Genomic DNA, 57,671 nt, shown 5'->3' with positions numbered 1-57,671 from the left:
AAGGAGCGACGACCATGAGTGTGACCATGCGCAGCAGGTGATGAAACGCCACGAACACCGGGTCGATGTTGAGCGCGACGGCGAGTATCGCCATTTCACCAATGCCGCCTGGGGCCAGCGCCAAGAGCGCCACATCGCGCCCTACCCCCACGGTTTGGTGGATGAGTTCGGCAAACAGTGCCAGAACCACCAGCGCAAGCAACGTCGCCACCCCCGATTGCCAAAGATAGCGCCCGAGTAGCCGCCGCGTCATACCTTGAAAGCGCGAGCCGATGGCGCTACCTAGCACCCAGAGCATCACGTTCATACCCCAGCTTGGCAGGGCGAGACTCGCCATATCCAGCCCGGAGAGCAGCGCGGTGGCTAACAAGGGAGCGAGCAGCGCAGGGCTTGGCAGGCGCAACCACTTACCCAACGGAAGTAAAAGAGGGATGGTGAGCAGTAGCCAGCCATCCGTGAGTGACGACGCCGCCGGACCCAGCGTGCCCTCTCCGCCCTCGAAAGCCCAAAATAGCGGCGGTAGGAAAAGAATCACCAGCACGATACGCAGCGACTGTGCAATGGCAATGCGCTGCGGGTCGCCGCCGCACCGTTCACCGAGCAGGATCATCGCGGTCATGGCGCCCGGTGATGCGCCAAACCAGGCGCTGACGGGGTCGAAGCCGCAGCGGCGATACCAGGCAGACGCCACGGCGGTCGACGCAGCCACGCCTGCAAGCAGCAGCATGGCCGAGATGGGCCAATCAAGCACCCGCTGGGCCAGCTCAGGGGTGACTTGGCTGCCCAGTACCATGCCCATGACGGCTAGGAACACACTGCGCAGCGACTCGGGCACCGCTACGCTCACCCCTCTGGCAGACACCAGCAAATTCGCCACTAGAGGGCCCAACATCCAGGCCAGCGGCAGCCCGGTCACATGAAACAGCGTGCCGCCTGCGGCGCCAACACCGAGTGATAAGACAAGCGCCTTGGCTCTCCCTGCACTGTAACGGCTGCCCTTCACACTCCCCTCCCATGATCTCTCAGGCTATGCGGTATGGCAGAGTCGTCTCGTTCAACTACTTACTCTGCTAAGCGTTGCCTCAGTTTATCACTATTGGGGTCAATCCTCGTCGTCGTCATCGCGCAGGCGCGCTTGGCGCTCGGCCTCCTCCTCTTTGACGTCGTCGATCACTTCCATCAGCTCGTCCACATTGGCAATGTGGTCATCGAACTCGAAGTGGCCGGTCAGCTGGCTATCGGGATGCAGCTTCCCCGCTTCATACAGCGCCCACATCTCTTTACCGTAATGGGTAGCGAGCAGCTCGGGCGCAAAACGGCCAAAATAGGCACGCATGTTGTTCACATCGCGCTCCAGCATGGCAGCAGCGCTGTTATTGCCCGCCGCATCCACCGCCTGAGGTAAATCGATGATGACCGGGCCATCGGCGTCGACGAGCACGTTGAATTCCGATAAATCACCGTGGATCAAGCCTGCACAGAGCATGCGCACCACGTCTTGGATCACTTTGGCGTGATAGCGCAGCGCCTGCTCTTCGGTCAGGGTGACATCGTCCAAGCGCGGTGCCACATCCCCCTCTGCATCGGTGATCATCTCCATCAGCAGTACGCCATCCACGAAACCATAGGGCTTGGGCACACGCACCTCGGCCGCGGCCAAGCGGTACAACGCATCCACCTCGGCGGTCAGCCACGCCTGCTCCTGCTCTTTCTGGCCGTAGCGGGTCTTCTTGGCCATGGCGCGGGCGCGGCGGCTGTTGCGCTCTTTACGCCCTTCCTGGTACTGCACCGCCTGCTTGAAGCTACGCTGTTTGGCCTCTTTGAAGACTTTGGCACAGCGCGTGTCGTCGCCACAGCGCACTATGTACACCTGCGCTTCCTTGCCGCTCATCAACTGCATCAGCACCTCATCGATCAGGCCATCGTCGACCAGGGGCTGTAATCGTTTGGGTGTTTTCATAACTTGCTGCGAAGGCTCCTTATGATAGCGACCACGTCATTGGGATCGTTAATGGCGAATGCGTCGCACGCGGAAAGCGCGCCCTTTGAGTTTATCCCGCTCCAGCTTGGCCTGAGCTTTCTGGACAGCGCTGCGCGCCACCGCGACGTAAGCGCTTCGAGCCAACACCTTGATCTTACCCACCTGATCACCGCGCAGACCGCCTTCGCTGGTCAATGCTCCCAGAATGTCGCCAGGGCGCAGCTTATCTTTCTTGCCACCCGCCAACTGTAGCGTGGCCATGGGGGGCTCGAACGGCGAACCGTTGGTGGCTTTCGGCAGCGGCTCGGTCGCAAGCGGCTCGCCCAACAGCTCAGCGAGGCGTTCGAGTCGATAATCTTCTTGCGGTGTGACCAGGGTACAGGCGATACCGCTGGCTCCTGCGCGCCCCGTGCGGCCGACTCGATGAACGTGGACGTCCAGCTCGCGGGCGATTTGGTAATTGAAAACGGCGTCTAGTTGAGCAATGTCGAGCCCGCGGGCGGCCACATCGGTGGCGACCAAAATCGATGCGCTCTGATTGGCAAACAGCACCAGCAGCCGGTCGCGGTCTTTCTGCTCGAGATCGCCGTGCAAGGCGACGGCGCTAAATCCCGCATCGACCAAGCCATCGGCCACGGCCTGGGTTTCCCGCTTGGTATTACAGAACACCACGCTAGTGGTAGGTCGCGTGGCAAGCAGCAGCTCGATCAACGCAGCAAAACGGTCGTCGTCATGGGACACACGGTAAAAGTGCTGCTCGATGGTCGTGGCATCGTGGGTCTCTGCCACCTTGACACTGACCGGGTCGCGCAGCACGCCGCGGGTCATGGCTGCCAGCCCCTCCCGCTCATCGGGAAACGTCGCGCTGAACAGCAGCGTTTGTCGGTCAGTGGGGGTATCGGCGATGATGTCGTCGATGGTGACCTGAAAGCCCATGTCCAGCATACGGTCGGCTTCGTCCAGCACCAGCACGGCCAGCGACCCAAGCGTGAGCGAGCCTTTGCGCAAGTGCTCGTCCACCCGCCCCGGCGTGCCCACCACGATATGCGCACCGTGCTCCAGCGAGGCGAGCTGCGGCCCAAAGGGCGCGCCGCCACACAGTGTGAGTACTTTGACGTTGGGCATGCCCCGCGCCAGGCGTCGCAGCTCCTCGGCGACCTGATCGGCCAGTTCGCGGGTGGGGCACAGCACCAAGCCCTGTACGCTGAAGGCTTCTACACGCAGCTGTGACAACAGCGCCAAACCAAACGCGGCGGTTTTACCCGAGCCCGTTTTGGCCTGCGCCATCACATCGCGCCCCACCAGCATGGGCGGCAGGCTCTGCGCCTGAACGGGCGTCATGTCGTGATAGCCCAGAGAGTCGAGCGTGCTCAGCAGCGCGGGCGAGAGGGCAAGGGAGGCAAAAGAGGTATCTGACACAAAAAATTCCTGAAGGGGCGGCGGTGCCCAGCGATCCGATTGATGGAAGCACCATACCAGAAAGCGCCCTCTCCTGCTTTGCCAGGCACTTAACCCGATGCGTATCGTTCTATGCAGAGAGCGCTGCGAAACGGCCCTGGCTGAGTGCAGCGAGGTCCTCCGGCGAGAGTTCGATTTCTAACCCTCGCCGACCAGCACTCACGTAAAGCGTCGACCACGCTTGTGCCGAGGCATCAATGAACGTCGGCAGGCGCTTTTTCTGGCCTAGCGGGCTCACTCCTCCTAGCACGTAGCCGGTGGTACGTTCGACGATATCCGGCGCGGCCATCGCGGCCTTTTTAGCGCCGGCCGCTTTGGCGATCTGCTTCAGCCCCAACTGGCTATTCACGGGGACGATACCCACGGCCAACTGCTTGCCATCCAAGCTAACGACGAGGGTTTTGAAGACCTGTTCGGCGGTAACGCCAAGTTTGTCGGCCGCTTCCAGCCCGTAGGACGGGGCGGTGGCATCGTGCTGATATTCATGGAGCTGAAACGCAATACCTGCGTGCCTTGCGCTGTTGATTGCCGGTGTCATGGAGGTCTCTTAAGTTAAACGCGCCAGACTATCTGAAAACATCACTTCCCACTGCTAGGCTTAATAGCGTGCCCACCTCATGGAAGTCAACTGACAGGAGTCGTTAAATGAAAGCCACGTCGAAAGCCCAGCAAAAAGCCGCTGGCGCCGCCCTTTCCGCCAAACGCGGCGAGACCAAGCCCAGCGAGCTGTATGACGCCTCGAAAGAGATGTACGACTCGATGAGCGAAGAGGAATTGGAAGAGATGGCGGGTACCCAACGTAAAGGCAAACCGCAAAAGAAAGAGGACGATTGAGCGAGGCTGCGCCAGCGGCTTGCGCTGGCGCAGCTTGCGTGAGCCTATGTCAGCCAATTATTGGCAAGGCACCACGCGGCGCAGCGTATCTTTCGCCCACAGCGTTTGGCCATCGGGCGTGCGGCCATGTTCGTTCCAGCGCTCGGTGGTTTCCAGGCAGAACGAACCGGCGTTTTCGGTACGCGGTTCCGCACTGACGGGGCGATCTCCGCCGATCCGCATGACGTCCGGATTTTCAGTGGTGTAACGTGGGGCAATGGTAGAACTTGCGCAGCCAGCCACCAAAGCGGTGACCAGCAGCACGGGCAAACAGCGGCGCAGTGGCATGTTTTTGCAACCCTCAAAAGTGCAGTGTTAGGCCGACACCCGTTGTCGGTAGCGCTTGATATCACCACACCTTCGATAGCGTCAACACTTTTTCAATGCACGCATTACGTGACCAGCGTAATGCTCGTCACCGGTCGTAAATTACGCAGCTTACAGTGCTGCTCGACGCTCTCGACGATCTCTTCCGCGTCATCGATTTGCTGCTTATCGAGCTGAATGTCGACCATCAGGAAGCTGCCTACCTGCGCAAGGCGTACATCGTCGTCGGCGATATCGAACTCCGCCACTTCTTGTACCACTTCCTGGCGCACGCTGCCGACCGGTTCGCCGAACATCAACTCGCGCAGCGCGCCTTTGACCATACGAATGGGCATGGGCAGGAAGTAACCGGCAATGATAAGAACCATCACCGGGTCCGCAAAACGCGCCAAGTGTTCCCAAGGCGAGAGGGTTAACCCCCAGGTAAGGGCAAAGCCCAGCATGACGGCGGCACTCAGCCAAGTATCCATTTGCCACTGGCGAAGCTCTGCAGCCAGTAGCGAGGACTGCGCGACCTTGGCGTAGCGGTTCAACCATCCCCAGGTGAGCAAACAGCCGCTCACGTTGACCACGCCAAACATCAGCGCCAAGTCCAGCGTGACCAAACGTCCTCCCTGCGCCAAGCTCCACAGAGCAGAGACCAGGGAGAACAGGCACACCAGCGCAATCACCACGCCTTTGAGCAGCACGGCCAGCGGCTCGACCGTCAGCCGCCCAAAGGGGTAGTGATCATCCGCCGGTTTGCGGGCCTGCTGAAGCGCAAACAGAGAGAGCGATGCCAGCACTAAACTTAATAGCGAATAGCCGCTATCGAAGAGGATCGTTATCGAGCCACTCGCAAGGCCCAAGGCAAGTCCGGTAAAGGCAAACAGACTAGCGGAGATGGCGGAAAATCTGAGCGCACGGCGCTCGGCGACAAAGGGGGTCACGCGGGTTGCTCCAGTAGAAGGGGAGATAAGAGCAAGCCATCATAGTGAGTAAAACAACGCTACACTAGTCGCTCAGCGCCAACTATATTGGCGCTCGAAAGCTATTACTTTATGAGGTGGTTTGCATGCGCGCGGAACAGGTCCAAGCGTTCATCGATGTCACGGAGCACGGCTCGTTTGCCGCCGCTGCACGGCACACCGGCATGAAGCGCAGCACCCTGAGCGCCGCCGTCAATGCGCTGGAAGATAGCCTGGGCGTGGCACTCTTCGAGCGGTCGGGGAACAGCCTTCAGCTCACGGCCGTGGGGGAAAGCGTGCTACCCGACTGCTACCGCCTGCTGACCAGTGCCAACCGCATCAACAAGCACTGCCAGCAACACTTACAAGGCGTAGAGAGTCAGCTCTGCATCGCGCGGGACGACGCGCTGCCCGAAGCGTTTTGGCGACAGGTCATGCACGACCTGAAGCAGCGCTACCCGCTCACGGCCATTTCGGTATACCTGCTCCCACCTCAGGAGCATGCCCAGTTCGTGCTGCGCCAAACGGTGGATATTGCCTTTGGGCTGTATACCGCCGAAGGAGCCGCGGTGAATGCCAGCAACCTTGCCCCAGTGAGCATGAGTCTCGTGGCGGCACCTGGGCATCCACTCAGTCGCCTGCCCAACGTCACCAAAGATGATTTGGCACAGTACACCCAGGTATGCCTGACCTTCGACCAAGGCGACAAATTGGTGAGCGAGGCGCTGTTCTCCACCAACTATCTGGGCCTGACCATGTTCGAGGTGATTCGTGATGCGGTGATCAATGGCACCGGCTGGGCCTTGCTGCCTTACCCGCTCGTCAAAGACGCTTTGGCCAGCCACACTCTGTGTGCGCTCAATCACGACCTGCTGCTGGAAAGCCATTACTACCGTTACGTGGAAGGCGAGAGCCTCGGGGTGGTCGCCACGGCGCTGCTGACCAACGTCATCCGTTTCTTGGGTACCACACGCTGAGGCCCCCTCTCAGTCGGAAAGCCGAGCACGGCGCATGAGTAACGTTGAAATTTAGCAGTGGCGAAAAAAGCGATTGCCCACCACGCTGTAAAAAAAGCCATTGAAGGAGCCCAAAGGACACGCTAGAGAACCGACACAGGCACGTGTCATCTAAGCGTAAAGTGCATCTGCCAGTGTCGATGTTGCCGTCAACCAAGGAGTAGTTTCCGCGATGGTACGACTCGATAAGAAAGCGACTAGGCTGTATGTCCTAGACACGAATGTCCTGATCCACGACCCCGCCGCGCTCTACCATTTCGATGAGCATGATGTGGTCATCCCCATGACCGTGCTCGAAGAGCTGGACAAGCATAAGAATGGCATCCGCGAAATCGCCCGAACGGCACGGCAAATCAGCCGCACGCTGTCCGATCTCACCAGCCAGGTGACGTTCGACGAAATTCAGCAAGGTATCCCCATTCCCCGCATCAGCGGAGAGTCTGGCCGCCTACACTTTCTGTGCTACAACGATCTCAAGCCCTTCGACGCGTTAGACGATAGCCCCGACAACCGTATTCTGGCAGAAACCTGCCGGTTGCGTGACGAACGCCCGGATGCGTCGGTCATTCTCATCACGAAAGACATCAATCTGCGGGTAAAAGCCGCCGCGCTAAAAGTCCCGGTGGAGGATTACCTCAACGACCGCGCCTTCTCCGATAGCGATGCGATGATCGAAGGCGCGCAGGTGTATACCCAGGCAGGCCAGAATGGCGCATCGCTCTGGGAAGCGCTGAATGTCGATGTCACGGTCGAACGCGTGGATCATCACACCTTTTATCAATTAAGCGGCACTATGCCCCGCGACTGGCACGTGGGTATGCTGGTGTCCGATAGCGAAAACGGCGCCGAATTCGAAGCCATCGTGCGCGAGCTTTCACCCAGCTCGGCGCGGCTGCAGCTGCTCACCAACTATCGCCACCACGCGGGCGTATGGGGCGTGCACGCCCACGACAGTCGCCAAAATTTTACCCTCAACCTACTGATGGACCCCGAGATCGATCTCGTCACCATTGCCGGTAACGCAGGCACCGGTAAAACCTTCATGACCCTTGCGGCTGCGTTTCAACAAACCCTGGATGCCAAACGTTTCGAGCGCATCGTCTTTACCCGCGCGCCGATTCCCATGGGCGAGGACATTGGCTTCTTGCCGGGCACCGAAGAGGAGAAAATGTCACCGTGGATGGGCGCCTTCCACGACAACATGGATAACCTGCTGCGCAACGACGAGGGGGAGTCGAGCTGGGACAACGGCGCCACGCGACAGCTGATCGGCTCTAGGGTACAAATCCGCTCGCCCAGCTTCATGCGCGGGCGCACCCTGAACGACACCTTTTTGATCATCGACGAGGCGCAAAACTTCACACCCAAGCAACTGAAATCGCTGGTCACCCGCGCCGGGCGCAACACCAAAATCGTTTGCCTGGGCAACGTCGGGCAGATCGACACGCCCTACCTGACCGCCAACACCTGCGGCATGGCCGCTGTGGTCGAACGGTTCCGAGACTGGCCCCACGCTGGGCATATCACTCTAAAAAGCGTCGAGCGCTCCCGCTTGGCACTGGCCGCCGAGGAGCTGCTGTAGCGCTCTTTGCCCCCGAACGTCTACACCGCCCAGTTCACTGGGCGGTTCACTCTTGACCTCCATCGCACGGCGGCCGCTGTCTCGCGGCACGGTCGCTATTCCAGGGGTTTTCGATGCCGATGGTATCGGCAGCAAACGCCTCGCGCTCGCCTAACGGGCGCGCCTCGCCCACGGTGGTGTCGTGGCAGGTTTGACGCTCCATTTCACAGTTGAGCTCCGCTCCGAACAACACGACGAAGGCCGAGAGCCAAAACCACAGCATCAGGGCCACCACGGCACCTATCGAGCCGTACAGTTCGCTAAAGGTCGAAAAGTAGCGCACGTAGAGTGACAACCCTCCCGAGCCCAGCAGCCACATAAGCGTCGCAAACAGCGTGCCGTAACTCAGCCAACGCCACTGCGGTGAGCGGCGATAAGGTGCAAAGCGGTAGAGCAGTGCGATCAGTAGGCTCATCAATACCAGCAGCGCCGGCCAGCGCAGCCACTGCAGCACTCGATCCATAGGAGGCTCGATCATCAATCGGTCCACTAGCGCTGGCACGATGGCGATGAATCCCAGGGAGACCAGCGTCATGCAAATCAAGCCAAAGGTCAGCGAAACGAGGACCACCCCTCGATAGAGCAGTGAACGCTGCTCTTGCTCGCCATATACCGCGTTGAGACCAATGACCAGCACCGAGACTGCTTTCGAGGCAATGAACATGGCAATGAGCAGCCCCGCCAACGCGGTCAGGACATTACCCGACTCGGTGCTCTCGACCACGTCTTGCGCCTGCTGATCGATCAAGTTGGCCGCGTCCGGCGGCATGAAGCGGCTGATCGTATAGAGCTGCCGCCCCGCCTCGACAGGATCGAACAGTAGTCCCCATACCGACACTACCGCCGCAATGGTCGGAAACAGCGCCAGCAGCGCGTAAAACGCCACCCCTGCGGCAAACATGGTGACCCGGTCTCGGCGCGCGGCGCGCACGACGCGCCATGCAATATCCTGCCAACCACGCTTTGGAATATCGTTGGGCACATCGGCACTTCGGCCGCGCTCACCCAATGGCTCTCTTGCTTGTTGCCCCACTACTGTCCCTCCCAAATGAGCAAAAGTGCCAGGAGAACGGCCAACGCCATCATCAAGCCTCCACCATGCTGGCGCATCCATGACTCCACTGACAGTCCGCGCAACAACCCCTTCATGACCCAACGCTCACCCTTCAGCGCCAGCGCCACGGAGGTTGTTTTACCTCTTCCACATCGCGCGGCCAGTGAGCGTGCGGCGCTCAAGCCTAGAGTGGCAAGGGAATGGTATCCCCACCACCAATCCCCGGCAGGTGGCGTTGGCACATCAAAACGGCGCAGCGCCAACAAGCCTAACGCCATGCCGACAACGCCTACCGGAAAAGGCCAAATAATGCCCAACCACTCGTTCAAGGGAGGAGCGATCACACTCCCCTCCGGTAACGGCAGCCACAGCGGTGTCATTAGCGCAGCGATCAATGCCGCTAGCCACGCCCCCCACTGAAACGAATGGCTGTTTCCTCGCTGCCGCTGCTGCCATTGTCGCCACACGCAGACCGTCACCAGCGCGGCCGTGCCCATCGCCGCCCAAGTCAATAGTGCGATAATGCGCTCCTGCTCGAACTCATAGAGCGCATGCTTCACCCCCCACTTGCTGAACATGCCTGCCGCGAGTGCGCCTGTCAGCGAAATGCCCGGTAGAGCAATCAAAAGAAACAGCAGCGAGGTGGGCCACTTGGGCATATGCTCACTCACACTGGTACCCATAAAGAGAGCGCCCTTCGCTAACGCATGGTGACCCGCAAACAAAATGATGGCAGGTAGCAAGGCCGGCCATACCGCTGGCACGACGATTCCCATACCCACTAACGCCGTTAACATGCCCATTTGGCTGATACTGGAGTAGGCCAAAATTGCTTTGGGATGCGACTGCCAAATGCCGTATAGGGCCGCACCAAATGCTGCTGCAAACCCTGCCACCAATACGACATTGCCAAACTGCATCATGGCAGGAGATAGCGACTCCATTCCCAACGGCAACACGGTCAACCAACCCAACAAGCCTGCCTTGATCATGGCGCCGCTGAGGACAGCGCTGGCGGGCGCGGGAGCCACGGGGTGCGCTAATGGTAACCAAACATGCAGCCCAATCACCCCCGCTTTCACGCCTAAACCCAGCCACAGCAACAGCGCCATCCACGCACCATGGTCTGCCGTGGCCAGGGTGTCGCGCACGCCTTTGAGTGTTAACGTATCCGAGGTGCCTGCGGCCCAGAGAAAACCACCTAATATCAAACCTTCACCGATAACGGCCAGCACAAGATAGGCCTTAGCCCCCAGCTTCGCAGCCGGAGTGCCGTTATGCACCACCAGCGCATACGCAGCGAAGGTCATCAGCGCAAAGCCAAAATAAAAACTGGCAATATCCTGTGCGACTATCAGAAGAATGTTGCCCAGCAAGGTTAGCGGCCACAGTAAGGTTAAACGCTGTAAACGCCGTTGTGCCGACGCATTCCCTACTTGTGCCTGACGCTGTTCATCGGCGAAGTAACCTCGTGCATGAAACGCCGCCATACTCCAAAGCAGAGCAGTAAAGGCTAGCCACGGTCGGCTGAGCGCATTCAGCTCCCAATACCCACCTAACATCCAAGCATCCATGGTCCACTGCACGTCACCCGCATACGCCAGCAGTAAAGCAGGCCAGGCAGCACTTACCCACAGCATCGAAATGAAATGACGCTGTTGAACAGGGACTCGGTAAGCGCTCCAAACGCTACTGCCTGCCACGATAAGCGGCCAGAGTAAGGCCACGGCCAACAGCAGTGAACTCATGGCAGGTACTCCCCAACGGCTACGCGCGTTGCCCAATCCAGCGGACTAAATGGCAACCCAGCCAACAAACCAGCCCCTATACTAATGACGGCCGTCAATACCGCTGGCCACAACAGCCATCCGTGGGTTTCCAGCCGCCCTAATGACTGCTCTTTAGGCCATTGCCCCTTGCCATGGGCCGGACCCTCACGGAACCAGAGGCGATGTACGATAGGGAGAAAATAAATCGCATTCAGCGTACTGCTTGCTACTAGCACGGCCACTACCCAGTACATATCTGCCTCGATAGCGCCCATGCCTAGGTACCATTTAGTAATGAACCCAGCGGTCGGTGGCAACCCGATCATCCCTAGCGCCCCCACCGTAAACGCTAGGCTAGTCAATGGCATGCGCTTGCCTGCACCGTCCATTTCATCAAGGCGATGAATCCCCAGCTCTTCTGCATAATTGCCAGCACAAAAGAACAGCGTCACTTTCATCAGGCCTTGGTGAAGCAAATGCGCCAGCGCGCCTATCGTCCCGAAAGGGCCAAACAAGCTAACGCCTAACACCACATAGGAAACTTGGCTAATCGTCGAAAACGCCAAGCGTGGCTTTAACTCCTCTTGGGCAATCGCCCGCAGCGACCCATAAATAATGGTGATAGACGCAGCGACGGCCAGCACGGTGGTGACGCCCAACTCCACGCTAAGTTCAATGCCGTATAGGTCGTATATGACACGCAAAATGCCAAACGCACCGGCTTTTACCACAGCAACGGCATGCAGCAATGCACTCACCGGCGCCGGTGCCACCATCGCCCTGGGCAGCCAGCCATGCAGCGGCACCATGGCTGCCTTCACCGCCAAGCCACCGACCAGCAGCGCAAAAATAAGGGTTAGCAAACCACGGTGATCATCCAGGTAGGGGGACAACCCTTGCTCTGACGCAAAAGAGTGATCGTTGGTTAAGCTGTACAGCAAGACAACGCCTAGCAGCAGCACGACGCCCGCCGTGAGGGTGTAACGCAAATACACTCGACCGGCCGCTAAGGCTTTTGCTGAACCGGCGTGCACCACGAGCGGGTAAGTTGAGAGCGTCAGCATTTCGTAGAAAATCAGGAAGGTAAACAAGTTTCCCGACAGGGCAATCCCTAGCGTACTGGTGACACACAGGCTGAAGAAGCCAAAGAAACGCTTCCGATTGGCCGCCCCTTCCAAGTACCCAATCGCGTAAATCGTCGTACATAGCCACAGCAGTGACGAAAGACCCGCAAACATAACGCCGAGGGCATCCGCCCGCAGCACAAAATCAACGCCTCCCACGATTTGAAAGCTAAAGGTGTCTTCATAGCCTGCTGAAACACGCCCGACCATCACTATCACTAGGAGAATTTTAACGACCGCCGCCAGTAAGTTGATGCACGTGCGGACACGTCGAGCCTCTTCGGGCAACGAGAAAATAATCACCGCCGCGAATAAGGAGGTTGCCAGCGTCGTCAGGGGTAACCAAGCCGCGTTCATGCACCACCTCCATGCAGCAACCCCAGCGGAAAGTGGGCGAGTAAGCCAAGCGCAAAGGCTGCTACCGCCAAACACAGAGCAATGGCATCCATGCCGGGCGCAAGCGGCTGATAATCGTGTCGCGGTGCGGTTTCATCAAACGAGTAGCGAAATACGCGAAACACGTAGGCAGCCGTCAATAGCGTGCCTGCCAGTAGGGCCGCCACGGCTAACCATTGCTGAGTCAGCACCATGGATTGAAGCAAGAGCCACTTTGCCGTAAAGCCAGCGCTAGGGGGTAGCCCCATTAACGTAACGGCAGCCATGCCAAAGATAAGTAGCGAAAGTGGCAGCCGACGACTGGTTCCTGCCAGCGCTTTCAGTGAGCTTTCACCCGTGGCAATGATCAAATTGCCTGCCGCCATAAACATGGCTGCTTTGGCTAGTGCGTGTCCCACCAAATGTAACCAAAACCCGTCCCATGCCAGCGACAAAGGCAGCGGAGCGATGTTGGGACCTAATACCAGAGGAAAGGCCACCATCAAATAGCCCAACTGGCCCACAGTGGAAGAGGCAATCAGCGTTTTGAGTGAATCGGCTCGCCAGGCCACCAATCCACCCCAAACAATCGCCAACATGCCCAACCAGGCCACCAAACGGGGAGCAAACAGCGTCTCCGGCAGCAAGATGCCCCACAGCATCATTAAAATATAGAGCGAGGCCTTAATGACGAGCGCTGCATGCAGTGCACTGACCGGCGTCCAAGCATTCTCGTGTACGGGGGTTAGCCAACCATGCAAAGGGAATAGCGCCGCCTTTAAGGCAAGTCCCGCGCCTATAAGGGCTGCTGCAACCTAAGTAAGGGGCTCTGGCTCCACCCGTGCTTCAAGTGCGATTAAATCTAACGTTCCCCATTGACTCATTAATAGGGCAACGCCCAGTAAAAACGCGAGCGACCCCACCAGAGCCAAAAGGAGGTAACGCATACCGGCCTGTAGCGCCGCAGACTTACCCGACAGCAGCAACATCCCCACGGCCGCGAGTCCCATTGCCTCCAGCGCGGCATACAGAATCAACAGATCCGCCGCCAGCCAAATCAGTGAAAGCGCACTAACGAGCAACCCCATTAATGGCCATAACCAACGGACGCTGGCATTGGGGAGCGTTAGGCGGAGATAGCCAGGGGTATAAACGGCAACGGCGGCGGCCGTCCACTGGGTAATCAAGAGCATTAGAGCACTAAGGCCACTCAAGCGCAGCGTTAGCTCGATACCCGCCACCTCCCACTGCCAACGCAGCAATCCGACCTGTTGGTAGTCCAATACCATGACCCCTCCAGCCAGTAAAATCGGCAAGCAGGCCAAGGCCACCGGCAGCAAACGAGAGGGGCGAAACACGGCTCCGAGCGCACCAAACACCATCGGCAGCAGTAGCACAGCGGCGAGTGCCCAGTCCGTCATCCATAAGGGATCAAAGGTATTGTCGTACAGACCAAAGCGCCAGATCATGAAGGCGGCCTTACAGGGGCGTATTCATCGTTGAGGGCGGCGCTACCTTCCTGGTGCACTAGCTGGCGAAGGAGTAAAACCCCCAATAGCGACCCCAGCCAAGCGATGAGCAACCCCACCGTGATGAGCGCCTGGGCGCTGGGTGACGTACCCGCCATGCCTGCGAGCATCAAGAAAACGCCCGATCCAAGCACATTAAAGGCCATCAAGCGGCGCATCAGATGGTGGTGTAAAGCAAACGCCCCCATTCCCAACGATACAATGACCACAGAGCACAAAATAAGCGGATGCGCGGTCAGTGAAAGCGCCATATCAGGTAATAGAAACTGAGTCGCCACGCCTAGCATGATACTCCAGGCAATGATGAGCAGCCCCTTCGTCAAACGGTGTGGCCACTCGACGCGCGTACGATCATAACGTGGCATCGATAGCCTCTGACTGGGCAGTGTGCGCAAGACGTAAATAAAGCCACCCCCCGTGAGCGCACTCCCTAATATCACTTCCACCAAGGCTAACCACGGGGCGTTCAGGTACCACCACGCTGCACTCATCAACAGCGCAAATAGCACCAAAAGCCAACACGCCCTTAATAGGTGGCGATCGAATAAGCACCCAATGGCGGTCATCAGTAGACAAACGGCTAACCCACTTTCAACGGTATCGATAGACGCTATCATGTGCCCCTGCCTGTCCCTTGCCGCGGCATTAATAGCAGCAGCGTACTATCAAAGGCGCCGAACGCCTACTGCTCTCCCCTTAACCCAGACGCTCGCTTAGCCATTTGCCGATATCGTTGACCTGCTGCGGACACAGTGCATGTGCCATGGGGTACTGGCGATAGTTGACGCTGTAGCCCATGGTTTTCAAACGATCGACGCCGCTGCGACCCAGCGTCTCGGGCACGATGGGGTCGAAGTTGCCGTGATGGACTTCGATCGGCAGCTGACGGTTCGCCTCGGCAGGCGAGATGCTGTCGGCAGTGGCAAAGTAGGTGGACATCGCCAGCAGTCCGCCTAGCGGCTGCGGAAACGACAGCGCGGCCTGATACGCCACCGCACCGCCTTGCGAGAAGCCCGCCACGATGATGCGCTGGCTATCGATCCCTTGGTCGATCTGCTCTTGGATCAGCGCCTGGATGCGCTCGGCGGATTTCTTGAGCTGCACCTCATCGACGCGGCGTCCCAGGTCCATTGCCAGGATGTCGTACCAAGCAGGCATCACCATACCGCCGTTGATGGTCACCGGTAGGCGCGGCGCATGGGGCATGATGAAGCGCACATGGGCGCTTTCCGGCAGCGCCAGGGCGGGTACTAGCGGCTCGAAATCGTGCCCATCGGCACCCAGGCCGTGGATGATGAACACGCATGCATCGGCGGGTTGACCATTTTTCGGTTCAATAATCAGTTCGCCAGGGGCTGTCATGGGCTATGTCCTTGCTGATATTAAAAGCGCCACCCTAGCGTAAAGCAGCCCAGGGAGCGAGTCATTCGCGGCTTAGAATGGCCACACCCATGGAATCAGCGCCACCACGATCACCCCCGTCAGCACGTTCAGGCCACCCCCGACGCGGAGAAAATCAGCGATCCGATAACCACCGGGCCCGTGCACCATGAGGTTGGTTTGGTAGCCAATGGGGGTAAGAAAACTGGCCGACGCCGCAAACATGACCGCGACCACATAGGGCATGGGGCTAACCCCTAGGCTTTCCGCCGCCGCCATGACCACCGGAAAAATGATCACGGCGGCGGCATTGTTAGTCACCAACTCCGTAAGCAGTGCCACGACGGCATAAGTGCCCACCAGCAGCAGCCATGGATTGCCAGCCACCACCGAGAGCACCCCACCGGCCATGGCATCCGCCGCCCCGGAGACGTGCAACGCCGCCCCTACCCCAAACGATGCCGCAATGGTCAACAGCACCTGGGTATCCAACCCGCGCTTGGCCGCCCCCACCGAGCAGCAGCCGGTCAACAGTGCCATGGCGGCGCCCAACATGGCGGCATTGAGCATGCTCAACACACCCAGAGCTGCTAGCAGCACCGCGCCAATCAGAATACCCCAGGCCAGCGGAGCCTTCTCGTGGATGGGCCGCGCCGAGCCATTGAGCTCACTGATCAGCAAAAAGTCTTTCGACTGTCGGTGGCGCTCGATGAACGGCGGGCGCGCCTCTAATAGCAACACATCGGCAGGCTGTAGGCGTACCTGTCCAAGGTTTCCCGTCACACGCTCGCCGCCGCGACAAATGGCCAGCACGGCCGCACCGTATAGCGTTCTAAATCGTCCATCTCGAATCCGCTGACCAATGAATTGACACTGGTTGGAGACCACGGCCTCGACCAAACGGCGCTCTTTGAACTCCTTCTCCAGACTCGACGCGCCATCCCGTGAGGGGATCAGCCCGCGAATCTGCTGTAACTCGACGGCGGCGTCAGAGGTGCCCACGAAGACGAGGCGGTCTCCGCCTTTTAACTGCTCGCCAGGGCCGACGACGCTGACCACGTTACCGGCGCGTTCGATTTCGACGAGAAACAGCTCCTGCAAATGGCGCAGACCTGCCTCCTCGACGGTGCGGTCGACCAAGACACCGCCCGGGTCGACTTCCATTTCGATCGTGAACTCGCGGGGGTTGGCAAAGGCTTTGGCCGTACCGCCACGGGCAGGTAGAAGGCGCGGGCCGAGAAGAATTAGATACGCCAACCCCGCCACGGCGACGGGGATACCGACCCATGCCAGGTCGAACAACCCCATGGATAAGTCCGGATAGCGCTCGATCAAAAGCCCGTGCACGACCAAGTTAGTGCTGGTGCCGAAGAGCGTGATCGTGCCGCCCAGAATCGACGCGAAGCTCAGTGGCATGAGCAGGCGCTGGGGAGAGAGTCTCAGGCGGCGGCTCCAGCTCAAAACGGCAGGGATATAGGTGGCTACCACCGGGGTATTATTGAGAAAGCCGCTGAGCGATGCCACCGGCAATAGCAGCCGCGTCAGCGCGCCACGTTCGCTCGAGGGACGGCCCAACACATAGCGAATGATCAGATCGATACCGCCGGTTTCACGTATGCTGGCCACCAGTACATACATGAACGCAACGGTAAACAGACCGCTATTGGAAAACCCGCCGAGTGCCTGCTGAGGATCGATGACGCCCAGCGTCATCAGCACGACCACCGCACCCATTAAAATGATATCCGGTCCGAGGCGTGAGAGCGCCATCAGCGGAAAAATCGTCAGCACGACCCCTACTGCAATCCAAGCATCCAGCGACATAACCCCACATCCTTTCTCAAGCCCACTCACTGACATAACCGAATAGTACGAGGGGCATTGTGCCGCTTATCAGATATTCTAAAAAGTTATTTTTAGACACACAGTAAGAAGAAAATAGAATATATCGTGAGGCGTGAGGCGTGAGGCGTGAGGCGTGAGGCGTGAGGCGTGAGGCAGATAAGCATACACCAACGAAAAAACCCCGCATTGAGCGGGGTTTTTCTAGCTCGCTAGCAGACGCTGCTAGCGGCAAACATCAAGCTGGAATTAACCCAGAACTTTGATGTTAGAAGCCTGAAGGCCTTTTTTACCCTGGGTGACGTCGAAGGAAACCTTCTGGCCGTCTTGCAGAGTTTTGAAGCCGTCAGCTTGAATTTCGGAGAAGTGAGCGAACAGGTCGTCGCCATTGTCGTCCGGAGAAATGAAGCCGAAGCCTTTAGTGTCGTTAAACCACTTAACGGTACCAGTTGCCATGATCGAAATCCTCGATTTAGCTTTAATGTAGAGCCGGGTAATACCCGAGTTGCAGTGGGTAGAACAAGAAACCTTCACCAGACTCAACGCTAGAGCGTTTCGATACTGCTGACAACGTTCGACTTGCTAACCAACTGCATGCAGCATGCGCTTAACGACGCTGCACGTCAACACTATGATGGAAAAAAAAGTCAATGCAATGAATTTTCTTTTAAAATCCATCCGGCGGCTTTTTCAGCGATCATGAGGGTCGGTGAATTGGTGTTTCCACTGGTGATGGTGGGCATCACGCCCGCATCCGCAATCCGCAGCCCCGACACCCCTCTCACGCGCAATGTTGCGTCCACCACCGCCATTGGGTCATCACCTTTACCCATTCGTGTGGTGCCCACCGGATGAAAAATCGTCGTACCGATATCCCCTGCCAGCCGCGTTAACTCCTCGTCCGTTTGATACTCGACGCCCGGCTTCACTTCTTCAGGTGAGTACTTCGCAAAGGCAGGCTGTTCGGCGATACGCCGGGTTACCCGCAGCGAATCGGCCGCCACCTTGCGATCCTCCGGCGTGCTGAGATAGTTCGGCGAAATCGCCGGTGCCTGACGCGGGTCGGCGCTTTTCAACCGCACCGTTCCTCGGCTGGTAGGGTTCAAGTTGCATACGCTCGCGGTAATGGCCGGATAAGGATGCAGCGGCTGCCCAAAGGCCTCTAGACTGAGCGGTTGGACGTGATACTGAATATTGGGGTACGGCTGATCGTTGGAGCTGCGAGTAAATGCGCCAAGCTGCGAGGGGGCCATGCTCATTGGCCCGGTGCGTTTGGTCACATATTCCCAGCCGATGCCCGCTTTGCCCCACAGCGTGCTGGCAATGGCATTGAGCGTCTTGGCGTTACTGACACGATACACCGAGCGTATTTGGAGGTGATCTTGCAGGTTTTCGCCAACGCCCGGCAAATCGTGAATGGCCTCGATACCATGCTCGCGCAGATGCTCCGCAGGCCCAATGCCCGATAGCTGTAAAAGGTGGGGCGAGCCAATCGCCCCTGCGCACAGCACCACTTCTTTTTGCGCCTGCACCCGCAGGGTTTTGCCGCTGCGCACCACCTCTACCCCGGTACAGCGAGGCGCTTGCGAACGATCGAAGCAGAGCCGATTCACCTGGGTGGAGTGCCAAAGCGTCAGATTGTCCCGTTTGAGCGCGTTACGCAAAAACGCCTTGGCGGTGTTCCAACGCCAGCCATCGCGCTGGTTCACTTCGAAATAGGCGACCCCTTCGTTACTGCCCCGGTTGAAGTCCTCGGTGCGGGGAATGCCCGCCTGAACCGCCGCTTCGGCAAAGTCGTCCAGCACTTCCCACTTTAGGCGCTGCTTCTCGACCCGCCACTCACCGCCATGGCCGTGAAACGCACGGTGTGTCTCGTCACCGTCGCTGCCCTCATCCAGCCGGTAGTGGTTTTCGTGTTTGATGAAGTCCGGCAGGCAGTTCTCCCAGCGCCACTCGTCACTGCCGGTGACCTCCGCCCAGTGGTCGTAATCCCGCGCCTGGCCACGCATATAGATCATACCGTTGATGCTGGAGCAGCCCCCCAGGGTTTTTCCTCGAGGGTAGATCAGCGAGCGGCCATTTAGCCCCGTGTCCGGCTCGGTGCGGAACAGCCAGTCGGTGCGCGGGTTATTGATGCAATACAGGTAGCCCACCGGAATATGGATCCAGTGGTAGTTATCCCGACCGCCCGCCTCGATCAGCAGCACCCGATTTTGTGGGTCGGCGCTGAGCCGGTTGGCCATCAGGCACCCTGCGGTGCCTGCGCCTACCACGATGTAGTCGAACGACTCAGCGTGGGAGTTTGTCATTGTATTCGTTGGCATAGGCTAGGCTCCCGTAACGGTCTGGCGCTACTTCGCCGTCGGCATCACGAATTCGGCGCCCGCGTCGATGGAGTCGGACCAGCGCTGCATAATCGACTTCTGTTTGGTATAGAAGCGCACGCCCTCTTCGCCATACGCGTGGGTATCGCCAAACAGCGAGCGCTTCCAGCCACCGAAGCCGTGCCACGCCATGGGCACTGGGATAGGCACGTTGATGCCGACCATACCCACCTGAATCCGCCGACCAAATTCGCGGGCGACGCTGCCGCTTTCTGTAAAGCAGCTCACCCCGTTGCCAAACTCGTGGTCATTGATCAGTTGAATAGCGGTCGCCACATCCGGCACCCGCACGCAGACCAGCACCGGGCCGAAGATCTCTTCTTTATAGATGGTCATTTCCGGCGTGACGTGATCAAACAGCGTGCCGCCCATCCAAAAACCGTCAGAACAGCCCTCGCCTGCTTGCGCGCCGTCGAACTCGCGGCCATCGACGACGAGCTCGGCGCCTTCTGCCACGCCCTTTTCTATGTAGCCGGTGATCCGCTGGTGCGCCTGACGGGTCACGATCGGCCCCATTTCTGCATCTAGCTGCATGCCATCTTTCACCTTCAGCGCCTCGGCGCGTTCGGTGAGCATCGGTACTACCTTGTCGGCCACGTCGCCGACTAACACGGCCACGCTAATCGCCATGCAGCGCTCGCCCGCACTGCCGTAGGCCGCACCGATCAGCGCATCAACGGCTTTATCCAGGTGGGCATCCGGCATCACCACCATATGGTTTTTTGCGCCCCCCAGCGCCTGGACGCGCTTGCCGTGCTTGGCGCCACGCTCGTAGATCAGGTTGGCGATCGGCGTAGAACCCACGAACGACAGCGCCTTCACGTCAGGGTGATCGATTAGCGCTTCGACCGAATCTTTATCGCCCTGCACCACGTTGAAGACGCCATCCGGCAGGCCTGCTTGCTGCAATAGATCCGCTATCATCAGCGAGGCGCTGGGGTCCAGCGGGCTAGGCTTGAGAATGAAGGTATTGCCAGCAGCAATGGCAATGGGGAACATCCACATGGGCACCATCGCCGGGAAGTTGAACGGCGTGATGCCCGCCACCACTCCCAGCGGCTGGCGCACGGTCCAGTTATCGATACCGGTGCTGACCTGCTCGGTGTAATCACCCTTCAAGAGCTGGGGGATGCCGCAAGCGAATTCGACGATATCGATGCCCCGGGCCACCTCGCCTTGCGCGTCGGTGAAGACTTTGCCGTGCTCTTTGGTGATTGCCTCGGCCAGGGCATCCTTATTAGCGTTCAGCAGCTCCAGAAATTTGAACATGACCCGAGCGCGGCGGATGGGCGGCGTATCGGCCCAGGCGGGGAATGCCGCCTGAGCGGCTTGCACGGCCGTATCTACGTCAGCGCTCGACGCCAGGGCCACACGCCCGGTGACCTGCCCGGTGGCGGGGTTGAACACATCTTGGGCGCTACCGGAGGTGCCTTCGCTACGTTGGCCGTTGATGAAGTGATGGATGGCGTGGGTGGTCATGGTCGCTACCTTTATAAAAAAAGCTTAAGTGATCAGAGAATGATCACAAGACTACCCCGCCGAACAGGCTAATCAATTGAGTAATTTTTAACCAAGATATAAGATTCACTAATAACACACCAGGGTAGGTTCATCACCATGCAGGAGTACGCCACGCTGCGGGCCTTTGTGGCCGTTGCCCACACCGGTAGCGTCTCGCGGGCGGCCGAGCAGCTCCACCTGACTCAGCCCGCCGTCAGCCTAAAGTTGAAGCAGCTACAGCAGCATCTAGGCTTAACGCTCTTTACCCGCCGCCCGCAGGGGTTAACCCTCACCGCTGACGGCTATGCACTCCTACCCACTGCAGAAAATGCGCTGGCCAGCGCGCTCGCCTTCGAGCAGACCGCCAGCGCTTTGCACAGCACCCTGCGTGGCAAGCTGCGCATTGGCACCATCGTCGACCCAGAGTTCATCCGCCTTGGCGACTTTCTCAGCCGCTTGATGGCCCGCGCGCCCCAGCTGGAAACCGAACTTCACCACGGCATGAGCGGCAATGTTTTGAGTAAGGTGGAACAGGGGGAGTTGGACGTAGGCTTCTTTCTCGCCACGCCCGGTGAAGGCACCGCCCGTCCAGCCCTTGATTGGCGCGAATTGACCCACTTTCATTATCACGTCGTCGCCCCGCCAGGCTGGGAAGCCAAGCTCGTCGATACCCGCTGGGAGACGCTTGCCCAGTTACCCTGGATCGTCACGCCCACCGTGTCGGCGCACTCCCGGCTACTCGAACGGGCGTTGGCCGACAGCGGCGCGATACCGCGCCGCGTTGCCCAAGTCGACCAGGAGGCCTGTATGTTGGATTTGGTCAGAGCGGGTGTGGGGCTAAGCTTGGCGCGCGACGCGCTGGCCATGGCCGAACGGCAGGAGAGCGGTTTGACAGTGGCGGATAACGTTCGCTTGCCCTGCGCGCTCAGCCTGATTTGGCGCAGCGACCGCGCTACCGAACCCACCATAAAAGCCGCACTGGATACCCTCGATACGGTGTGGCCTCAGCGTGGTCGGTCGCGTTAAGAACGCGGAACCTCTCGATACTAATGGGCTCAATACCGAGCATCGATTCGTCACTGGAGTGTCAGACATGTACCGATTTTCCTCTTTTCGTCCGTTGACGCTCTGCATAATGGCCGCCGCTGGCCTGGCAAGCGCACCGCTCCAGGCGCAATCCAATAGCGAGGCAACGTTTGCTGGCGGCTGTTTCTGGTGCATGGAGCCGCCCTACGACAAGCAGCCGGGTGTCAGCGCCACCACCTCCGGCTATATGGGCGGCGAGCTGGACAACCCCACCTACGAACAGGTCTCCCGGGGCGGCACCGGCCACATAGAAGTCGTCAACATCGAGTACGACGACAGCCAGATCAGCTACGAACAGCTACTGGAGATTTTCTGGCGCAATATCGATCCCTTCGCCGTCAACCGCCAGTTTTGCGATAGCGGCGATCAATACCGCTCGGCCATCTTCTACAGCAACGAGGAGGAGCAGGCGTTAGCGGAAGCCTCGAAAGCCGAGATGGAAGCGAGGTTCGATCAAGAGATCACGACCGAGATCCTGCCGGCCAGCGAGTTTTGGCGCGCCGAGGAGTACCATCAGGATTACTACGAGAAAAACCCGCTCCGCTACAAGTTTTACCGCCTGAGCTGCGGCCGAGATGACCGTTTAGAAGAAGTATGGGGCGAAGAGGCAGGCGGTCCTACTTTTGAGTAATCACGCCCTGTGACCTTTAAAAGCGCCAAGTCGGTTTATCTGTCTTGGCGCTTTTTTATGGAACCATTGTCTACCCGTCTTGCCCCAACGAGGGTGTCACGACATGCCTGATGATTCATTTGGGCAAAACGCCATTTATCTACTAAGGTAGAAATTCAGCATTAATAGACCAGTCGGCTAAAGGACTGCTCTACCTGATCGAACGCCCGTTGATCTAAAGATAGGAGATCTTATGAGCAACACCATCTCGACAGTCAATCCGACCACCGGCGAAACGCTTGAGACCTACACGCTGATGGATGAAAGCCAGGCCAAGCAGATCGTCGAGGCCAGCCATGAGGCGTTTCTGGATTGGCGGCTCAAGCCGCTAGAGCACCGCGCCAAGGTCGTCAAAGCCATTGGCGAAGCGATGAAGGCGCATAAAGACGAGCTTGCCGACCTAATGGTCAAAGAGATGGGCAAGCTGCCCTCACAGGCGCGCCAGGAAGTGGATCTGTGTGTCGGCATCTGTGATTATACCGCCGAGCACGGACCCACCAAGCTCGCCGACGAAGAGCGCAAGCCCGGCAACGGCGAGCGCGGAATCGTCACCTACTCCCCGATGGGCGTGATTTACGGCATTCAGCCGTGGAACTTCCCTGCGTATCAAGTCGTGCGCTACTCCATCGCCAACATCATGGCGGGCAACAGCGTGCTGCTAAAACACGCAGAGAACGTTACGGGTAGCGGGCTGCTGCTGGAGAAAATCTACCGCGAAGCGGGCCTGCCGGAAAACGTCTTCCGCACGCTGGTGATTTCTCACGATGTCTCCGACACGGTGATTGCCCACAAAGCCGTGCGTGGCGTCACCTTGACCGGCAGCGACGGCGCTGGTCGAAAAGTGGCCGCCAAAGCCGCCGAGCATCTGAAAAAGACGGTACTGGAGCTGGGCTCCAACGATGCCTACCTGGTACTGGACGATGCCGACCTTGATGTCGCGGTCGACACCTGCGTGACCGGTCGCGTCTTCAACGGCGGCCAAACCTGCGTGGCTGCCAAACGCTTTGTGGTCACCGAAAAGAACTACGAAACATTCAAAGAGCGCTACGTAGCGCGCATGAAGGATTTGAAAGCGGGCGACCCAACCAAAGAAAATAGCGACCTAGGCCCGATGGCCCGCGTCGATCTTCGCGACGACCTTCACGAGCAGGTGGAAGAGAGCGTGCGTAAAGGCGCGACAATCCTCTGCGGCGGCGAAAAACCAGAAGGCAAAGGGGCGTTCTACCCGGTCACCGTGCTGGATAACGTCACCCCTGGACAGCCTGCCTACGACGATGAGCTGTTTGGCCCGGTCGCTGCGTTGATTCGTGCCAAAGACGATGAAGACGCTATGCGCATTGCCAACGACAGTCGCTACGGCTTGGGCGGCGGCATCATCTCCAAAGACGTGAAGCGCGCCACCGAGCTTGCCAGCCAGTATTTCGACACCGGCATGGTGTTCATCAACGGCTTCGGTGTCGCCACGCCGGAAATGCCGTTTGGCGGCGTGAAGGATTCAGGCTATGGGCGTGAGCACGGCGGCTTTGGGATGCACGAGTTCGTCAACGCCAAATCGGTGATCGTGGTGCAAAGCTAGCACCGTAAGCCCATCGGCTCACGATGGGCAACCCCATAAAAACGCCGCAGTGTCGTTTTCACGACCTGCGGCGTTTTCGTGGCCCGCCTTGTTTGCAGCCTCTTTTACAGTATCAGGCGATTTGCCGCCGACGCTGCCAGAGCGTTAGCAGCAGCGCGACCACCAGCCAGCTCACCAGCGCGGCAATGACGTCATCCAACACGATACCGAACCCGCCGCTCACGTATTCTGCCAAATGAATGGGCGGCGGTTTCAATCCATCGAAGAAGCGGTAGACGCCAAACGCCAATGCCAGTACCAGCGGATGGCGGGCGGCTTTTAGCCCCAGCACCGCGAGCGGAAAAGCGACGTACTCATCGGCGACGATGCTGCCATGGTCCAGGCCATCATAATGCCACGCAGCGATATGACAGACCGGCACGGCCGCTATCAGCATCAGCGCGATGATGACCGCCTGCTGCCCCGTTGGGCGGCCCAAGAGCCACCACGCCAGCGGCAGGCCAATCAGTGACCCAAAGGTACCCGGCGCAACGGGCGCTAGCCCCAACCCAAAGCCAGTGGCTAGCCAGAAGTTGAGCGTATCGAGCATTAGCCAGCCTGCTGCGCCTGACGCTCGAGCTCTGCCGCCATCTCAGGCGTTAGGTTTAGCGCACTGGCGAGTTGATCCAACCAGGCGCGCTCCATGGGGTTTTGGTCGTCGATCACGGCGACGCTGATCAAATACATTTCGCGAGCGGCCTGGGGAGAGTCCGCTTCACGGGCCAATGCCTGGGCGTCCAGCGGGGCTTTTAGCTGCTGTTCGACCCAGCGGTGCATCTCCTCATCCGCGCCGAGGGCATCGATCTGATCGGTAATCAGCGCCTGCTCCTGCTCGTCGATATGGCCATCCGCCCGGGCGGCCATGATCATGGCCTGCAGCAGCTCCAAGCTGCGGCGCTCTTGAACCTCGCCGCTCAACACCTCGACACGCTCGCCTTCCGAGGAGGATTGGGTCCCAGCCCCCTTCTTCTCCTTCTCCTGAGTACTTTGCCACGCCTTCCAGGCCAGTACGCCGACTCCCGCAATGGCACCATATTTGAGCGCTTTGCCGCCCATGCTGCGGCCACGCTTCGAGCCCACCAGCATGCCCAGGGCACCACCGCCCAGCAGGCTTTTCATGTCGAAACCGCTGGAACCGCTGCGTTGCGTGCCTTGGCTGCCATTGCCGCCCAGCTGGCGGGAGAGGCCATCGATCACGCCTTTGACATCCATGCCGCCGCTACTGCCCTTGCTGCCGCTGGCCTGACTCATCAACTGCTGAAGAATTTTGCTTGCGTTCATCCTTGCACTCCTCAATGGATACTCATTCGACGGGTCGAACGCGGGTCGTTTAATGTTCGTTATAGCGCATGCTACATGAATACAGCATGAATCGATCCTGCACTCGCACTTAGCCCAGCGCCCCTTTTACCGCGACCGAACTGCCATGACGGCTAGCGCTCACCTCGATGCGCACTGGCATCTGCTCTTTGAGTTCGCTGACGTGGGAAATGATCCCTATCGTTCGCCCGCTCATTTGTAGTTCGCTCAACATGGCGATGGCTTGATCCAGCGCGTCTTGGTCCAGACTGCCAAACCCCTCGTCGATGAACAGCGTATCCAGTTGAATCCCCCCCGCGTAGGCCTGGACCACATCGGAAAGCCCTAGGGCCAACGACAGCGCGGCCATGAACGATTCCCCACCGGAGAGCGTGGCCACCGGACGGTTCTTGCCAGTGTAAGTATCGGCCACGTCGAGTTCGAGCCCTGAGGCTTTATTGCCTTTGGAAGGATCTTCCCGGCGCACGAGCTGATAGCGCCCGCGGCTCATTCGCACCAGACGTTCGGAGGCTTGGATCAGCACATCGTCCAGCAGCACGCCCAGCACGAAGCGCTGCAGGCTAATGCGGTGACCGGTGCGGCCGTTGGCGACCTCGCTGAGCGTTCCCCAAAGCTGATACTGCTCCTCCAGCGCTGCCTCGGCGCGGCGTGCCTCCGCCAAGCGCTGCTGGGTACTCGTAAGCTGATCGACGCGTGCCGCCAAGCGCTGATACGTTTGGCGGCACGCCGCTTCGTGAGACTTGGCCGCTTCGGCGTGGGTCTCCAAGGCAGCAACGTCGGGGGGCGTTTTGCCTTCCAGCAGCGGCTCGCTGGCCTCGAGCTGCCCCTCCAATTTGGCGAGCTCCCGCTGAAAACGCGCGACGCTTTCACTCAGGCGCTGCTGTTCCGACGCCTCTAGGCGGGCAGCGGTAAACGCCGCTTCGTCTCTGAAGGGGCTGGCCTGCAGCGCTGCTTGCCACTCGGTTCGAGCGGTGCCTAACGTGTGCTGCGCCTCGGTTTGGCGCTGGGTGGCCTCGGTTAGCGTGGTTTGTGCTTGAGTGAGCGCCATATGAGCCGTTTGGGCCTGGGCCTGGGCCGTTTTCCAGGTCCGTTCGCAGGTGTCGATCTCGCGGTTCACAGAGGCTAACGACGCGTTCACGCTCTCCAGCGACACGCTATCGCCCAACTGCTCGCGAAGCCGTTGGCAACGTTCGTCGAGGTGGTGAGACTGCTGCTCCAAGCCCTGGGCATGCTGCTGGGCACTCACCCAGGCCTGGCGAGCGTGCTCGTAAACATTGCGTGCCTGCTTCATCTCCGCTTGCGTCACCAGCGCTTGGGAGGGAGTGGCGGGAGCCGGATGCTCACGGCTGCCGCACACCGGGCAGGGCTGGCCGCTGTCCAACCGCTGGGCCAGCAGCGCCGCCTGGCCCTGGTGCCAGCGCATCTCTTGCTCGATGGCGTGCTGCTCTTGGCGGGTGGCCTCTTGCTGCGTCTGCTCTAACGTCTCGAGCGCTTGGGCGACCTGTTGGGCAAGGGTGGCGCGCTGCCCTTCCAGCGTGGCCAGCTCCTGACACGTAGCGAGGGATTGCTCCCACTCATACGCTTGACGCTGCAGCGCGGGCACCCGCTCATGCTGGGCATTGGCCTCCGCCAGTGCCGCCTGGGCCTGCTGATGGGCGGCCTGTCGAGGGGCTATGGCCTGCTGGGCGGCCTGGCATTCGCTCTCGGCGGCAGCGGCGTTTTTCTCGGCGCTTTGCAGCGCGTAAAACGGCGTAGCGAGCGCTTGGGTTTGTTCGTGCCGGTGCAGCTGCGCTTGGGCGTGCTGAATCGCGGGCTGCTGCTCCAATAGGGCCGCTTTTGCCTTGACCAGCGTGGCGTGCTGCTCGAACTGGCGGGCCAGCGCCGTGCCCGCCTGGGCGGTCGCCACGGCCTGCTCGCGCTGCTCGGTGGCGGCCGCCAGCGCCTGTTTGGCGGCGTGATGATCCGGGTCGAGCGCGGCGAGCGCTTCCTGTAGCGCGGCCTCGCTCTCGACATCGCTGGCCGACAGGATGCCCTGCACCCGCTGGCGGTGGTCGTTCACCTCACGGACGATCTGCTTGGCCCGATCCAGCAGGCGCTGCTCGATACGCTGAAAAATTTCGGTTTGAAACAGCTGGGCAAAAATCTCTTCGCGCTCTTTCGAGCCCGCCAGCAGCAGCTCGCGAAATTTACCCTGGGGAAGCACCATGACTTGGCGAAACTGACGCGCATCCAAGCCCAGCAACTGCTGCAGCTGGACGTTGGCATCGGTGATCTTTCGTGCCACCAAGCATTCGTCCTCCTCGCCCTTGGGAGTAACTCGCCATAATTGAGCTTCCGCCGCTTGCGTGGTCGTGCCTTCGCCGCTGGCTTTGGGGCGCTCCTGCTGCGGCACTCGGCGCACTCGATAAATGGCATCTCGTAGACGGAACGTCAGCGTCACTTCGGTCAGCAGGGTCGCGGGCGCTTGGTCGCAGCGCATTTGGCCAGCGTCGCGCTCGTTGCCGGTGGTTTGGCCGTACAAGGCAAAACACATCGCATCGAGGATCGAGCTTTTACCCGCCCCGGTGGGGCCGTTGATCAGAAACAGCGGGCTTCTACCCAGCGCGGTGAAGTCGATGGCCTCAGTACTCGCAAAGGGGCCAAAGGCCTGCATGGTGAGTGTCAACGGCGTCATGCTTGGCCCTCTTGCTCACGGCTGAGGGTGGTGATCAGCTCGCTCATGGCGCGGGCCTGCTCGTCGCTCATCGGCTCACCGCTGGCTTGGGTGAAAAAGTCGCTGAACATATCCAGCGCGCTGAACTGCAGCCGCTCGCGGTCTAGCTGCTGGCGCCCTTTTGCTTCCAGCATGCCGGGCTTCTCCAGGTGCAGCACGTTGGGGTAGACCTCCCGCAGTTTGCCCATGGGGTCGAGAATGGCATGGCGGTCGGTGAGGCGCACCAGCAAGTAGTCATCGGCGTAGGGATCGCTGGCGCCTTGGGCCAGCAGCTGCGTCAGCTCGCCTTCCAGTACGCGTACGTCACGACGGGGTAGCAGCGGATGATGCTCGATCTGGGTGACACCTTCGCTGCCCACCTCGACGAGGGTGACGCCTTTACGCTGAGTGGCTTCGGAAAAGCTGTACTTCAGCAGCGAGCCGCTGTAGCGAATGTGCTCGCCACCGCGAGTTTGCGGGCCGTGAAGATGGCCAAGCGCCACGTAGTCGAAACGCTGCATGGGCTCCCAAGCCACGCTCTCCGCCCCGCCCAGGGTGAGCGGGCGCTCGGAGTCGCTGGCGGTGCCGCCATCGACAAAGCAGTGGCTCATGAGCATCGTCGGGCGGCCCGGCTGGCGCTGCGCCTCGATGCGCTCCAGCAGGTAGCGGTGGGCGCCGTCGAAGTCGCGCACGTCCACGCCAAACGCGCTGCGCACGTACTCTGGATCGGCGTAGGGGATGCCGAACACATCCAACGTGTCACCGCCCATCGTTAGCGTGACCGGCTGATCGCAGGTGGCCAGGTCGGTGAGGATATGCAGCCCGGCCTGACGCAAATGGCGGGCGCCAAATCCCAAGCGCTCGGCACCGTCGTGGTTACCGGAAATCATGATGACCGGCAGGCTGCGCTTCTCGCACAGCTCGACCAATATCTCATCCAGCAGCGTGACCGCCGCAGCGGGTGGCACCGAGCGGTCGTAAATATCGCCTGCGACCAGCACGGCATCCACCTGCTCGCGGTCGATGATCGCCAGCAGCTGCTGCAACACATGGCGCTGGTCTTCTAGCAGGGAGAGATTATGGAATAGCCGCCCCAAATGCCAATCGGCGGTGTGAAGTAATCGCATGACGCACTCGATACAGAAACGTTAGCTGCATCATAACAACCTCACACCGCGACGCTAGCGCTCAGGGGGTGATGGGCAGGTGCCGTTTATGCGCTGAGCGCTGATACGTTTGTATCATCGTGGCACGCGCTTCCTCGCTTACCTGTTTACCCGTCAAGAAAGCATCGATATCTGCGTAGCTAACGCCAAGTGCCTCCTCATCGGCTAGCTGGGGTTTCAGAGTCTCTAGATCAGCCGTGGGCTGCTTCTCTACCAGCGCTTCGGGCGCGCCTAGCACCGCACCTAATTGGCGTACCTGGGCTTTAGTCAGACCGGTTAATGGAGCGATATCGCAGGCCCCATCGCCATATTTGGTAAAAAAGCCCATGAGCGCCTCCGCCGCCTGATCGGTTCCCACGACCAGCCCCGCGTTAGCCCCTGCGACAGCATATTGAGCCAACATACGTTGACGCGCTTTGATATTGCCCAGGACAAAATCGCGTTGCTGCGCATCGGTAAAGCCCAGCCCACCTGCTTCAAGCGAAGCCAACATTGCATCGCTCGCGGCCTGGATATTCACACTCAGCACGCTATCGGGTTTGATGAATGCCAACGCCTGCTGGGCGTCTGCTTCATCGTGCTGAGTATCGTAGGGTAAACGCATCGCATAGAAGTGGGCTGACACACCCTCTTGGCGAGCTTTTTCTACCGCCAACTGCGCCAAGCGCCCTGCTACAGTGGAGTCGACCCCGCCACTGATACCCAACACCAAGCTCTTTTGCCCAGAGTTTAGGAGTTGGCGATAGAGAAACATCACACGGCGCTCGACTTCTTGCTGCGGATCGATGGCGGGCACGACCCGCAACGCGGTTTGAATATGGGCTTGATGGGCTTGATGAGCGACGGCGCTGACCTCTCCCTCTACCACTGCAGCGTGGTGAGTCATTAAGCGCTTCAAAGCGTAGTGGGCCGCCGCTAAACGCACTTCGTTACGGTCACCTGAAAAATGCCGTGTCTCTGCGATGAGATAAATCTGCTGCTCGTACCGAAACGCCCAGGCAAAGCATACCGTTCCTACGGGAATGCCATCGTGGGGCTCTGGGCCAGCGATACCGGTATTGGCTATCGCAACATTGGCATCATTGTTAGTGAGTGCCCCCACGGCCATTTCTTTGGATGTCGCCTCGCTGGTCAAACCACAACGCTCAAGGGTTTGAGCGCTTACCGAAAGATAACGCTGCTTAGCCTCTGGCGAGTACACGGCAAGGCCGCAATCCATCGATTGGCCACTGCCTGGCACCCGCGCCAGTTCCGACGCAATCAGTCCTGCCGTACAGGATTCGGCAGTAGCGAGCTTAAGTGAGTAGTCTTGTAAATAATCGCGAACTTGTCTCAGCAGTTCCATTGCGGGTCTCCTTGAAGGGTGCATCCGTACAGGTGGGGTTACTAAAGCCACTATAGATAATCACTCTGGTTTGTCGAAAACCCTCCTCGTCGTCTTAAGGTCATCTTTCGCGCCGTAACCCGCATACACAAAGCCCCCATCGCAAGGATGAGGGCTTTGTGCTAGTGACATAAAATTAACCTAGATTAATCTCTAAACGCATCCGGGTAGGTGGTGAGATCCACGCCCCACAGCATCGGCAGCAGGAAGTAGACCGCGGCCACGATCAACAGCATCGCAATGATGTTGAGCCAGAAACCGTTGCGCACCATCTCGATGATTTTGATTTTACCCGTGGCGAAGATGATCGCATTGGGCGGGGTGCCTACCGGTAGCATGAAGGCGCAGTTGGCCGCCATGGCCGCTGGCACCATCAGCACGAACGGATGAATATCGAGCGCCAGCGCCAATGAGGCTAGCACCGGCAAAATCATCGTCGCTGTGGCCGTGTTGGAGGTGATCTCGGTCAAAAATAGCACCATGCCTGTCGCCAGCAAAATGACCAGCAGGAAGTTGACGCCTTCTAGCACGCTCATTTGGCCGCCAATCCATGAAGCCAGACCCGATGAGCCAAAACCTGCGGCAATCGCCAAGCCGCCGCCGAACAGCAGCAAAATGCCCCACGGCACGTCTTTGGCTACGTCCCACCCCAACAGGCAGCCACCTTTATTGGGCGAAGGAATCAGAAACAGCGCCACGGCAGCAGTGATCGCAATCATGGTGTCGTTAATGCCTGGAATATTGAAGATCTGTCCCTGCCAAAGAAACGAGCGGGTAATCCAGAAGAACGCGGCAAACAGGAACACACCGAGCACCGCCTTCTCTTCGAAGGTGATGCTACCCAGCGCTTCTTTCTCTTTTCGAATCAGCGCCCGGCCGCCCGGCAATTTGGCGAGCTTGATCGGATAAATGAAGCGCGTCAGCATTACCCAGCCAATCAACAGCAGCGTCACTACCACCGGGAAGGCAAACATCAGCCAGCCCGCGAACGAAATCTCGACACCGAACAGCTCGTTCACGATCGCCGCCAGGATAATGTTCGGCGGCGTGCCGATCAGCGTGCCTAAACCACCAATGGTGCCACCATACCCCACGCCGAAAATGAGCGCCTTGCTGAATTTATCGATTTCGTCGCTGTGGTCACCTTCGGTTTTATTCAGTTCCTGGGTGACTTGATAGACAATCGCAGTGCCAATAGGCAGCATCATCATCACAGCGGCGGTATTGGACACCCACATGGACAAGAAGCCCGTCGCCGCCATGAAACCAAACACGATGCTGTTGATGCTAGTACCGAGCACGGAGATGATCGACAGCGCAATGCGTTTATGTAGATCCCACTTCTCCATCGCCAGGGCGATCATAAAGCCGCCCAGGAACAGGAAAATAATCGGGTTGCCGTAGGCCGCCGTAACGGCGTTGCTCTCCAACGCCCCGGTAATGGGTAGGAGAATAATCGGCAGCAGAGAAGTGACAGGAATCGGGATGGCTTCAGTAATCCACCACACCGCTACCCACAAGGTAGTGGCCAGGACCATCCGGCCTTCGAAGCTAAGATCAGCCGGGTGGAAAAACATCACTACCATTGCAAACAGCAATGGCCCCAGCACCAAGCCGATTTTCTGCGCTCGGTTATACGCAGGAGGACGGGGTGAGTGGCCGCTGCTGCCTTGTGTACCATTAGCCTCGCTGCGGGATGAGGAGCCACCGGTACTTGAGGTAGGCAACGCACCCATCAGAAGGTTTTTGACTTGATCGTGGGAGTGCCAAAGCTGATCCCACAGCGTCATCGTAGCAGTTCTGCGCATTATTAACGTACCGCTCGCAGTCAGGGTGAACGAAAGGGCTCAACACGGGGCAGGCCCTACGGCATTTTTACCAGCGCCGCTGGCGTTTGTGGTGCCCTTTATTCACTGCAATAAGCCTTTAGTCCAGCGAATTGGCTGTTATTACAACCAAAGTCTAAACACTTTAGTCTTAATCATTAGCCGCTACTAACATTAAACCCAGTCCCCTTTTACGGAGATATCATCGTATTAGACCGCTTTACCATGCCGCTGACCCAGCGACCGCTTCTCGCGCTTGCTGACATCCTGCATCGTCAAAAAATTACCGCTGATCAAGTCACGCTAGCGGCCTTCATCGTGGGGCTCAGCGCCTTGCCGCTACTGGCATTCGAACAGTACGGGTGGGCGTTGGCTGCAATCGTGCTCAATCGTGTGGGAGATGGGGTAGATGGTGCCTTGGCCCGGCTGAATAATCAGCAAAGCGACGCGGGCGGCTTTCTAGACATTGGGCTTGATTTTGTCTTTTATGCGTCGGTAGTGCTCGGCTTTGCGCTGGCCGACCCTGCGCAGAATGCGCTGCCCGCTGCGCTGCTGCTCTTTGCGTTCATTGGTACCGGCACATCGTTTTTGGCCTTCGCCATCGCCGCCAAGGCACGGCAGATAGAACGGCCCAGCTTTCCTAAAAAAGCCTTTTACTATTTAGAAGGCTTGACCGAGGGCACCGAAACGGTCGCGGCGTTCGTGTTGTTCTGTTTGTTCCCCACGGCGTTTCCCTTGTTGGCTTGCCTGTTCGCTGCTGCGTGCTTGATCACCACCATCACGCGGCTCTGGGGTGGCTACTGGACACTGCGTTCATGACCCGATCATGTCATCATCGTTAACATTTTGTATAGCTTTTATGAACTCCTTTTCGGTGCCGCTGGTCTATGCTGTGGGTATGAGTTCATCGCGCTCGTCAGGGCATGAAACTTGGCGCAGCTGTACTCTCTGAGGGGGGATCGACCACATTACCGACCGTTTGGGAGGTTGCATGATCCGTCAACACATCTACCAGGGCACCCAGCCTGGCAGCCGAGAGCATCTTGAGAAATTTCTTATGGAACAAAAGCATAGTCGTGCAAAAGCAAAACAACCTGACGTAGTGACCGTTGCCACCGTGTCATTCTTCACAGGCTGTTTGGTCACTTTGCTAGCCACTATGACGCTCTAATGATAGACGCTGAGCGCTCCATCACAGCGAAAATCCCCACACAAAATGTGGGGATTTTTTATGGCTTTTGATCCATGTGAATTTTTGCAGACAGTCGAAAACGGTGATTGATTCTCACCAATCTCTGTATTACTCTCGAAGAGTACAAGACGCGTACAAATAGCGTTTCGACACTTACGCTGCTATTTCGAGCAGCCAATGGCATTCACAAGGAGTCGTGGCATGCATACCCATTCTCTGGTCGATATCTCGCAGGCGGGCCTTGAACTGGCCATTCAAGAAATCAAGGAAGAGATGTTCGATACACCGCAGTGTGACTACACCATTGCCAAACTGCTGAGCCATTGTGGCCAGTTTGAGGCGGCTGAGCGCCATATTGATGACATGTTGTTGAAATGGGGCGCTTCTCCCGATGTGCTCGCCCTTACCGAACAGGCTTATGCCGACATGGCACGTTTCAGCGTCGATCAAACGGCTAACGCCTTGTCAGCAGCCAACCGCCCCTCCGTGGCACAAGCCAGCGCCGCTGCTTGAAGTGTTTGAACGCTCGTCCCTAACGAGCGATGCGAACGGCCTGCCGCTCTTCGAGTGGCAGGCCGTTTTTATGATTAGTCTAAATGCTCTAGCGTCACCACGATATCTTGGGTAGAAACATCGACGTTCCAGAAGGTATAGCTGTCATCGTCCTCGTCGACCAAGCGAATATCGAATAAGGGACTTTTATACCCCGTTAGCGTCACGCGCTGGGTATCCCCATTCATCAACACGTCGCTGCCCAGCACGTCCTCCTCCCAACTTTTCGAATCCGCCGGGCTCACGTACATATAGTAAATGGTGTAGCCAGTACGGTTGGTGATATCGATGTAGTAGTCGGCCGCCATGACGAGCGACGAGCTGCACATCATCAGCAGTGCAGCAAACAACACTTTCATACGCATGAAACGTTCCTTCTTCTTCTTTTGGGATAGGCGGGAAGTAGCACTAAAGCCACGCTGCGACGATGCCCCGCAGCAAGCGAAGTATAGTCTGGCGCTCATCTCTGTGACAGCGAGTGCCGATTTTTGGCACCCCCACCCCAGAGAAGCCCTCAACTGATAGAATGCTGCCCCTTTCAGGCGCGGTGGCGCTTACCGCCGCATCGCTTCCCCCTTTTTACTACCTGAGAGTCACGCAATGTTTGCCACCGCTACCACTGTTTTTCGACCCTTGTTACGGCTGGGGCTTATTCCTCAAATCGTCATCGGTATTGTCGCTGGGGTGCTGTTGGCCCTACTCGTACCCGACATAGCCAGCGATGTAGCGCTTCTCGGGCAGCTTTTCATTGCCGCGCTGCAAGCCGTGGCGCCTATTTTGGTCTTCGTACTGGTGGCGGCGGCCATTGCCGCCCATCAGGCGGGCCAGCCGACCCATATTCGCTCGGTGCTCTTACTCTACGTCGCAGGTACGCTGATTGCCGCGTTGATTGCCGTAGCCGCAAGCTTCGCACTTCCCACGGAGCTGGCCTTGGATGCGGGACAAGTCGACGGCAACCCGCCGAGCGATATTTTCACCGTGCTGCGTGACTTACTGCTCAACGCGGTGGCGAACCCTGTGACGGCTCTGATGGACGCCAATTTCATCGCCATTCTGGCCTGGGCCATTGGTTTGGGGTTGACACTTCGCCAGGCCAGCGACACGACTCGCCAAGCGCTGAGCGATTTATCCGCCGCCATTACGCGTATCGTCACCCTGGTGATTCGCCTGGCCCCCCTGGGTATTTTCGGCTTAGTGGCCGGTACACTCGCGGAGTCTGGCGTTCAGGCACTGCTGAACTACGCCCAGCTATTGGGGGTGATCGTTGGCTGTATGCTGTTCGTTGCGCTAGTAAGTAACCCACTATTGGTCTACTTGGCTACCCGCCAAAATCCTTACCCGCTGGTGTTTGCCTGCCTGCGGGGCAGCGCCATTACGGCGTTTTTCACTCGCAGCTCGGCGGCCAACATTCCGGTCAACCTGGAACTTTGCCGCCGTTTGGACCTGGATGCCGACACCTACGCGATCTCTATTCCATTAGGTGCCACCATCAATATGTGCGGGGCGGCGATCACCATTACCGTGATTACGCTGGCGACTACGCACACCCTGGGAATTAGCGTGGATTTCCCCACCGCGCTGCTGCTCTGCATCGTATCGGCTCTGGCGGCCTGCGGTGTGTCTGGCGTGGCGGGCGGTTCGTTGATGCTGATTCCCATGGCCGCCAGCCTGTTCGGCATTCCGACCGAAGTGGCCATGCAGGCCGTCGCCATTGGCTTTGTGATTAGCGTGGTGCAAGACTCTACCGAAACGGCGCTCAACTCCTCCACCGATGTTCTGTTTACCGCCGCCGCCTGTCGAGCGCGTAAGCCTGATTAACGCTCCTTTGTGGCTCGTCGATTGACATATCGCTGTTCCTTATATAGAACGTTCTATAAAAGGAACAGCGAGGACGTCCATGGACGAGCACTCTCTTGTTACGCTAGGCCAACACCTCCAAGCGCTTCGTAAAGCGCAGGATTTATCGCTCTCGCAACTTGCCAACGCGGCGGGCATCGCGAAATCCAACCTATGCCGCTTAGAGCAAGGCAATGGCAACCCGACGCTCGACACGATCTGGCGGCTGGCCGTCCAACTCAACGTTCCGTTTGGCACCCTAGTTGCACCGATTAGCGTGCCGCTCGGCGAGGATGGCGTGCAGGTACAGTTGATTGACCAAGGTAAAGGCGCACCACAGGTAGATGCCTACTGGATGCGCTGCGCGCCCCACACCCTGCGCCACGCCGAGGCCCACACACCGGGCACCCAAGAGACGCTGACGCTGATCAGCGGCTATTTGGAAGCCGGACCAGAAGGCGCAACGCTCTCGCTCGCTCCCGGCGATAGCGTCACTTTCCCCGCCGATCAGCCACACCTTTACCGCACTCAGGCGGCAGAAGCCACTCTGCTGCTCACCGTCACCTACGGGCTAGAGGGCACCCGCTCATGAGCCAGCCAGCCGATCACACCGTTAACGCCCAGCACTCATCGCTGCGCTCTGCCTTACAGGGTGTGCGTGAAGCCATTCCGCTACTAGGCGGCTATATTCCAGTCGCGCTCTCGTTTGGTTTGGTCGCGACGCAGGCCGGTTTTACCACCTGGGAAGCCGCCGCCATTTCAGCACTGATCTATGCGGGTGCGTCGCAGTTTCTGTTCGTGGGCATGATTGCCGCGGGCGCACCGCTGTGGCTGGTGGTCATCATGACGCTGCTCATCAACGTGCGCCACGTGGTGTACGGCCCCAATTTGGCCGCGCTGCTGCCCCGCAGCCGCCACTGGCCTTGGTTGATGCACGGCCTGACCGACCAAGTCTTTGCCTTGGCACTCACACGGCTACCCCAGCTACCGGAAGTCAAGCGGTTCAGTTGGTTCGTGGGTGCCTCGCTGCTGGCGTGGGCGGTGTGGATCATCGGTACCATCGTCGGCGCGTCCGGCGGCGAGGCGGTCACCGCCCGCTGGCCGCTGCTGGGGGAGATCATGCCCTTCGCCCTTCCAGCCCTATTTCTTACCATGGTGGCACCGCGCTTTACCGACCAGCGCTGGGCCGCCGCCATGCTGTGTACCATCCTTGCCGCGCTGGCCTTGAACTTGGCCGGGTGGAGCAATGTCGCGATTCCGCTGGCCGCCGCCTGCGGCGCGCTGTGCTTTTATACGGTCACGTTCCAACCACGGAGGAGCCGCCCATGAGCAGCACCATGTGGATCGCCGTCATTATCTGCGCACTCGGCACGTTGCTGATGCGAGTGGTGCCCTTTTTATGGATGCAGCGCCGTCTTGGTAGCGCAGCGGGCATGAATGCCATGCCCCAATGGCTGGTGATTCTGGGCCCGATGATGATTGCCGCCGTGTTGGGCGTCTCGATCGTACCGGTCAACCCCAACGCCATCTCTTGGCTCGCCACAGCGATAGGCCTTGGCGTCACGCTATTGGTGTGGCGACGCCTGCGCTCACTGGGCTGGCCGGTGGCCGCCGGGGTGGCGATGTTTGGTGCAGTAGAGGTAGCGGCTGCTCTCCTTTGAGAGCGCGGCGACTGACGCACCCCCGCCCAATCACAACTGATAACTATTTGCATTAAATACCTTTAACATGGCATCATCCCCCTCTGGCTAAGGCGTCATAGCAGCACGTCTGCTTTGCCATATCCCCATGACATCTCAGAAAGCGGGTTTCATGCCGAACGCGACCTCCAACGGCAAAAAAGTGCTGATCAGCGTGCTACTGGGCACCTTTACCGTCAGCCTCAATAACAGCGCTCTTAACCTAGCCGTCGCTGACCTCATGGTGACGTTTAACGCTAGCGCCACCGAGGTCAGCTGGGTGGTGACCATCTTTATGATTGCCATGGCGATGACAATGCCGCTAACGGGCTATTTAGCGGGCAGATGGGGGCGAAAAACGGTTTACCTCGTGGGCCTGTGCGGTTTTTTGGCCGGCTCGGGGCTGGGTGCCTTAGCGCCACATCTCAATGGCATCATCGTAGCCCGAGGCGTGCAAGGAATCGCCGCTGGCTTGATGATTCCGCTGTCTCTGTCGTTGATTTTTTCTGCTTACCCGCGCGAACAGCGGGGACGTGCCAGCGGTGTATGGGGCTTTGCCGTGATGATGGCGCCCGCCATCGGACCAACGGTGGGAGGGCTACTGCTGGAGGTCAGCCACTGGCGCGCCCTGTTTTTGATGAATATGCCCTTCGCGATCCTAGGGCTGATATGCGGTTACCGTTATTTATCCGCCGACTCGCGGCCGCCTCGACGCCAGTTTGACTTACCGGGCTTTTGTCTCATCACGCTGGGTATCGGGGGCGTACTGCTGTCTCTCAACGGCGTTGAAACGTTATCAGACCTGTTGCGTCCCGCTACTCTCGTACCGCTCCTGCTAGGTGCCATCGCGTTAACGCTTTTCATACGCGTCGAGCGACAGCAGGCTCAGCCGCTACTCGACCTGTCACTGTTTCACCACCCTCGCTTTCGCTACAGCGTGCTGCTCGCCTGTTTGCAATCGATCATCCTGTTTGGATGCATCTTGTTAATCCCTCTGTGGATGCAGAACACGCTGGGCTTTAGCCCGCTGACGACAGGCCTCGTGTTTATCGCCACTGCGCTGGCTGCCGCTGCCTGTTCACCCATTGCAGGCCGCTGTATCGACCGGGCACCCCCTCAATGGTGTATTGGTTTAGGCCTGATTGCCACGGTCATCAGCTTGATAGGCCTCGGCACGCTGAGCGGGGCGACCTCCGTTTGGATCATCGCAGCCTGGATGGGGCTTCGCGGCATGGGGTTGGGGTTCGCTTACTTACCAGCGACCACGGTGGGCATGAAAGATCTTCCTGAGCAGCAGGTGGCCCAGGCCTCGGCCATGAACAACATGGCGCGTCGACTCGTCTCCTCACTCGGGGTGGTCGCCCTATCGGTCTACTACGACATGAGTGTTCGCGCCTCCCTGGAGCTGGGCATTGCCTACTCCGAGGCCAGTGCCTCTGCCCTGCATGTGGCCTTTTTTGTCTTGGCGGGTATCGCGCTGGCATGTCTCCCTCTGGCGTGGATGCTGGGGCGCACAGGTGCCTCGTTGAACATGGCGATACCTTCCTCCTCAAACGGCCAGCCGCAAACGTCGCTTCAAGGAAGAGCCAAATGATCCCCTTTCAAACGCACCGAATCACATGGCGACCTTCATGGGGGAAGACGCTGCTGAGCGTTGCCTTCGTCGTGAGCTTGATGGGCGCTACCTGTGCCGCCCAACCCCTTAGGAGCCAAACACACTCCGTTGAACGCGTCGTAACGCTTTACCAAGGAGCCACCGATAGCGCCGTCGCCTTGGGGATCACTCCCATTGGCGTGGTGGACTCATGGTTGGAAAAACCCATGTATCGCTACCTACGCGACGAATTAAACGACGTGCCGCACGTGGGCCTGGAAACACAGCCAAACTTGGAAAAAATCGCTTGGCTGAACCCTGATGTCATCGTGGCCACGGATTTTCGTCATCAGAGAATACGGCCGTTGCTGACAGCCATTGCCCCCACTGCCACGGCCGATAACGTTTATGATTTCAAAGAGACGCTGACCCTGGTGGCTGATGCCACAGGACGCGAGGAAGCAGCCAATGCGTTACTGCGCGATTGGGCGATACGGGTCGACGACTTTCACCGACAGATAGCAGACGCGCTCGGAGACGCGTGGCCGCAAAAAGTCGCGGTGATCCGCTTCAAAAGTGATCACCTGCGTATCTACTCGGGCGGCTTTGCAGGCTATATTCTCGACGAGCTAGGGTTCGAACAACCCGACACCTTGAACACGCACGGGTGGGGCATGAAGCTTTCCAGCACGGAGAACATCCCTATGTTGGATGCCGATGTCATTTTCGTGCTGCTGGAGCCGGACCCCGCCATTCTCGATAACTACCAGCACTGGTCGTCCCACCCTTTGTGGCAGCAGCTAGAGGCCGTCGAACATCAGCGGGTATTCGAAGTCGACCCCGTCAACTGGATGATGGGCGGCGGTATACTCGCCGCCAATGCCATGCTCGATGACCTGTATCGCCACTATGGTCTTGAAGGCCTCGAGCTAGGTGATGCGCTTGCTAGCCGCCAGGAGACGCAGGATGCTAGATAGCCACCTCGCTAAAAGTCTCGGGCTGCTGTTTGGGGTGGTGGTGACCTGGAGCGCATTTTTAACCAGCACGCTATCAGGAACGACCGATATTGCGTGGCACGCGCTGTGGTCAACCTTACATCACTATGATCCCGGCAATGTCGCACACATCATCCTCATCACCGAGCGTCTACCGCGGGCGATCATCGCAGCGTTAGTGGGTGCGAGCCTCGCCATTGCCGGGGCTCTGATGCAAACCATCACACGCAACCCGCTGGCCTCACCTAGTATCCTAGGCATCAACGCGGGGGCCATGTTTTTTGTCGTGGTGGCCGTGTCTTTACTGCCGCTTTCAGCGCCTGCCCACTATGTCTGGGCGGCGCTTTTCGGTGCATCGGTGGCGGCGCTCTTAGTCATTCTGCTCAGTAGAGGACGACGCGGAGAGCTATCGCCGCTGCGCGTCGTACTGGCCGGGGTGGCCGTGACGGCCATGTTCGTCGCCTTTAGCCAGGGGCTCCTAGTGATCGATCAGCAAAGCTTCGAAAGCGTGCTCTACTGGCTGGCAGGCTCGGTATCTGGGCGAGAACTTGCGCTGGTGGCTCCTTTATTACCGCTATTTGGCGCAGCGCTCCTGCTCTGCACCCTGCTGGTCCGTCATGCCAATGCGCTCTTGTTAGGCGATGACATGGCAACAGGTCTGGGGTTACAGGCCACCACGATCAAACTGCTGCTTGGGCTCGTCGTGATCGTATTGGCGGGTAGTTCCGTGGCCTTGTCAGGGATGATCGGGTTCGTAGGGTTGATCGTTCCTCACATGGCGAGGAGTCTGTTTGGTATCGATCACCGCTGGCTGTTGCCCGCCTGCGCGCTACTGGGCGCCAGCCTTCTATTGCTGGCAGATGTGGCGTCGCGATTTTTAATTGCTCCCCAGGAGATCCCTGTAGGCGTGATGACCGCTTTGCTAGGGACGCCTTTCTTCATTTATCTGGCGCGACGCAACATGGCAGCCCAATGACATCGCATATTTCAAACTCCTTTATCTCTTCTGAACAGCGCCATGACGATCGGTCGCTGCTCACGGTCGTCGGTTTGGCCGTTTTGCTGTTTGCCAGCGCGGGCGTATCGCTGAGCTTGGGGAGCTTTCCTACCGCGTTCGTGGACGTTGTGAAGGCGTTAGCAGCGCCGCATAGTAGCGACATTGCGTTTATCGTTTGGGAGTTACGCCTACCGAGAATCGTGCTGGCAATGTTGGTGGGTAGCGCCTTGGCGATGGCAGGTGCTCTCTTGCAGGGTATCGTGCGTAATCCCCTGGCGTCTCCTGACGTCATCGGCATCACGAGCGGTGCCGCCCTTGCGGCGGTTCTATTTTTAGCACTGCTTAGCAGCATTTTTAGCATTCATTGGCTGCCACTCTTTGCCATGTTGGGTGCCCTGGTATCGACCTTGCTGGTCTTTACACTCGCTTGGAAAAATGGGCTGCACCCGTCACGTATGGTACTCGTGGGCATTGGTTTGGCCGCGGCCATGGGCGCAGGCACCACGCTTTTAATCGTCATTAGCAGCGACGCTGCGGCCATGTCGGCCTACGTCTGGCTCACCGGCAGTTTGTATGCAGCCCAGTGGCGGGACGTCTATGGCTTACTGCCGTGGCTGGTGGTGACCACACCGGTATGTTTGGCCTTCGCCCGCCATGCAGATGCCATGGCGCTGGGGGATCAGGTGGCACAAGGGCTAGGCGTCGCGGTGATACGTAGCCGAGTCATCCTACTGGCCTGTGCTGTGGTGTTGGCAGGCGCTGCGGTGGCCTATGCAGGGGCCATCAGTTTCGTGGGCTTACTAGCACCGCATATCGCGTCTAAATTCGTGGGACGCCATATGGCACGCCTTCTTCCCGTATCAGCGCTGGTCGGGGCACTGATCGTCCTATATGCCGATTTGCTGGGCCGGGTCGCTTTTCTTCCCAAAGACCTGCCCGCAGGCATTTTCGTGGCCGGCATCGGCGCGCCCTTCTTCGTTTATTTACTGCACCGCACGCGCTATTAGCGCGCTCGAGGTAAACACAGAGAGTCCCATGTTCCATGTCCTTCCCCGTCAAGAAAACATCACCCCCCAGCAGCGGCAACGATTCGAGGACATTGCCACCTCGACACTCGGACATTTTACCGATATCGGAGCCATCGCGACCCTGCTACCACTCAAGCGCCCTGTTCGGCTTTTAGGCACGGCCCTCACGGTACGCATTCCCCATGTGGATGGCAGCATCATCCGTGAGGCGCTGATCATGGCACGCCCAGGCGACGTGCTGGTGATCGACGTCGGCAGCGATGTTCAACGTGCCTGCTGGGGGGAGTTTCGCGCTTACGCCGCCTTACAAAAGAGCTTGGCGGGCGTGGTGACGAATGGACCGGTCACCGACTGGGCCCATCTTTCTCAGCTGCCGCTCCCCACCTTTGCACGGGGAACAAGCCCGTTAACCACCCGGGCACTCTCGCTAGAGGGTGAAATCAATACGCCCGTCACAATCGAGGGGTGTGTCATAACCCCAGGAGATCTGGTCATCGGAGATGACGATGGGCTCTTCGTGGTGCCCCCTCACCGCGCAGAGGCGCTAGCGAGCGCTGCAGAGGAAAAGCAGACGCAGGAGGACGAGAAGCGGCGAGCGCTGAAAGCAAACCATCCCGCTTGGTTTTGCTAATTCGGCATATTGATTGAATAGCCGCCTAGCGGATCTACTAGGCGGCTTTTGACTCAGTGCTCCGTGACCGCTTCCTGGTGGCGTTGCTGCTTCGAAACGATAACTTGGCGAAGCGGATTACAGGTGGCGCTGGTGCCGAAGGGCATACTGCCTGGCCCCCCCGCTCGCTCGATGATCGGTGAAATCAGGCGTTTATAGGGCCACTGCTCCTGCTCGAACAACTGCTTTAGCAGTCTATCCCGGTCGTGTTGGTCAAAAGCAACCTCATTCAGTTGGGCTCTCAACCGTATCGCCAACGTCTCCCATAGAGTGTGCGCCGAGACTCCGTAGTAGCCTACCAGCGCGTCGATGATGGCGCGTAGATTGACTTGAATGGCAAGGGTTTGCAGCCAAAACAGCAGGGCTTCCAGGCTATCGTGGTAAAGAGTATTGGAGTGACCTTGCTTGATGCGGTAGCACGGATCCTGCATCCCATGCTGTTCCAGCCGCTCAACGCAGATACGCAGCGAGTCATGATCGCGTAACAGCACGCCGTGGCACCGGCCTGATTTAAAGACCATGACCGCATTCTGCCCATGGACTTCTGCCAGCATCCCTAACCGAAACAGGCGTAGGTTGATCTCGAAGAAGCGGTCGCACAGCTCGCCGAAGAGAGCTTTCACGGATGATGCACTCGCTTGCCACTCCCGATCGGCTAACCAGTCATCGAACACATGGTGCTCACCACCCGGTAGTGGCGTTCCCAGCGTGGCCATGGGCACCAAACGCACGGTATCGTCTTCCAGTAACTCAGAGGGGTAGCTACGCACCATGGCCGACAGGTGACGAGGCGCTTCATCAAAGAGCGTTGCCCCTTGCGGCATATACGCCCACCACTTGCTTTCATCACATAGATAGAGGCCTTGCGCTAATCGAGCGTCGCGTGCCTTGGCCTGCTGCAGTAAGCGGGCACTGAGATCGCCATTGATCATTTTCACGGCCGGTAAATAGCGAGAAGCCCCCAGAGAGTAAATGGCCATGGGCAGTTTGAGAAAGTGCGGGCTGGCCGTCGTGGGCGCAAGCGACCGTAACGAGGAGGTGGCTAGCCAGGGTTCCGTGACGGTCGTGAGTGACACGCAGGCACCGGCTTCAAAGGCGTCTTGCAACCAATGGGGCAACGCATGCTCGTGCTGCCACGGATGTACCGGAAGGGCGGTATGCGTATGCGCCAGGCCTCGCTCGACCATCTCCTGCTCCAACATCCCAGCGCTGGTCTCGCTGGCGAGCCAGCGCACTGGCAGCGGCGTTTCTTCGTTGACACCGTCACCACTGAGCAAAGCGTTATTGTCGATGGCGACCCAGCGGAGTTCGATAGGCCGATTGAACTCCGCCATATAGGCGTGATACTCCTGATTATTCAACCCCTGCTTGGCTTTCGCCGTGGGGTGATAAGGGCGATCCAACAGCGATGCCCACTGCTCCATCACGGCAAAATGATCAGCCGTGGCAAGCGTGGGCAAATCCGCCGTTCTTACCTGATGCTTCACCGAGCTGGTCGCTTGCCAAAGCGTATCGGAGAGCGCCTGCAAAAACACCTCCTGCCCCTGGGTTAGGGCTGCGTCATCCCCGCCCCCGTTGGCAAAGAGGTAATGCATGAAGGACTCCGGTGACAAAGCGTGATGCTGACCTGCGGCATGGTCGACCAACACGACAGGCGTCTGCGGCACTTTCTCCCAAGCCTGTGTGATACCAGGCTGAAGCAGCATCGTGACATGCCAACCCGGCTTTACTGGCCAGCGCCAAAGACGCTGCGCGGGATCACGGGTAAAACCACCAAACAAGCCAGTCAGTGCTTTCTCGTCGTCACCGACGATGCTCCACTGCGCATCGAGCCCCTCTAGCAAGCCTTCTACCAAGCACCCATCGACCAAACATTGCAGAATCTGCTGTTGCGCATAGTGCTGAGCATTAACGAATGTCATGTGCCTAACCTCCAAAACAGTATCAGTAACGTGAAAACATCGATCAGTGTGAAACGTCTTTAGCTTCGTGAAGGCTCTTCTGCAGCGCGCGAAACGCAATCCCTCGTTCATCTCCCAGCATGAAGGTGCGAACACCCCGCGCCTGCCATCGCGCTTTAGCGCGGGAGTGGCGGAGAAAGGCGCAATAAGGGATGCCGAATGCCTGGGCCGTCTGCTGCACATGCTCGAGCGACTGGACGACGTCTGGATGGTCGGTTTGCCACGTCACCCCCAGGGACTGGGAAAGATCCGCCGCACCCTCCAGCACCATATCCAAGCCAGGCACGGCGCAAATCGCTTCGATTTGCTGCACGCCTTGGTGGCTTTCAATCATGGCAATGACCATCGTTTCTTGGTTGGCTTGCCCCACGTACTCGGCGAGAGAGGACTTACCAAACCCTCCAGGGCGACCGGCGTTGAGGCTTCTTGCTCCCTCAGGCGCGTATTTACAGGCAGCCACCGCATCGGCTAACGACGCGGCCGACGCCACATTGGGCAACACGATGCCTTGCGCCCCGCCGTCCAGTAGGCGCAGCAGCTGTTTGGGGTTCGTATCCGCCACTCGTACCAGTGGCGTCATCCCATAGCTCTCTGCGGTACGGATCATGTGTTCGATGGTTTCTGGGTTGATCAGAACGTGCTCGGTATCGATGACCACGTAGTCAAAGCCTGCTTCTCCGATCAACTCAATCGAGGCAGCGGTCGGTATTGAGGCCATCACCCCGTAGACTTCCCTGCCCCCTAGCAGCGCACGCTTTAGCTGGTTCGTTCTCAACATACGCGCGCTCCTTCAGGTGCATAGGCGGCCAGTGGGTTGGGCACCTTTTTGACCTGGGGCTGCTCGTCTCCAAAGAGACGGCGACGACTCAGTGCCTCTACCTCCCACTCTGGAGTAAACACGTCAAAACAGCGATAGCGCTCAGCGTGCTGGGGATGCTCGCGCTGGTACTCTTTGACGACCTCTGCCGCCATGGCCCAAAAGTGCGTCTCCTCCAAGCCAAAGTGGCGCTTCAAAAAAATGGCCATGTCACCAAGCGCAATGAAGAAAAAGGCATCGCAAGAGTAGTCACGCACCGCTGCTAGATCATCGGTGACGATAAAGGAGTTGCGATTGAGCGCGGCATGGCGCGGGGGCACCGGCTCGAGCTTGGGTGCCAGCTGGGGCCGGGCGAGCTGCGCCTTGCTAAAACGTACGCCGTCATGAAAATCTTTGAGGGCAACGCGTGTAGGCCAGCCATCACGATGAATGACGACGATATTTTGACCGTGGGACTCCATTCCGATACCTTCCGCAAACAGCAGATGGATGATCGGCAGCGTCGTGACGCGGATCAGTTGGCGCGTCCACGCAACAAGCCCGTAGCGCTCTACCCAGGGGGTGATGAATGGGTCAGAGGGCTCCCCTTGCGACGTGCGAGTAAGCTGGCTCAACCCGTTGAGTGGGGCAGCTTGCTCGCCCTCATGTAAATATTGGCGGATATTTTGTCGCCAAATAGCCCCGACCTTGCCATACACCTCTGCATAGCGCTTGTCAGCAAATGCGCGCTCATCCAAGGCCACGCCAGCGATCTCTCCCAATAGGACGAAACCCGCAGAGGAGGCGGTCTCATTCGTCTCGATCAGCCGCTGAAGCCACTGCGTGATGAGGGGGCCGTTGGTGACGGTATGGCGCGCCAAGATACGTGTGCTAGACGTATTCGTGATACTCATCGCCAGCTTGAGATAGGGCAGATGACGCGTTACCGGAGCCAGGGTACGTATCGACTGCTGAGGGGTATAAACCGCTTCGCCCTCCCCTAGGAAGGCAATATCGCCACTAGCAAGCTCGGGATAGAGCACCTCGACCAGAGCATTTTCCCACTGCCATGGATGCACGGGCATGAGCACGACCTCATCGCGTCGACGCTGCTGGCGTTCGAGATAGTCCTCCAACCTCGCCAGCACCTCAGGCCCGGCCTCCTCCATGGCCCGGCCTAGGCAGGTTTCTCCGTCCACCGCACTTGCATGAGCCAACTGGTTGGGCACTGCCAACCAAATGACACGCAGCGGTTGAGCAAACTCAGGGCCGTAGCGCTGATTATCCTGTAAGGAGAACCCCAGCCGTGACTTGTAGCAAGGATGGTAACTATGGGCATCCGTGAAATAGCGCTCTAATGCATCCGCCTCCAACGTTTGAGGCGATGCAGTGTCACTTAGCGCATACGTGGCCGATTGGGTGTCTTTGATGAGTGTCTGCACCAACTCGTTGACGAAGCCTGGCTGAATGGCTCCCTCCCCCAGCGTCTCTTCGAGATCCGTGATGAAGCACTGCAAACTGACGGTATCGGGTTGGTTCGGCGCGCCACTCACCGAGAGCGTGGTATGGTCCAGGCGGATCAAATGGAAGCTGTGGCATACCCACCCATCAACGCTATAGCAGCGGCTACCCAACGTGATCGAAAATCGTGACGCTCCAGCCCGCGTTGCGGCCGGGTTTGGCACGACGGTATAGCTCAGTACATCCTCATACAGCAGGGTTTGCAGCAGTTGACCAATGACACGCTGCTCGATACGGCGGTAGTGGCGCCAGCTATCCAAAGAAGAAAAGGGTGTGGAGACAACGGCGTTCTCGATGACCGCCCGCGTGGGCAGCCAAGTTGCTTGTGACGTCATGGAGTACCTACACAACATAGAGAAATGGATAACGATTAGCCTGAGTAGCCCGCAGCCAGCACGCGACGAGGCCCAGCGCGAGAAGGCAGCACTTCAGCGGTGTCCGTCACAAAGTGCTGAGCTGGCCGGGGATGGCAAAGGAAGTCCGCATGGGAAATGTTGTAGCCATAGGCGCCTGCCAAAGGCAGCACCAATAAGTCCCCCACCCTGACGCCACGCAGCTCTTGGTGTCGACTCAATACATCTTTTGGGGTGCAAAGCTGCCCCACGATCGTCCAAGCGCGCTGTTCGCCGTTGCTCGATAGCGTTGGGTCGCGGGGTAAGTGAATGATCGGATGATCGTGCCCCTGCGCTGCAGGTAAGCGGAATTGATGCGTCCCCCCTCGACAGACTAAAAACCCTTCACCATGACTGACTTTGGTATCCAGCACTTCCATGACGTAGTAGCCACAAAAGGCAGAGAGATAGCGTCCGATTTCGAAACGAACGCGTGGGGGTGCGGACAGGGTGTCGAGCTGTTGACCAAGCGCGTGGCAGAGACTAGCCCAGTCGAACTGGTGGGAAGGCTGGCGATAATTCACCCCAATGCCGCCTCCTACGTTGAGCTGCGTCAGTTGCTCGGGATAACGTGCCAGGCTTCGCCACGATGGCCACCGCTCCAGGTAGAACGCGAGTAACTGTTGATGACGCTGCTCGCTTGTTTGGTGCGACATGGCATGCACATGAAAGCCGCAGAGCGTTAGGTTTGGCGCGCTATCCACGGCGCTGACGGCCTTGGGGAGCTGTACTTCGTCGATACCGAACGGTGTCGCCGTGCCAGCCATGCGCAAACGACTGGAAAACGATGCCGGTAATTGGGGGTTGATACGCAAAAGAACGGGCTGTATATGGCCCATCGCTGCAGCGATGGACTGCAAACGCGCAATTTCTCCGAGGCTTTCGACATGAAACGCCTCTACGCCCCGTTCGATGGCACTCCGCATGTCCGCATCCAGCTTGCCAGGCCCCGATAACACCCATGGCCGTGGCGTGGCACTGCGACACGCGCGCTCGATTTCTCCACCGGAAGATAACTCTAGGCCATCCACGATAGGGGCCAAGGTATCGATGATGGCGGGCTCGCTATTCGCCTTGATGGCGTAGTACAGCTCCACTCCAAGTGGCAGCGCCGCTTTCATGGCACGCGCGTGGGCGGCCAAGGCAGGCAGATCGTAGAAAAAGGCGGCCATGGGTTCGCTACACTGCTGGCGATACCGCTCTATTGCTGACAGGATCGTACGTGGCAGCGCATTTGGCTCAGCCATAGGCCACCTCCCGCCCCATGACCCGAAGAGCGTGCCAAGGGTTGGGCAACGACACATACTGCGCTTGGCGATCAGCCTGAGCCATGAGCCGTAATTTGAAGTTGGTCTTGCAGGGCAGCGCGCCGCCTTGCAATAGCGCATCGAGCTCTGGCGCGGCTACCTCCAGCTGGCTACGCACATGCTGCAACGCCGTCGATGTGTCTTGCCATAACGCATCCGCCAACGCGGGACGTCGCCAGCTCAGCGCGAGAATGGCCTCCGCAATGTGGTTGACGAACAGGCAGTAGGCGATTCGGTTCCAACCTTGCTCCCGGCTGTAGATCATGGAAGCTTCGACGCGAGGGTGAAGGACTTCACCCGCCAACCAGGCGGTGCCCTTATCACGGGTCAACTTGACCCCCTCGAAGTCACGTAACAGCATTTTCTGGGGCGTTCCAGCCTCATGAATCAAGACGCAGTTTTGTAAGTGCGGCTCCATGACGATACCGTGCCGAAAGAACAGCCCCAGCACCGGTGGCAGCAGCGCCTTCAAATAGGCCTGAAACCATGCTCTCACTTGGTTCTGTTCAGGCAAGGTACTGGTACTGAGCGAGCCTTCATACGCCTGTGAAATGAAGTGGAGCACCATAGGCACCAGCGTCGTATCACGCGCAAACAACGTCCCCGTCAACAAGCAGGCTTGAGGAGAAAACCGTCGGCAGAAATTTTCTCGCAAGATGATGCCCGTTTGTTCGCGGAACCAGCGCTGCTGCTCCTCATTGCCCTCGTTAGGCGTCCAATGCACCGTAGCGGGCTCCTCGGCAACGAATAGCGTCGCCAAGGAAGGGTCTTCCAAGCGACCCAGTTGATGCATGATGCGATCGATCACCAGCGTGCTTTCCAGCTCGTACCACGCGTTTTTACGCACGCAGTTGGTGATGCGCACATTGAGCGTTCCTTTGATGAACCAGGGATGCCCTTCGATATACCACGTGCGCATGGAGGCCGTTGGCACTGCGCTAAAACCACTTTGACCAAGATCTCTGATCACGTTGCGCTGAAGCAGCGCTTGGACGGCAGACGATTGTTTGAACATGGCCGCTTGCACCGGATGCATGCTCAGCACGATGCGTTCATCGCTCTCGGCGGTCGCTTGGTCTGCCACGTAGGAAAGGACGTCCTCTTCTTCAACACGGTTGGCCTGAACGCGTACCCCGTCTGCGGGAAAGGAGAACTGGTAGAGCGAGGTGGCGACGCCACATTCCGGGGCGTAAGAAGGCATGCCATCAGCCAAGCAGTCATCAGGCCACTGGCGTGCTTTGGGCGTGGGATGATTCGGATGGCCAAACCATAACCCTTGCTCGCTGCTCGGATAGTCGGCTAACGGCTGCCGGTTAGATTGCTTGGCAGCATGTCTGACAATCTCAGCCATCACTTGACGACTCTGACGAACCTGCTGCGCCAACTCTTGATTGATGTCGGCATCGACACGCGGCAGATGTTTGAGCAGACGGCTGATGAGCATCTCGGCACTAGCGGCCATCCACGTCGTGTCGCCTTTACTCTTTAAGTAAACATCGGAAAGATAATACTGGCTACCTACCGTCGACTGACGGTCGACCATCACCCATAAGTGCAGTGAGGTTGACCACTCGATCAGAAGAGGAATACCCGACAGCGCCTCAGGTAACCCGCGACGATGGCTCGGCCATTGAAACGCTAATCTTCGTTCAGGTATGGCGACTTCTTTGATAATACAGTTGAGTAACGCATGCACCGAGGCACACTGACTGATATCGCTCGCTGAGCGATGCTCCTGTGCGTAGCTCATATAGCCCCCGCAGAATGTCATCCTTTTGAAAGGTTTACTTACCTATCGATAGGTAAACCCACGCATCCATGGCTAGTCACATCGCGCGGTTTTTATTGTGTTACTGCTTGAACGAAACATTTTCCTTCATGCACGTTCAGTTGGTTGACGGCTAGCCACCCCTTCCATCGAAGGAGTGGCCAGACGTTAGACAGCACTAAAAACAAGATGCCGGAGCCTTAAAAATCCAGCTGATACCCCACCGTGAACGTGCGCCCACGGCCGGTGAAGTAGTACTCATCGCTGATGCGAGCGGCTTGAGAGTAGTAGGTGAGGTAGTCTTCGTCGGTCAGGTTCTCAATACCCAGCGATAGCTGCCCCGTAGGGAGCTGGTAGGCCAGCGAGGCATCCACCAAACCGTAGCCATCGAAGTCGAGCGCCGGGTTATCGACGCTGCGGTCGAAGTAGTAGCGGCCCTGTAGGCGCGTCGAGAGACGGTCGTTCCACACGGCGCTCCAGCCCAACTTGAGCGTATCGGGCGCGATGTTGATCCCGGTGAGTTTGGTATCCACGCTGCCATCGCCGTCTTGGTCCGACTTACCTTCGGTATGGGCATAGGAGAGCGACAGATCATGCTGGTCATTGACCTGCATGTTGCCAGTCACTTCCACCCCTTGGATTTCGGTTTTTTCCCGACTACCCACCCACGTACCGTTCTGCTCGGCCAAGCGCTGGCCAAAATCAGAGTTCGACTCGTAGTAGCTCACTTCCAGGCCGTAACGCTCCCAGTCGAAACGCGCGCCAATCTCGCGGTTATCGGTGACGATAGGCTGAAGTTGGAGCAGCGTATCGACATCCTGGCCCGGTTCGCTGATGCCCCGCAGCACGCGGCCCACGTCCGGCATGCCAAAGCCTTCCGAGTAACTGGCGTACAGCTGCGCCCACTCCGTGGCTTGGTACGTCAACCCCACGTTATAGAGCGTTTCATCGAAACTGGGGTTGCCGCCTCCTACCGCGACGTTGTCTTGAGTGACGTTGCTACGATCAATCGTCTCGTAGGCATCCACTTCAAGCTCCGCATGTTCATGGCGAACCCCGGCATGCAGCGTGAGCGGGTCGGCGATCTTGAACTGCCCCTGCAGGAACGGCGCAATGTTGCTGTAGCGGCTTTCCGGTACGTAGGTGCGCCCGGTCTCTACCAGCATTTGGCGGGTTTCATCCTCGAGGATGTCGAGCCCCACTGTCACACCGAGCCGGTCGTCCAGCATACCCTGGCGGTTCAGGGTGAACTTGGCCCCCTGCTTATCGGACTCGTTACGGGTTTGGTCGTACTGGGTATTGCCGTTGCCGTCCAGGTAAGGGAAGAACGGCGTAGTGGCAAAGCGTGCCCGGAAGCGCTGGCGGTACACCTGAGCATCGACCGCGTTGCCGTACCAATCCGCGTGGGAGTAGGCCAAGCGAGCCGTGGTCACTTCATTGAAGCCCGGGGCGCCATCGGGTGTGCCCCGCTCGGCGCTAGTGGGAATGCCCGCATCCCGGTTGCCCACCACGGGCACGTAGTCGTCGCCCTCTTCCAAATCGAAATGATTGAGCGACAGCTCGATATTCTGATTGTCGTCGATCCAGTAGCCTAACTTGCCGAACAGGTCGTAACTTTCGGAGTTTTGCAGCTCGCCGGGGTAGGCAATGCCCACGCGGCGGTCGCCGCCATCGTAAAACACGCCCCGCTCCTGGCGGGTGGCCGAGGCCACGAAATCCCAGTCGCCCTGCTGACCGCTAATGCGATAGTTGAGCTTGTTGCCCAGGCCTTCCGAGTGCAGGTCGTCGTCAATGGTGACGCTAATGCCTGCGCTTTGGCTAATACCGCCCCCTTCGGCCCGACGGGTGACGAAGTTGATCAAACCGCCGGTGGCCCCCAAGCCATGCTCGGCGCTGGCCCCGTGAATCACTTCAATCCGCTCGACCATGGAGAGGTCGATGGTGTAACTGTCACGAGAGCTATCGCGCAGCGGATTGGACTGAGGCACGCCATCGATTAGGAACAGCGCATCGCGCCCGCGCAGCGTCTCCCCGGCGTTGGACAGCTTCTGACGGCTAGGAGAAAAGGAGGGAATCAAGTTGCTCAAGACCTGGCCAGGGTCGTCGGTGATGGCGAGCTGCTGTTCGATCTGCTCACGGGTGATCACTGTCACCCGCTGCGGGGTTTGACCCTCTTCGCTGCGGCTACGCGTCGCCGTCACGACCATGGTGGGTGATGACTCGTTGAGCGCCTGCCCCACGTCAGTTGCCTCTTGCTGGGCATTGGCCTGAGTGGCCGCCACTAATCCTGCCAAGGTGACCGTTGGCCAGAAAGCGGCGTGTTTCATCGTTTGCATGTCTGCTCCCTTGCGTTGTGTGTGTTGCGTCGTGTTGATGAGCCCTTGTTGACTATCACGTTAGCGCGCACTGAAATGACAATGCGCATCTAAATGATAATGATTATATTATCCATAAAGAGCCAAGCAGGTCTACCTTTGCGAACGAACCGTTCGAACTAACGAACTACCTCGACATGAGGCAGCCACAAGAACAACATTGAAAATGAGAATATTTTGTCTTAGGGTGCTGGCTGCCCTGATTTCGTGACTGAGCTTGCCTGAGCCTACCTTATGCCCGCCTATTCCCACCCTGCATCACGACTCACCGCTAACGGCCTGCACGCGGGCTACGACACCAAGCGCATTCTGCAGGGGGTGGACTTGACCGTGGCGGAAGGCCAACTCACCGTGCTACTGGGTCCCAATGGCAGCGGCAAATCGACCCTGCTGAAAACTTTGGCGCGCACGCTGACGCCCAGCGGTGGGCATGTCTATCTCGATGGAAAGGACATTCACCGCAGTAACACCCGAGAAGTGGCGCAGCGGCTGGGCATTTTGCCGCAAGGCCCCACCGCTCCCGAAGGGTTGAGCGTAAAACAGCTGGTGGGGATGGGGCGCTTCCCCCACCAAGGGTTGTGGAAAAAAGACCCGCAGCAGGATGCCAGCGCCATCGCGGAAGCCATGGCCTATATGCACGTGACCGAGTTTGCCGACCGGGATGTGGAAGCGCTTTCTGGCGGCCAGCGCCAGCGCTGCTGGATCGCGATGGTGCTCGCCCAGCAGACCGATTTGATTTTGCTGGATGAACCCACCACCTTTTTAGATTTGAAGGTGCAGGTAGAGCTGTTGGCGCTGCTATCTCGGCTGGCCCACGACCATGGCCGCACGCTGCTACTGGTACTGCACGACTTGAATCTCGCCGCCGCTTACGCCGACCATCTAGTCATGATGCGCGACGGGCAAATCGTCATCAGCGGCACGCCAAGCGATGTGTTCACCGCGGCCAACCTAAAGCGCGTCTTCGACTTGGATGCTCACATTCTGCGCGACCCCGCTAGCGGCAGCCCAGTGTGCGTGCCCTTCACCTCGGCGACGTTACAGGCAGCCCTATGAACCACACCTTCTGCGCGGATTTAAGCCGTGAACAGCACGACCCGCTGGCCGGTAGCGCCGCTCATGCCGAGCGCAACTTACTACTCAGCTGGCCGCGCGCGAAGTGGCAGCGCAAACTGCGCCACGCCAGCGATATGAGCGATTCATTGAAGCAAACGCTAGATACGCTGGCTGACGATGGCCTACGCATCAACCTGATCCAACAGCCGGGCATGGAAAAGTACCAGCATCAGCTCTTTCTGATGCCGGAGCGGCGCCGCTTTCGCGTGGCACGATGGGAATTAGAGGCGTTCTTCAGCGCCTTTCAAAGTGGCAGCCGCCTTAGCCAGTGGGAGCAGCCAGCGATGCTCAATGATTTGGTTCTTTGCTGTACCCACGGCACCAAAGATAAGTGCTGCGCGAAGTACGGTTATAAAACGTTCAAAGCGCTAGCCAGCACGGTAGCTGAGCACCCGCTGCCGTTCGAGGTATGGGAGAGCAGCCACCTCGGCGGCTGTCGACTCGCTGCCAGCGTGATCGTGCTGCCAAACGTGCGCAAATATGGGCGTATTACGCCAGAACAAGCGCTGCCCTTCTTACAGGCCGAAGCCCGCCAACAGCGCTTTTTGCCCGGCTACCGTGGCGGCTCACAGCTCACTCCCGCACAGCAGAGTGCTGAAATCGCTGCGTTGACGCAGCTCAGCACGGAGACAGGACAACCCACGTTGGCTCTGCTCAGCGATCACGGCGACGACCAAACACGAGAGATACGCTTTCAGTGGCGGCTCGACCAGCGGCAAGGTGAACTGACCGTGCACTGCCAAGCCACCACCCTATGGCGGGTAGACACCTGTGCCGACCTTGAGCAAGGCCCCACCGAAAGCATCGTATGGCACGCGATGGTGAATGGGTAGTACATAGACGAACAACAACGCCCGGCTTAAAGCCGGGCGTTGTGGGTTAAAGCTGAGTGCGAGTGATCGCTCTTACCAGCGGTATTTCACGCTGCCGATGATGCTGCGAGATTCGCCGTAGTAGCACCAGTACTCACAGCTGGCGACATACTCTTCATCGGTCAAGTTATTGACGTTGACCTGCGCCTGCCAGCCGTCGGCAAACTCATAACCGACCATGGCATCCGCCACCATATAACTATCGATGGCGGTGTTATCCGCGACGCTCGTATCCACCGTACTGCCCACGTAGCGAACGCCTGCCCCCAAGCTCACGCCTTGTAAGGCTCCACCGGTAAAGGCGTAATCCAGCCATGTAGAGGCTTGGTGGCGGGGGATCAACGGCGCACGCTGATCGTCTTCCAAGCGCGAATCCGTGTAGGTATACGCCGCCGTGACTTTCAATGCATCGGTAAGATAGCCAACGCCTTCCAGCTCGAACCCTTGAGAGGTACGCTCGCCCTCCTGAACCTGGAACCCGGCAGGAGAACTCACGAGCGTATTGTTCTCTTTCAGATCGAACACGGCCGCGGTCACGTAGCCATCCCAGCCAAACGGCGCGATTTTGACACCGGCTTCCCACTGCTCGCCTTCACGGGGCTCGTACAGCTCGCCGGCGTCATCCACACGCCCCACCGGATCGAACGACTCGGTGTAGCTGATGTACGGGTTGATTCCTTGATCACTCAAGTACATCGCACCGCCCGACCAAGAGACCTGGTCATCATCAGAGCGCTGCGTGACGCCGGAAGTCAGATTGCGGTTCTCGGTTTCGGCCTGATCGACACGCACACCGCCAAGCAGCACCCAGCGATCATCGATGCGCAGCTGGTTTTGAGCATACAAACCGGTCTGCTCTTTATCGATCTCGCGGCTCAACAAATCATCCGCGCCCACCGGCGTGAAGTTGCCGTAGGTAGGGTCGAACACGTCGATAGGATCACCAAATGGGAACGGGTCGGCTTCTTGCCCACTCACCCCCAGGTTCTGATAATCGACACCCAATAACAGCGTGTTTTCGGTGCGGTCCGTGTACCAGTTACCCACCATGCGGTTATCGACCGTCCAGCTGTCGATAGAACCATCGCGATAGACATGGCCACGCGTTGCCCGACGGGCGTCCGACATGAAGAACGCATAGGTGCTGCGTAGCTCCAGGTCTAGCTCGCTGTAGCGTAAATCTTGTTCAAACCGCCACGTATCGTTGAGGTCATGGCGCAGCTCGTAACCCAGCGCCCACTGCGTGCGGTTATCACGGTCGTAGCCCGGCTCGCTGAGGTTGGTTTGCGGGTCGACGCGGCCAAACGGCGTATCCTGCACGGTGCCGTAGGGCAGTTTGAACGGGTTGACCGGCACGCCATCGTCTTTCTGCACGCTGGCCAAGAAGGTCACGGTCGTATCGTCGCTCATATCGACGGCGAGGCTAGGCGCGAAGTAATAGCGCTCGTTGTCCGTGTGGTCGAGATCGCCATCGCGCTCTTTGTACAAGCCCACCAACCGATAGCGAACGTCACCCGACTCACCCAACGGCCCGCTGGTATCGACGCCTACTTGGCGATGATTCCGGTTGCCCAGTTGGAAATTCACCTCGCCCTGCGGCGTCTCCGTTGGGCGCTTGCTCACCGCATTGATCAAACCACCGGGAGGCGCCTCGCCGTACAGAATCGAGGAAGGCCCTTTGAAGACTTCAACTCGCTCCAGGCCATACGGCTCAGGCAGCCACTGGTAAAAGCCTTCACGGTAAATGCGCAACCCATCCTGATAAGTGGACTGGTCAAAACCACGCACCTTGAACCAATCCGTATTGTTGTCACTGCCATAGTGGCCTGACAGCACACCGGCACGATAGCGGAAGGTTTCATCCAGCTGCTGCACGTTGCGGGTTTCCAGCTCTTCCCGATCAACGCTAGAGACCGGGCGCGGCGTCTCCACCAGCGGCGTATCGACCTTCAACGCGGTCGCGGTGACCACGGTGGTACCGGTGTCAATGGTGTCTTCTTGAGCCAGCGCGGCCAACGGCGCAGCGCACAGCATTCCACCGAGCGACACCACCAGTGAACGACGAACGGCAGCAGGCAACG

Annotated in this window: 48 protein-coding genes and 1 pseudogene (2 of these 49 running past the window's edge); 19 read left to right on the top strand and 30 right to left on the bottom strand. The window is 58.7% G+C overall.

Annotated elements, in window-relative coordinates; all coding sequences use genetic code 11:
- The 4 genes from MHM85_RS05840 to ybaK form a co-directional block, all read right to left on the bottom strand.
- A protein-coding gene (locus MHM85_RS05840; protein ID WP_219861452.1) for an AbrB family transcriptional regulator crosses the window boundary here: on the bottom strand, nt 1–1,003 show its 5' portion. 41 nt of this gene lie to the left of the window's left edge; 1,003 of the gene's 1,044 nt are visible here — the first part of the coding sequence; it begins with the start codon at nt 1,001–1,003; its stop codon lies beyond the left edge, outside the window.
- A gap of 99 nt (nt 1,004–1,102) precedes the next feature.
- On the bottom strand, nt 1,103–1,960 hold the full coding sequence (locus MHM85_RS05835; protein ID WP_044629267.1) for a PA4780 family RIO1-like protein kinase: 858 nt from the start codon (nt 1,958–1,960) through the stop codon (nt 1,103–1,105).
- Nucleotides 1,961–2,008: 48 nt separating this feature from the next.
- Nucleotides 2,009–3,400 (bottom strand): ATP-dependent RNA helicase DbpA, encoded by a 1,392-nt coding sequence (dbpA, locus tag MHM85_RS05830; RefSeq protein ID WP_044629268.1) that lies wholly within the window; start codon nt 3,398–3,400, stop codon nt 2,009–2,011.
- A gap of 109 nt (nt 3,401–3,509) precedes the next feature.
- On the bottom strand, nt 3,510–3,977 hold the full coding sequence (gene ybaK, locus MHM85_RS05825) for a Cys-tRNA(Pro) deacylase (RefSeq protein ID WP_219861454.1): 468 nt from the start codon (nt 3,975–3,977) through the stop codon (nt 3,510–3,512).
- A gap of 107 nt (nt 3,978–4,084) precedes the next feature.
- Between ybaK and MHM85_RS05820 the strand changes: the two genes are divergently transcribed.
- Nucleotides 4,085–4,273: a DUF3008 family protein gene (locus tag MHM85_RS05820; protein WP_139526597.1), complete on the top strand. Its 189-nt coding sequence runs from the start codon at nt 4,085–4,087 to the stop codon at nt 4,271–4,273.
- A gap of 57 nt (nt 4,274–4,330) precedes the next feature.
- On the opposite strand, the gene MHM85_RS05815 is transcribed toward MHM85_RS05820, so the two are convergent.
- The gene (locus MHM85_RS05815) at nt 4,331–4,600 is read right to left on the bottom strand and encodes a hypothetical protein (RefSeq protein ID WP_153842651.1); all 270 of its coding nucleotides are present in this window, start codon (nt 4,598–4,600) and stop codon (nt 4,331–4,333) included.
- 104 nt (nt 4,601–4,704) lie between these two features.
- Nucleotides 4,705–5,568: a cation diffusion facilitator family transporter gene (locus tag MHM85_RS05810; protein ID WP_089675650.1), complete on the bottom strand. Its 864-nt coding sequence runs from the start codon at nt 5,566–5,568 to the stop codon at nt 4,705–4,707.
- 125 nt (nt 5,569–5,693) lie between these two features.
- Here MHM85_RS05810 and MHM85_RS05805 point away from each other — a divergent pair, with 125 nt between their 5' ends.
- Together MHM85_RS05805 and MHM85_RS05800 are read left to right on the top strand one after the other, a co-directional pair.
- Nucleotides 5,694–6,563, top strand: a complete 870-nt coding sequence (locus MHM85_RS05805) for a LysR family transcriptional regulator (protein ID WP_139526594.1) — start codon at nt 5,694–5,696, stop codon at nt 6,561–6,563.
- A 211-nt stretch (nt 6,564–6,774) separates the two neighbouring features.
- On the top strand, nt 6,775–8,184 hold the full coding sequence (locus MHM85_RS05800; protein WP_139526593.1) for a PhoH family protein: 1,410 nt from the start codon (nt 6,775–6,777) through the stop codon (nt 8,182–8,184).
- Between the two features lie 46 nt (nt 8,185–8,230).
- Here the strand turns inward: MHM85_RS05800 and MHM85_RS05795 are convergent, their stop codons facing one another.
- From MHM85_RS05795 to MHM85_RS05750, 10 genes and pseudogenes are all read right to left on the bottom strand, one after another.
- Nucleotides 8,231–9,256, bottom strand: coding sequence for a YihY/virulence factor BrkB family protein (locus MHM85_RS05795; protein WP_231125560.1), 1,026 nt, complete (start codon nt 9,254–9,256; stop codon nt 8,231–8,233).
- Nucleotides 9,256–11,025, bottom strand: coding sequence for a complex I subunit 5 family protein (locus MHM85_RS05790; RefSeq protein WP_219861456.1), 1,770 nt, complete (start codon nt 11,023–11,025; stop codon nt 9,256–9,258). The genes MHM85_RS05795 and MHM85_RS05790 overlap by 1 nt, the downstream gene beginning before the upstream one ends.
- Nucleotides 11,022–12,527 (bottom strand): proton-conducting transporter membrane subunit, encoded by a 1,506-nt coding sequence (locus tag MHM85_RS05785; protein WP_239285376.1) that lies wholly within the window; start codon nt 12,525–12,527, stop codon nt 11,022–11,024. The genes MHM85_RS05790 and MHM85_RS05785 overlap by 4 nt, the downstream gene beginning before the upstream one ends.
- Nucleotides 12,524–13,633: pseudogene (locus MHM85_RS05780) on the bottom strand (proton-conducting transporter membrane subunit). The gene MHM85_RS05785 and the pseudogene MHM85_RS05780 overlap by 4 nt, the downstream one beginning before the upstream one ends.
- 377 nt (nt 13,634–14,010) lie before the next feature.
- Complete coding sequence (locus MHM85_RS05775) at nt 14,011–14,691, bottom strand: DUF4040 domain-containing protein (RefSeq protein WP_139526588.1); 681 nt, start codon at nt 14,689–14,691, stop codon at nt 14,011–14,013.
- 79 nt (nt 14,692–14,770) lie between these two features.
- Nucleotides 14,771–15,436, bottom strand: coding sequence for an alpha/beta fold hydrolase (locus MHM85_RS05770; RefSeq protein WP_219861463.1), 666 nt, complete (start codon nt 15,434–15,436; stop codon nt 14,771–14,773).
- Between the two features lie 72 nt (nt 15,437–15,508).
- Nucleotides 15,509–17,278: an SLC13 family permease gene (locus MHM85_RS05765; protein ID WP_153842646.1), complete on the bottom strand. Its 1,770-nt coding sequence runs from the start codon at nt 17,276–17,278 to the stop codon at nt 15,509–15,511.
- Nucleotides 17,279–17,545: 267 nt separating this feature from the next.
- The gene (locus MHM85_RS05760) at nt 17,546–17,752 is read right to left on the bottom strand and encodes a cold-shock protein (RefSeq protein WP_054641278.1); all 207 of its coding nucleotides are present in this window, start codon (nt 17,750–17,752) and stop codon (nt 17,546–17,548) included.
- Nucleotides 17,753–17,943: 191 nt separating this feature from the next.
- A complete protein-coding gene (locus MHM85_RS05755) occupies nt 17,944–19,620 on the bottom strand; it encodes a GMC family oxidoreductase N-terminal domain-containing protein (RefSeq protein ID WP_239285378.1) in 1,677 nt (558 codons plus the stop codon).
- A 27-nt stretch (nt 19,621–19,647) separates the two neighbouring features.
- Nucleotides 19,648–21,159, bottom strand: a complete 1,512-nt coding sequence (locus MHM85_RS05750; protein WP_219861467.1) for a CoA-acylating methylmalonate-semialdehyde dehydrogenase — start codon at nt 21,157–21,159, stop codon at nt 19,648–19,650.
- A gap of 138 nt (nt 21,160–21,297) precedes the next feature.
- Here MHM85_RS05750 and MHM85_RS05745 point away from each other — a divergent pair, with 138 nt between their 5' ends.
- From MHM85_RS05745 to MHM85_RS05735, 3 genes are all read left to right on the top strand, one after another.
- A complete protein-coding gene (locus tag MHM85_RS05745; RefSeq protein WP_239285380.1) occupies nt 21,298–22,206 on the top strand; it encodes a LysR family transcriptional regulator in 909 nt (302 codons plus the stop codon).
- A gap of 67 nt (nt 22,207–22,273) precedes the next feature.
- Nucleotides 22,274–22,897 (top strand): peptide-methionine (S)-S-oxide reductase MsrA, encoded by a 624-nt coding sequence (gene msrA / locus MHM85_RS05740; RefSeq protein WP_219861473.1) that lies wholly within the window; start codon nt 22,274–22,276, stop codon nt 22,895–22,897.
- A gap of 232 nt (nt 22,898–23,129) precedes the next feature.
- A complete protein-coding gene (locus MHM85_RS05735) occupies nt 23,130–24,512 on the top strand; it encodes an NAD-dependent succinate-semialdehyde dehydrogenase (protein WP_219861476.1) in 1,383 nt (460 codons plus the stop codon).
- Nucleotides 24,513–24,624: 112 nt separating this feature from the next.
- Here MHM85_RS05735 and MHM85_RS05730 read toward each other — a convergent pair whose 3' ends face one another.
- The 6 genes from MHM85_RS05730 to MHM85_RS05700 all read right to left on the bottom strand — a co-directional run bounded on the left by MHM85_RS05730 (nt 24,625) and on the right by MHM85_RS05700 (nt 32,903).
- Nucleotides 24,625–25,101 carry a phosphatidylglycerophosphatase A gene (locus MHM85_RS05730; protein ID WP_139526581.1) on the bottom strand — a complete coding sequence of 159 codons (477 nt, stop codon included), beginning with the start codon at nt 25,099–25,101 and terminating at the stop codon, nt 24,625–24,627.
- Nucleotides 25,101–25,832: a tellurite resistance TerB family protein gene (locus MHM85_RS05725; RefSeq protein ID WP_219861478.1), complete on the bottom strand. Its 732-nt coding sequence runs from the start codon at nt 25,830–25,832 to the stop codon at nt 25,101–25,103. The genes MHM85_RS05730 and MHM85_RS05725 overlap by 1 nt, the downstream gene beginning before the upstream one ends.
- A 109-nt stretch (nt 25,833–25,941) precedes the next feature.
- The gene (locus tag MHM85_RS05720) at nt 25,942–28,545 is read right to left on the bottom strand and encodes an SMC family ATPase (RefSeq protein ID WP_219861480.1); all 2,604 of its coding nucleotides are present in this window, start codon (nt 28,543–28,545) and stop codon (nt 25,942–25,944) included.
- A complete protein-coding gene (locus tag MHM85_RS05715) occupies nt 28,542–29,690 on the bottom strand; it encodes an exonuclease SbcCD subunit D (RefSeq protein WP_139526578.1) in 1,149 nt (382 codons plus the stop codon). The genes MHM85_RS05720 and MHM85_RS05715 overlap by 4 nt, the downstream gene beginning before the upstream one ends.
- A gap of 61 nt (nt 29,691–29,751) precedes the next feature.
- A complete protein-coding gene (gene nadE / locus MHM85_RS05710) occupies nt 29,752–31,074 on the bottom strand; it encodes an ammonia-dependent NAD(+) synthetase (RefSeq protein WP_343218325.1) in 1,323 nt (440 codons plus the stop codon).
- Nucleotides 31,075–31,259: 185 nt separating this feature from the next.
- Nucleotides 31,260–32,903: a DASS family sodium-coupled anion symporter gene (locus MHM85_RS05700; protein WP_343218327.1), complete on the bottom strand. Its 1,644-nt coding sequence runs from the start codon at nt 32,901–32,903 to the stop codon at nt 31,260–31,262.
- Between the two features lie 261 nt (nt 32,904–33,164).
- On the opposite strand from MHM85_RS05700, the gene MHM85_RS05695 reads away from it, so the two are divergent.
- On the top strand, nt 33,165–33,758 hold the full coding sequence (locus MHM85_RS05695) for a CDP-alcohol phosphatidyltransferase family protein (RefSeq protein ID WP_239285384.1): 594 nt from the start codon (nt 33,165–33,167) through the stop codon (nt 33,756–33,758).
- Nucleotides 33,759–34,332: 574 nt separating this feature from the next.
- Entirely contained in the window at nt 34,333–34,644 is a 312-nt protein-coding gene (locus MHM85_RS05690) for a hypothetical protein (protein WP_239285386.1), read from the top strand.
- Between the two features lie 74 nt (nt 34,645–34,718).
- Here the strand turns inward: MHM85_RS05690 and MHM85_RS05685 are convergent, their stop codons facing one another.
- Entirely contained in the window at nt 34,719–35,048 is a 330-nt protein-coding gene (locus MHM85_RS05685; RefSeq protein ID WP_239285388.1) for a hypothetical protein, read from the bottom strand.
- A gap of 235 nt (nt 35,049–35,283) precedes the next feature.
- Between MHM85_RS05685 and sstT the strand changes: the two genes are divergently transcribed.
- The 9 genes from sstT to MHM85_RS05640 all read left to right on the top strand — a co-directional run bounded on the left by sstT (nt 35,284) and on the right by MHM85_RS05640 (nt 43,443).
- Nucleotides 35,284–36,501, top strand: coding sequence for a serine/threonine transporter SstT (sstT, locus tag MHM85_RS05680; protein ID WP_239285390.1), 1,218 nt, complete (start codon nt 35,284–35,286; stop codon nt 36,499–36,501).
- A gap of 79 nt (nt 36,502–36,580) precedes the next feature.
- Entirely contained in the window at nt 36,581–37,111 is a 531-nt protein-coding gene (locus tag MHM85_RS05675; RefSeq protein WP_139526572.1) for an XRE family transcriptional regulator, read from the top strand.
- Nucleotides 37,108–37,848 carry an AzlC family ABC transporter permease gene (locus MHM85_RS05670; RefSeq protein WP_139526571.1) on the top strand — a complete coding sequence of 247 codons (741 nt, stop codon included), beginning with the start codon at nt 37,108–37,110 and terminating at the stop codon, nt 37,846–37,848. The genes MHM85_RS05675 and MHM85_RS05670 overlap by 4 nt, the downstream gene beginning before the upstream one ends.
- A complete protein-coding gene (locus MHM85_RS05665; RefSeq protein WP_153842636.1) occupies nt 37,845–38,180 on the top strand; it encodes an AzlD domain-containing protein in 336 nt (111 codons plus the stop codon). Before MHM85_RS05670 ends, MHM85_RS05665 begins: the two co-directional genes overlap by 4 nt.
- 151 nt (nt 38,181–38,331) lie before the next feature.
- Nucleotides 38,332–39,792 (top strand): MDR family MFS transporter, encoded by a 1,461-nt coding sequence (locus MHM85_RS05660; protein ID WP_239285392.1) that lies wholly within the window; start codon nt 38,332–38,334, stop codon nt 39,790–39,792.
- Complete coding sequence (locus MHM85_RS05655) at nt 39,789–40,769, top strand: iron-siderophore ABC transporter substrate-binding protein (RefSeq protein WP_239285394.1); 981 nt, start codon at nt 39,789–39,791, stop codon at nt 40,767–40,769. Before MHM85_RS05660 ends, MHM85_RS05655 begins: the two co-directional genes overlap by 4 nt.
- The gene (locus MHM85_RS05650; RefSeq protein WP_239285396.1) at nt 40,759–41,763 is read left to right on the top strand and encodes an iron ABC transporter permease; all 1,005 of its coding nucleotides are present in this window, start codon (nt 40,759–40,761) and stop codon (nt 41,761–41,763) included. The genes MHM85_RS05655 and MHM85_RS05650 overlap by 11 nt, the downstream gene beginning before the upstream one ends.
- Nucleotides 41,760–42,791 carry an iron ABC transporter permease gene (locus MHM85_RS05645; RefSeq protein ID WP_239285398.1) on the top strand — a complete coding sequence of 344 codons (1,032 nt, stop codon included), beginning with the start codon at nt 41,760–41,762 and terminating at the stop codon, nt 42,789–42,791. The genes MHM85_RS05650 and MHM85_RS05645 overlap by 4 nt, the downstream gene beginning before the upstream one ends.
- 28 nt (nt 42,792–42,819) lie before the next feature.
- Nucleotides 42,820–43,443 (top strand): RraA family protein, encoded by a 624-nt coding sequence (locus tag MHM85_RS05640; protein ID WP_239285400.1) that lies wholly within the window; start codon nt 42,820–42,822, stop codon nt 43,441–43,443.
- Nucleotides 43,444–43,496: 53 nt separating this feature from the next.
- On the opposite strand, the gene MHM85_RS05635 is transcribed toward MHM85_RS05640, so the two are convergent.
- From MHM85_RS05635 to MHM85_RS05610, 6 genes are all read right to left on the bottom strand, one after another.
- Complete coding sequence (locus MHM85_RS05635; protein WP_239285402.1) at nt 43,497–45,404, bottom strand: IucA/IucC family protein; 1,908 nt, start codon at nt 45,402–45,404, stop codon at nt 43,497–43,499.
- A 43-nt stretch (nt 45,405–45,447) separates the two neighbouring features.
- Nucleotides 45,448–46,221: an aldolase/citrate lyase family protein gene (locus tag MHM85_RS05630; protein ID WP_239285404.1), complete on the bottom strand. Its 774-nt coding sequence runs from the start codon at nt 46,219–46,221 to the stop codon at nt 45,448–45,450.
- A complete protein-coding gene (locus MHM85_RS05625; protein WP_239285406.1) occupies nt 46,215–48,095 on the bottom strand; it encodes an IucA/IucC family protein in 1,881 nt (626 codons plus the stop codon). Before MHM85_RS05625 ends, MHM85_RS05630 begins: the two co-directional genes overlap by 7 nt.
- Before the next feature lie 35 nt (nt 48,096–48,130).
- Entirely contained in the window at nt 48,131–49,399 is a 1,269-nt protein-coding gene (locus MHM85_RS05620; protein WP_239285408.1) for a type III PLP-dependent enzyme, read from the bottom strand.
- Entirely contained in the window at nt 49,392–51,209 is a 1,818-nt protein-coding gene (locus MHM85_RS05615) for an IucA/IucC family protein (protein WP_219861499.1), read from the bottom strand. Before MHM85_RS05615 ends, MHM85_RS05620 begins: the two co-directional genes overlap by 8 nt.
- 218 nt (nt 51,210–51,427) lie before the next feature.
- Entirely contained in the window at nt 51,428–53,563 is a 2,136-nt protein-coding gene (locus MHM85_RS05610; RefSeq protein WP_153842627.1) for a TonB-dependent receptor, read from the bottom strand.
- Nucleotides 53,564–53,836: 273 nt separating this feature from the next.
- On the opposite strand from MHM85_RS05610, the gene MHM85_RS05605 reads away from it, so the two are divergent.
- Both MHM85_RS05605 and MHM85_RS05600 read left to right on the top strand, forming a co-directional pair.
- Nucleotides 53,837–54,658, top strand: coding sequence for an ABC transporter ATP-binding protein (locus MHM85_RS05605; RefSeq protein WP_219861501.1), 822 nt, complete (start codon nt 53,837–53,839; stop codon nt 54,656–54,658).
- Nucleotides 54,655–55,551: a sucrase ferredoxin gene (locus tag MHM85_RS05600; protein ID WP_219861504.1), complete on the top strand. Its 897-nt coding sequence runs from the start codon at nt 54,655–54,657 to the stop codon at nt 55,549–55,551. Before MHM85_RS05605 ends, MHM85_RS05600 begins: the two co-directional genes overlap by 4 nt.
- Before the next feature lie 72 nt (nt 55,552–55,623).
- Here MHM85_RS05600 and MHM85_RS05595 read toward each other — a convergent pair whose 3' ends face one another.
- Nucleotides 55,624–57,671: the 3' portion of a TonB-dependent siderophore receptor gene (locus MHM85_RS05595; protein WP_239285410.1), read on the bottom strand. Its footprint extends 34 nt past the window's final position; 2,048 of the gene's 2,082 nt are visible here — the last part of the coding sequence; its start codon lies off the right edge, out of view; its stop codon occupies nt 55,624–55,626.

This window comes from Halomonas sp. McD50-4, assembly GCF_022348135.1.
Lineage (GTDB): Bacteria > Pseudomonadota > Gammaproteobacteria > Pseudomonadales > Halomonadaceae > Vreelandella > Vreelandella piezotolerans.
This window is presented reverse-complemented; position numbering and strand designations above follow the sequence as displayed.

What these genes read in the sequence shown, in the direction of transcription:
- MHM85_RS05835 (WP_044629267.1), bottom strand. Translation starts at nt 1,960, where the DNA reads ATGAAAACACCCAAACGATTACAGCCCCTGGTCGACGATGGCCTGATC.
- ybaK (WP_219861454.1), bottom strand. Translation starts at nt 3,977, where the DNA reads ATGACACCGGCAATCAACAGCGCAAGGCACGCAGGTATTGCGTTTCAG.
- MHM85_RS05820 (WP_139526597.1), top strand. Translation starts at nt 4,085, where the DNA reads ATGAAAGCCACGTCGAAAGCCCAGCAAAAAGCCGCTGGCGCCGCCCTT.
- MHM85_RS05815 (WP_153842651.1), bottom strand. Translation starts at nt 4,600, where the DNA reads ATGCCACTGCGCCGCTGTTTGCCCGTGCTGCTGGTCACCGCTTTGGTG.
- MHM85_RS05805 (WP_139526594.1), top strand. Translation starts at nt 5,694, where the DNA reads ATGCGCGCGGAACAGGTCCAAGCGTTCATCGATGTCACGGAGCACGGC.
- MHM85_RS05800 (WP_139526593.1), top strand. Translation starts at nt 6,775, where the DNA reads ATGGTACGACTCGATAAGAAAGCGACTAGGCTGTATGTCCTAGACACG.
- MHM85_RS05790 (WP_219861456.1), bottom strand. Translation starts at nt 11,025, where the DNA reads ATGAGTTCACTGCTGTTGGCCGTGGCCTTACTCTGGCCGCTTATCGTG.
- MHM85_RS05785 (WP_239285376.1), bottom strand. Translation starts at nt 12,527, where the DNA reads ATGAACGCGGCTTGGTTACCCCTGACGACGCTGGCAACCTCCTTATTC.
- MHM85_RS05775 (WP_139526588.1), bottom strand. Translation starts at nt 14,691, where the DNA reads ATGATAGCGTCTATCGATACCGTTGAAAGTGGGTTAGCCGTTTGTCTA.
- MHM85_RS05770 (WP_219861463.1), bottom strand. Translation starts at nt 15,436, where the DNA reads ATGACAGCCCCTGGCGAACTGATTATTGAACCGAAAAATGGTCAACCC.
- MHM85_RS05765 (WP_153842646.1), bottom strand. Translation starts at nt 17,278, where the DNA reads ATGTCGCTGGATGCTTGGATTGCAGTAGGGGTCGTGCTGACGATTTTT.
- MHM85_RS05760 (WP_054641278.1), bottom strand. Translation starts at nt 17,752, where the DNA reads ATGGCAACTGGTACCGTTAAGTGGTTTAACGACACTAAAGGCTTCGGC.
- MHM85_RS05755 (WP_239285378.1), bottom strand. Translation starts at nt 19,620, where the DNA reads ATGCCAACGAATACAATGACAAACTCCCACGCTGAGTCGTTCGACTAC.
- MHM85_RS05750 (WP_219861467.1), bottom strand. Translation starts at nt 21,159, where the DNA reads ATGACCACCCACGCCATCCATCACTTCATCAACGGCCAACGTAGCGAA.
- MHM85_RS05745 (WP_239285380.1), top strand. Translation starts at nt 21,298, where the DNA reads ATGCAGGAGTACGCCACGCTGCGGGCCTTTGTGGCCGTTGCCCACACC.
- msrA (WP_219861473.1), top strand. Translation starts at nt 22,274, where the DNA reads ATGTACCGATTTTCCTCTTTTCGTCCGTTGACGCTCTGCATAATGGCC.
- MHM85_RS05735 (WP_219861476.1), top strand. Translation starts at nt 23,130, where the DNA reads ATGAGCAACACCATCTCGACAGTCAATCCGACCACCGGCGAAACGCTT.
- MHM85_RS05730 (WP_139526581.1), bottom strand. Translation starts at nt 25,101, where the DNA reads ATGCTCGATACGCTCAACTTCTGGCTAGCCACTGGCTTTGGGTTGGGG.
- MHM85_RS05725 (WP_219861478.1), bottom strand. Translation starts at nt 25,832, where the DNA reads ATGAACGCAAGCAAAATTCTTCAGCAGTTGATGAGTCAGGCCAGCGGC.
- MHM85_RS05720 (WP_219861480.1), bottom strand. Translation starts at nt 28,545, where the DNA reads ATGACGCCGTTGACACTCACCATGCAGGCCTTTGGCCCCTTTGCGAGT.
- MHM85_RS05715 (WP_139526578.1), bottom strand. Translation starts at nt 29,690, where the DNA reads ATGCGATTACTTCACACCGCCGATTGGCATTTGGGGCGGCTATTCCAT.
- nadE (WP_343218325.1), bottom strand. Translation starts at nt 31,074, where the DNA reads ATGGAACTGCTGAGACAAGTTCGCGATTATTTACAAGACTACTCACTT.
- MHM85_RS05700 (WP_343218327.1), bottom strand. Translation starts at nt 32,903, where the DNA reads ATGACGCTGTGGGATCAGCTTTGGCACTCCCACGATCAAGTCAAAAAC.
- MHM85_RS05695 (WP_239285384.1), top strand. Translation starts at nt 33,165, where the DNA reads ATGCCGCTGACCCAGCGACCGCTTCTCGCGCTTGCTGACATCCTGCAT.
- MHM85_RS05690 (WP_239285386.1), top strand. Translation starts at nt 34,333, where the DNA reads ATGCATACCCATTCTCTGGTCGATATCTCGCAGGCGGGCCTTGAACTG.
- MHM85_RS05685 (WP_239285388.1), bottom strand. Translation starts at nt 35,048, where the DNA reads ATGCGTATGAAAGTGTTGTTTGCTGCACTGCTGATGATGTGCAGCTCG.
- sstT (WP_239285390.1), top strand. Translation starts at nt 35,284, where the DNA reads ATGTTTGCCACCGCTACCACTGTTTTTCGACCCTTGTTACGGCTGGGG.
- MHM85_RS05675 (WP_139526572.1), top strand. Translation starts at nt 36,581, where the DNA reads ATGGACGAGCACTCTCTTGTTACGCTAGGCCAACACCTCCAAGCGCTT.
- MHM85_RS05670 (WP_139526571.1), top strand. Translation starts at nt 37,108, where the DNA reads ATGAGCCAGCCAGCCGATCACACCGTTAACGCCCAGCACTCATCGCTG.
- MHM85_RS05665 (WP_153842636.1), top strand. Translation starts at nt 37,845, where the DNA reads ATGAGCAGCACCATGTGGATCGCCGTCATTATCTGCGCACTCGGCACG.
- MHM85_RS05660 (WP_239285392.1), top strand. Translation starts at nt 38,332, where the DNA reads ATGCCGAACGCGACCTCCAACGGCAAAAAAGTGCTGATCAGCGTGCTA.
- MHM85_RS05655 (WP_239285394.1), top strand. Translation starts at nt 39,789, where the DNA reads ATGATCCCCTTTCAAACGCACCGAATCACATGGCGACCTTCATGGGGG.
- MHM85_RS05650 (WP_239285396.1), top strand. Translation starts at nt 40,759, where the DNA reads ATGCTAGATAGCCACCTCGCTAAAAGTCTCGGGCTGCTGTTTGGGGTG.
- MHM85_RS05645 (WP_239285398.1), top strand. Translation starts at nt 41,760, where the DNA reads ATGACATCGCATATTTCAAACTCCTTTATCTCTTCTGAACAGCGCCAT.
- MHM85_RS05640 (WP_239285400.1), top strand. Translation starts at nt 42,820, where the DNA reads ATGTTCCATGTCCTTCCCCGTCAAGAAAACATCACCCCCCAGCAGCGG.
- MHM85_RS05635 (WP_239285402.1), bottom strand. Translation starts at nt 45,404, where the DNA reads ATGACATTCGTTAATGCTCAGCACTATGCGCAACAGCAGATTCTGCAA.
- MHM85_RS05630 (WP_239285404.1), bottom strand. Translation starts at nt 46,221, where the DNA reads ATGTTGAGAACGAACCAGCTAAAGCGTGCGCTGCTAGGGGGCAGGGAA.
- MHM85_RS05625 (WP_239285406.1), bottom strand. Translation starts at nt 48,095, where the DNA reads ATGACGTCACAAGCAACTTGGCTGCCCACGCGGGCGGTCATCGAGAAC.
- MHM85_RS05620 (WP_239285408.1), bottom strand. Translation starts at nt 49,399, where the DNA reads ATGGCTGAGCCAAATGCGCTGCCACGTACGATCCTGTCAGCAATAGAG.
- MHM85_RS05615 (WP_219861499.1), bottom strand. Translation starts at nt 51,209, where the DNA reads ATGAGCTACGCACAGGAGCATCGCTCAGCGAGCGATATCAGTCAGTGT.
- MHM85_RS05610 (WP_153842627.1), bottom strand. Translation starts at nt 53,563, where the DNA reads ATGCAAACGATGAAACACGCCGCTTTCTGGCCAACGGTCACCTTGGCA.
- MHM85_RS05605 (WP_219861501.1), top strand. Translation starts at nt 53,837, where the DNA reads ATGCCCGCCTATTCCCACCCTGCATCACGACTCACCGCTAACGGCCTG.
- MHM85_RS05600 (WP_219861504.1), top strand. Translation starts at nt 54,655, where the DNA reads ATGAACCACACCTTCTGCGCGGATTTAAGCCGTGAACAGCACGACCCG.